Source organism: Sulfurimonas sp. RIFOXYD2_FULL_34_21 (assembly GCF_001830805.1).
GTDB lineage: Bacteria > Campylobacterota > Campylobacteria > Campylobacterales > Sulfurimonadaceae > Sulfurimonas.
Genome location: NZ_MICH01000005.1, coordinates 30,593 through 88,263, shown reverse-complemented (window position 1 = coordinate 88,263; position 57,671 = coordinate 30,593). Strand labels below are relative to the sequence as shown.

At 33.7% G+C, this 57,671-nt stretch carries 52 protein-coding genes (1 of these 52 cut by a window edge); 29 read left to right on the top strand and 23 right to left on the bottom strand.

The window, feature by feature from the left end:
* The 3 genes from A2530_RS03360 to A2530_RS03350 form a co-directional block, all read left to right on the top strand.
* Positions 1-913: the end of an HD domain-containing protein gene (locus tag A2530_RS03360; RefSeq protein ID WP_294885704.1), read on the top strand. 1,613 nt of this gene lie to the left of the window's left edge; the window shows 913 of its 2,526 coding nt (coding positions 1,614-2,526); the start codon falls outside the window, past its left edge; the stop codon is at positions 911-913.
* 1 nt (position 914) lies between these two features.
* Positions 915-2,729 (top strand): glutamine--fructose-6-phosphate transaminase (isomerizing), encoded by a 1,815-nt coding sequence (gene glmS / locus A2530_RS03355; RefSeq protein WP_294885702.1) that lies wholly within the window; start codon positions 915-917, stop codon positions 2,727-2,729.
* Between the two features lie 79 nt (positions 2,730-2,808).
* A complete protein-coding gene (locus A2530_RS03350; RefSeq protein ID WP_294885700.1) occupies positions 2,809-4,656 on the top strand; it encodes a GGDEF domain-containing protein in 1,848 nt (615 codons plus the stop codon).
* Between the two features lie 89 nt (positions 4,657-4,745).
* On the opposite strand, the gene A2530_RS03345 is transcribed toward A2530_RS03350, so the two are convergent.
* Both A2530_RS03345 and thiC read right to left on the bottom strand, forming a co-directional pair.
* The gene (locus A2530_RS03345) at positions 4,746-5,858 is read right to left on the bottom strand and encodes an Mrp/NBP35 family ATP-binding protein (protein WP_294885699.1); all 1,113 of its coding nucleotides are present in this window, start codon (positions 5,856-5,858) and stop codon (positions 4,746-4,748) included.
* A 212-nt stretch (positions 5,859-6,070) separates the two neighbouring features.
* Positions 6,071-7,453, bottom strand: coding sequence for a phosphomethylpyrimidine synthase ThiC (gene thiC, locus A2530_RS03340; protein WP_294885697.1), 1,383 nt, complete (start codon positions 7,451-7,453; stop codon positions 6,071-6,073).
* Positions 7,454-7,656: 203 nt separating this feature from the next.
* On the opposite strand from thiC, the gene A2530_RS03335 reads away from it, so the two are divergent.
* Genes A2530_RS03335 through A2530_RS03320 form a run of 4 tightly spaced genes read left to right on the top strand, consistent with a single transcriptional unit; the run spans position 7,657 to position 11,344 of the window.
* A complete protein-coding gene (locus A2530_RS03335) occupies positions 7,657-8,778 on the top strand; it encodes a bifunctional 2-C-methyl-D-erythritol 4-phosphate cytidylyltransferase/2-C-methyl-D-erythritol 2,4-cyclodiphosphate synthase (RefSeq protein ID WP_294885696.1) in 1,122 nt (373 codons plus the stop codon).
* Positions 8,775-9,662: a response regulator gene (locus tag A2530_RS03330; RefSeq protein WP_294885694.1), complete on the top strand. Its 888-nt coding sequence runs from the start codon at positions 8,775-8,777 to the stop codon at positions 9,660-9,662. The genes A2530_RS03335 and A2530_RS03330 overlap by 4 nt, the downstream gene beginning before the upstream one ends.
* On the top strand, positions 9,640-10,830 hold the full coding sequence (locus A2530_RS03325; RefSeq protein WP_294885692.1) for a sulfate adenylyltransferase: 1,191 nt from the start codon (positions 9,640-9,642) through the stop codon (positions 10,828-10,830). Before A2530_RS03330 ends, A2530_RS03325 begins: the two co-directional genes overlap by 23 nt.
* 7 nt (positions 10,831-10,837) lie before the next feature.
* Positions 10,838-11,344, top strand: a complete 507-nt coding sequence (locus A2530_RS03320) for a phosphatidylglycerophosphatase A (RefSeq protein WP_294885690.1) — start codon at positions 10,838-10,840, stop codon at positions 11,342-11,344.
* Between the two features lie 148 nt (positions 11,345-11,492).
* On the opposite strand, the gene A2530_RS03315 is transcribed toward A2530_RS03320, so the two are convergent.
* The 5 genes from A2530_RS03315 to gdhA form a co-directional block, all read right to left on the bottom strand.
* Positions 11,493-11,999 (bottom strand): hypothetical protein, encoded by a 507-nt coding sequence (locus tag A2530_RS03315; protein ID WP_294885689.1) that lies wholly within the window; start codon positions 11,997-11,999, stop codon positions 11,493-11,495.
* Between the two features lie 15 nt (positions 12,000-12,014).
* A complete protein-coding gene (locus A2530_RS03310; RefSeq protein WP_294885687.1) occupies positions 12,015-12,812 on the bottom strand; it encodes a hypothetical protein in 798 nt (265 codons plus the stop codon).
* Positions 12,809-13,906 carry a 4Fe-4S binding protein gene (locus tag A2530_RS03305; RefSeq protein WP_294885685.1) on the bottom strand — a complete coding sequence of 366 codons (1,098 nt, stop codon included), beginning with the start codon at positions 13,904-13,906 and terminating at the stop codon, positions 12,809-12,811. Before A2530_RS03305 ends, A2530_RS03310 begins: the two co-directional genes overlap by 4 nt.
* On the bottom strand, positions 13,907-14,524 hold the full coding sequence (locus A2530_RS03300) for a molecular chaperone (protein ID WP_294885684.1): 618 nt from the start codon (positions 14,522-14,524) through the stop codon (positions 13,907-13,909).
* 70 nt (positions 14,525-14,594) lie between these two features.
* The gene (gene gdhA, locus A2530_RS03295; RefSeq protein WP_294885683.1) at positions 14,595-15,950 is read right to left on the bottom strand and encodes an NADP-specific glutamate dehydrogenase; all 1,356 of its coding nucleotides are present in this window, start codon (positions 15,948-15,950) and stop codon (positions 14,595-14,597) included.
* A gap of 104 nt (positions 15,951-16,054) precedes the next feature.
* Between gdhA and A2530_RS03290 the strand changes: the two genes are divergently transcribed.
* Positions 16,055-16,492: a hypothetical protein gene (locus A2530_RS03290; protein ID WP_294885682.1), complete on the top strand. Its 438-nt coding sequence runs from the start codon at positions 16,055-16,057 to the stop codon at positions 16,490-16,492.
* Between the two features lie 81 nt (positions 16,493-16,573).
* Positions 16,574-18,472: a methyl-accepting chemotaxis protein gene (locus A2530_RS03285; RefSeq protein WP_294885680.1), complete on the top strand. Its 1,899-nt coding sequence runs from the start codon at positions 16,574-16,576 to the stop codon at positions 18,470-18,472.
* Between the two features lie 6 nt (positions 18,473-18,478).
* On the opposite strand, the gene A2530_RS03280 is transcribed toward A2530_RS03285, so the two are convergent.
* Positions 18,479-18,847 carry a hypothetical protein gene (locus A2530_RS03280; protein WP_294885678.1) on the bottom strand — a complete coding sequence of 123 codons (369 nt, stop codon included), beginning with the start codon at positions 18,845-18,847 and terminating at the stop codon, positions 18,479-18,481.
* A 64-nt stretch (positions 18,848-18,911) separates the two neighbouring features.
* On the opposite strand from A2530_RS03280, the gene A2530_RS03275 reads away from it, so the two are divergent.
* The gene (locus A2530_RS03275; RefSeq protein WP_294885676.1) at positions 18,912-19,313 is read left to right on the top strand and encodes a rhodanese-like domain-containing protein; all 402 of its coding nucleotides are present in this window, start codon (positions 18,912-18,914) and stop codon (positions 19,311-19,313) included.
* Here the strand turns inward: A2530_RS03275 and A2530_RS03270 are convergent.
* Both A2530_RS03270 and A2530_RS03265 read right to left on the bottom strand, forming a co-directional pair.
* The gene (locus A2530_RS03270; protein WP_294885674.1) at positions 19,310-22,423 is read right to left on the bottom strand and encodes an efflux RND transporter permease subunit; all 3,114 of its coding nucleotides are present in this window, start codon (positions 22,421-22,423) and stop codon (positions 19,310-19,312) included. The two genes, A2530_RS03275 and A2530_RS03270, sit on opposite strands and share 4 nt — an antisense overlap.
* Positions 22,424-22,436: 13 nt before the next feature.
* The gene (locus tag A2530_RS03265) at positions 22,437-22,910 is read right to left on the bottom strand and encodes a hypothetical protein (protein ID WP_294885672.1); all 474 of its coding nucleotides are present in this window, start codon (positions 22,908-22,910) and stop codon (positions 22,437-22,439) included.
* Positions 22,911-22,992: 82 nt separating this feature from the next.
* Here A2530_RS03265 and A2530_RS03260 point away from each other — a divergent pair, with 82 nt between their 5' ends.
* Positions 22,993-23,703 carry a DUF445 domain-containing protein gene (locus A2530_RS03260; RefSeq protein ID WP_294885671.1) on the top strand — a complete coding sequence of 237 codons (711 nt, stop codon included), beginning with the start codon at positions 22,993-22,995 and terminating at the stop codon, positions 23,701-23,703.
* A gap of 10 nt (positions 23,704-23,713) precedes the next feature.
* Here A2530_RS03260 and A2530_RS03255 read toward each other — a convergent pair whose 3' ends face one another.
* Positions 23,714-23,923, bottom strand: coding sequence for an RNA-binding S4 domain-containing protein (locus tag A2530_RS03255; protein WP_294885669.1), 210 nt, complete (start codon positions 23,921-23,923; stop codon positions 23,714-23,716).
* A 135-nt stretch (positions 23,924-24,058) separates the two neighbouring features.
* Here A2530_RS03255 and A2530_RS03250 point away from each other — a divergent pair, with 135 nt between their 5' ends.
* Both A2530_RS03250 and A2530_RS03245 read left to right on the top strand, forming a co-directional pair.
* Positions 24,059-25,012 (top strand): WD40 repeat domain-containing protein, encoded by a 954-nt coding sequence (locus A2530_RS03250; protein ID WP_294885668.1) that lies wholly within the window; start codon positions 24,059-24,061, stop codon positions 25,010-25,012.
* Between the two features lie 136 nt (positions 25,013-25,148).
* A complete protein-coding gene (locus A2530_RS03245; protein WP_294885666.1) occupies positions 25,149-25,901 on the top strand; it encodes a response regulator in 753 nt (250 codons plus the stop codon).
* An 85-nt stretch (positions 25,902-25,986) separates the two neighbouring features.
* On the opposite strand, the gene A2530_RS03240 is transcribed toward A2530_RS03245, so the two are convergent.
* The 6 genes from A2530_RS03240 to A2530_RS03215 form a co-directional block, all read right to left on the bottom strand.
* A complete protein-coding gene (locus A2530_RS03240; protein ID WP_294885664.1) occupies positions 25,987-28,641 on the bottom strand; it encodes an ATP-binding protein in 2,655 nt (884 codons plus the stop codon).
* A gap of 12 nt (positions 28,642-28,653) precedes the next feature.
* Positions 28,654-29,460: a peptide deformylase gene (locus A2530_RS03235; RefSeq protein ID WP_294885663.1), complete on the bottom strand. Its 807-nt coding sequence runs from the start codon at positions 29,458-29,460 to the stop codon at positions 28,654-28,656.
* A gap of 104 nt (positions 29,461-29,564) precedes the next feature.
* Positions 29,565-29,729 carry a hypothetical protein gene (locus tag A2530_RS03230; protein WP_294885662.1) on the bottom strand — a complete coding sequence of 55 codons (165 nt, stop codon included), beginning with the start codon at positions 29,727-29,729 and terminating at the stop codon, positions 29,565-29,567.
* Between the two features lie 33 nt (positions 29,730-29,762).
* Positions 29,763-31,232: an FAD-dependent oxidoreductase gene (locus A2530_RS03225; protein ID WP_294885660.1), complete on the bottom strand. Its 1,470-nt coding sequence runs from the start codon at positions 31,230-31,232 to the stop codon at positions 29,763-29,765.
* Between the two features lie 164 nt (positions 31,233-31,396).
* On the bottom strand, positions 31,397-33,955 hold the full coding sequence (gene pepN / locus A2530_RS03220) for an aminopeptidase N (RefSeq protein WP_294885658.1): 2,559 nt from the start codon (positions 33,953-33,955) through the stop codon (positions 31,397-31,399).
* Between the two features lie 58 nt (positions 33,956-34,013).
* Positions 34,014-36,131 (bottom strand): TonB-dependent receptor, encoded by a 2,118-nt coding sequence (locus A2530_RS03215; RefSeq protein WP_294885656.1) that lies wholly within the window; start codon positions 36,129-36,131, stop codon positions 34,014-34,016.
* A gap of 113 nt (positions 36,132-36,244) precedes the next feature.
* Between A2530_RS03215 and A2530_RS03210 the strand changes: the two genes are divergently transcribed.
* The 7 genes from A2530_RS03210 to A2530_RS03180 all read left to right on the top strand — a co-directional run bounded on the left by A2530_RS03210 (position 36,245) and on the right by A2530_RS03180 (position 43,546).
* Positions 36,245-37,618 carry a sensor histidine kinase gene (locus A2530_RS03210; protein WP_294885654.1) on the top strand — a complete coding sequence of 458 codons (1,374 nt, stop codon included), beginning with the start codon at positions 36,245-36,247 and terminating at the stop codon, positions 37,616-37,618.
* The gene (locus A2530_RS03205) at positions 37,615-38,295 is read left to right on the top strand and encodes a response regulator (protein ID WP_294885653.1); all 681 of its coding nucleotides are present in this window, start codon (positions 37,615-37,617) and stop codon (positions 38,293-38,295) included. The genes A2530_RS03210 and A2530_RS03205 overlap by 4 nt, the downstream gene beginning before the upstream one ends.
* Positions 38,296-38,380: 85 nt before the next feature.
* A complete protein-coding gene (locus tag A2530_RS03200) occupies positions 38,381-38,863 on the top strand; it encodes a PAS domain-containing protein (protein ID WP_294885651.1) in 483 nt (160 codons plus the stop codon).
* Complete coding sequence (locus tag A2530_RS03195; protein ID WP_294885649.1) at positions 38,838-40,256, top strand: methyl-accepting chemotaxis protein; 1,419 nt, start codon at positions 38,838-38,840, stop codon at positions 40,254-40,256. Before A2530_RS03200 ends, A2530_RS03195 begins: the two co-directional genes overlap by 26 nt.
* A gap of 18 nt (positions 40,257-40,274) precedes the next feature.
* On the top strand, positions 40,275-41,699 hold the full coding sequence (locus A2530_RS03190) for a PAS domain S-box protein (protein ID WP_294885647.1): 1,425 nt from the start codon (positions 40,275-40,277) through the stop codon (positions 41,697-41,699).
* Positions 41,700-41,738: 39 nt separating this feature from the next.
* On the top strand, positions 41,739-42,263 hold the full coding sequence (locus A2530_RS03185) for a YfiR/HmsC family protein (protein ID WP_294885645.1): 525 nt from the start codon (positions 41,739-41,741) through the stop codon (positions 42,261-42,263).
* Positions 42,260-43,546: a GGDEF domain-containing protein gene (locus A2530_RS03180; RefSeq protein ID WP_294885643.1), complete on the top strand. Its 1,287-nt coding sequence runs from the start codon at positions 42,260-42,262 to the stop codon at positions 43,544-43,546. The genes A2530_RS03185 and A2530_RS03180 overlap by 4 nt, the downstream gene beginning before the upstream one ends.
* Here A2530_RS03180 and A2530_RS03175 read toward each other — a convergent pair.
* Positions 43,543-44,418 carry a GyrI-like domain-containing protein gene (locus A2530_RS03175; protein ID WP_294885641.1) on the bottom strand — a complete coding sequence of 292 codons (876 nt, stop codon included), beginning with the start codon at positions 44,416-44,418 and terminating at the stop codon, positions 43,543-43,545. The two genes, A2530_RS03180 and A2530_RS03175, sit on opposite strands and share 4 nt — an antisense overlap.
* 150 nt (positions 44,419-44,568) lie before the next feature.
* On the opposite strand from A2530_RS03175, the gene A2530_RS03170 reads away from it, so the two are divergent.
* From A2530_RS03170 to exbD, 8 genes are all read left to right on the top strand, one after another.
* Complete coding sequence (locus tag A2530_RS03170) at positions 44,569-46,020, top strand: acetyl/propionyl/methylcrotonyl-CoA carboxylase subunit alpha (RefSeq protein WP_294885639.1); 1,452 nt, start codon at positions 44,569-44,571, stop codon at positions 46,018-46,020.
* Between the two features lie 78 nt (positions 46,021-46,098).
* On the top strand, positions 46,099-47,457 hold the full coding sequence (locus A2530_RS03165; RefSeq protein WP_294885637.1) for a phosphomannomutase/phosphoglucomutase: 1,359 nt from the start codon (positions 46,099-46,101) through the stop codon (positions 47,455-47,457).
* Positions 47,458-47,497: 40 nt separating this feature from the next.
* Positions 47,498-49,543: a response regulator gene (locus A2530_RS03160; protein ID WP_294885636.1), complete on the top strand. Its 2,046-nt coding sequence runs from the start codon at positions 47,498-47,500 to the stop codon at positions 49,541-49,543.
* Positions 49,544-49,597: 54 nt separating this feature from the next.
* Positions 49,598-50,605 (top strand): dihydroorotase, encoded by a 1,008-nt coding sequence (pyrC, locus tag A2530_RS03155; protein ID WP_294885635.1) that lies wholly within the window; start codon positions 49,598-49,600, stop codon positions 50,603-50,605.
* Positions 50,598-51,251 (top strand): response regulator transcription factor, encoded by a 654-nt coding sequence (locus A2530_RS03150; protein WP_294885634.1) that lies wholly within the window; start codon positions 50,598-50,600, stop codon positions 51,249-51,251. Before pyrC ends, A2530_RS03150 begins: the two co-directional genes overlap by 8 nt.
* Positions 51,252-51,300: 49 nt before the next feature.
* Entirely contained in the window at positions 51,301-52,071 is a 771-nt protein-coding gene (locus A2530_RS03145) for a HAMP domain-containing sensor histidine kinase (protein ID WP_294885632.1), read from the top strand.
* Positions 52,071-52,520 carry a TonB-system energizer ExbB gene (gene exbB, locus A2530_RS03140; protein WP_294885631.1) on the top strand — a complete coding sequence of 150 codons (450 nt, stop codon included), beginning with the start codon at positions 52,071-52,073 and terminating at the stop codon, positions 52,518-52,520. Before A2530_RS03145 ends, exbB begins: the two co-directional genes overlap by 1 nt.
* A 6-nt stretch (positions 52,521-52,526) precedes the next feature.
* Complete coding sequence (gene exbD, locus A2530_RS03135) at positions 52,527-52,919, top strand: TonB system transport protein ExbD (protein ID WP_294885629.1); 393 nt, start codon at positions 52,527-52,529, stop codon at positions 52,917-52,919.
* Here exbD and A2530_RS03130 read toward each other — a convergent pair whose 3' ends face one another.
* A complete protein-coding gene (locus A2530_RS03130; protein WP_294885627.1) occupies positions 52,920-53,150 on the bottom strand; it encodes a hypothetical protein in 231 nt (76 codons plus the stop codon). It abuts the gene before it with no gap.
* A gap of 109 nt (positions 53,151-53,259) precedes the next feature.
* Between A2530_RS03130 and tpx the strand changes: the two genes are divergently transcribed.
* Positions 53,260-53,769, top strand: coding sequence for a thiol peroxidase (tpx, locus tag A2530_RS03125; protein ID WP_294885626.1), 510 nt, complete (start codon positions 53,260-53,262; stop codon positions 53,767-53,769).
* Between the two features lie 14 nt (positions 53,770-53,783).
* Here tpx and A2530_RS03120 read toward each other — a convergent pair whose 3' ends face one another.
* The 4 genes from A2530_RS03120 to groES all read right to left on the bottom strand — a co-directional run bounded on the left by A2530_RS03120 (position 53,784) and on the right by groES (position 57,455).
* Positions 53,784-54,350, bottom strand: a complete 567-nt coding sequence (locus tag A2530_RS03120) for a hypothetical protein (RefSeq protein ID WP_294885624.1) — start codon at positions 54,348-54,350, stop codon at positions 53,784-53,786.
* Between the two features lies 1 nt (position 54,351).
* On the bottom strand, positions 54,352-55,416 hold the full coding sequence (gene corA, locus A2530_RS03115) for a magnesium/cobalt transporter CorA (protein ID WP_294885622.1): 1,065 nt from the start codon (positions 55,414-55,416) through the stop codon (positions 54,352-54,354).
* A gap of 137 nt (positions 55,417-55,553) precedes the next feature.
* On the bottom strand, positions 55,554-57,182 hold the full coding sequence (gene groL, locus A2530_RS03110; RefSeq protein WP_294885620.1) for a chaperonin GroEL: 1,629 nt from the start codon (positions 57,180-57,182) through the stop codon (positions 55,554-55,556).
* 12 nt (positions 57,183-57,194) lie between these two features.
* Positions 57,195-57,455, bottom strand: coding sequence for a co-chaperone GroES (gene groES / locus A2530_RS03105; protein WP_294885618.1), 261 nt, complete (start codon positions 57,453-57,455; stop codon positions 57,195-57,197).
* Positions 57,456-57,671: the final 216 nt, after the last annotated feature.

Genomic DNA, 57,671 nt, shown 5'->3' with positions numbered 1-57,671 from the left:
TGTTGCTTTTAAACAAAACATCCACAATGAAAAAACACTATATAAATTTATGTCAAACGTTGAAGACGTAACAAATCTAAAACTTCTTTATGTGCTTACATACGCAGATATTAACGGTGTTGGAGACAATGTATATACATCTTTTAATTCTAAACTTCTTAGAGAACTCTATGTAAATGCACTTGAAGTAGCTGAAAATTTCGGAAGAATTACCGATGCGACAAAAAGAATAAATATTGAAAAACGCATTCAGAGACATCCTGAATTTATAAAGTTGCCAAAAGTGATACAAAGCAAATTGCTTAGAGTAGAATCAAATCTATTCTTTTTTAAGCATACGCCTCTTGACACTATTGAAATTGCAAAAAAAGCAACGCAAACAAAAGAGTATCTATACTCAATAGATACAAAAAGTTCTCTAACGATAGAGATTTATAGAAAAATCCAATTAAACATCGGCTATCTTTTGGCAAGATTAAGCCACCTCGACGTAGCTTCTATGGAGATTTTTACCCTTTTTGACGGTGTTAAATATTTTAAAATAGAGTTTATTGAACATGTAGAAGGCGATGAAGCCGCTGATATAGAAAATATTATAAATAATGCTTTTGACATGAGCAAACATGTGCAACTAAAAGAGGTAAATATTCATAGGCATGAAATTCATATTGATTGTGAACACTCACTCACACATGCAGAAGTAAATGTAAATACACAAAACCAAAAAGGTCTTCTAGCCTATATAATGGAGTGTTTTGAGGAGTTAGGCATAAATATAGTAACGGCAAAAATTCATAGTTCAAAACATAAAGTAAGAGATAGCTTCTTAATCGAAAAACAAAACGATATATGCAATAATGTCGATAAAATTTTTGAACTACTAACAAAGAGTACTCACAACAAAGGTAAGTAAAATGTGCGGAATTGTCGGCTACTTAGGAAAAAAAAACACAAAACAGATTTTACTAGACGGGCTTAAAGAGCTTGAGTATCGCGGCTATGATTCGGCAGGAATAGCAGTTTTACAAAATGGAGAGTTTTCAAACTTCAAAGCGGTTGGAAAACTGGTTAATCTTGAAGAAAAGACAAAAGATTTTAAAACAGACGGTTTTTCGGTGGGTATCGGACATACGAGATGGGCAACGCACGGAAAACCCACAGAGCTAAACGCTCATCCGCATCTTGGGGAAAGCTCTTATGTAGTTCATAACGGAATTATTGAAAACTACGCAACTTTAAAAAAAGAGCTTCAAAGCAGCGGCATTACCTTTTTAAGCCAAACAGATACCGAAGTTATAGTTCATCAGTTTGAAAAAAATTTAAAAATTTCAAACAACCCTTTTGAAGCCTTTGCAAAAACAGTAAAAGAGTTACATGGTGCTTATGCTATTTTGCTTGTGACAAAAGCAGAACCAAACGCTATATTTTTTGCGAAGCAGGGTTCACCTATGCTTGTGGGCATAAATGCCGAAGATGAGAAATATTTTGCATCTTCGGATACTCCTATTATCGGACATTGTACAAATGTCAACTACTTTGAAGACGGCGATTACGGATATATAACTTCAAGCGAAATAGCAATTTTTGACAAAGATAAAAAAAGAAAAGAGCCTAAATTTTTAACACTTTTACAAAATAAACTCTCTGCTCAGAAAAACGGTTTTAGATTTTTTATGGAAAAAGAGATTTACGAACAAAGCGACGTAATATCAGATACTTTAATGGGAAGATTAAGCGAGAATGAGATAATTTTTGATGAAATTGACAAAACTCTTTTTGATGGGATAAGTGAGATAAAACTATGCGCATGCGGAACATCTTATCATTCGGCAATGAGTGCTTCATATCTTTTTGAACGCTACTCCAGAATAAAAACATCACTAGAAATTGCAAGTGAATTTAGGTATAGAGAACCTGTTATGAGCAGTGATACTCTTTTTATAGTAATTTCTCAAAGCGGAGAGACTGCAGATACACTTGAAGCACTAAAGATGGCTAAAGCATCAGGACTTAAAACTTTAGTTATTTGCAACGTTGATAACTCCTCAATGGTAAGATTAGCAGATGCAACGATTCTTACACGTGCAGGAATTGAAAAAGGTGTAGCTTCAACAAAAGCGTTTGCTACTCAAATAACTGTTTTTTGGATGCTATCCTTATACATAGCAAAACTAAAAAACTCATTAGAAGACAATAAAATAGCAAAACAAATTTCACTGCTTCGTGAAATTCCATCACATGTAAAAGTAAATGATGATTTACATGAACGTATTAAAAGATTATCTAAAAGATATCTTCACGGACACGGTTTTTTCTTTATAGGTCGAGATATATTTTATCCGCTTGCTTTAGAGGGCGCTTTAAAACTAAAAGAGATTTCATATCTTCATGCAGAAGGTTACCCTTCCGGTGAGATGAAACACGGTCCTATTGCACTTGCTGACCCTGAACTTTTTACTATTGCACTGCTTCCAAAACATCTTCACTATGAAAAATCAAAAAGCAACGTAGAGGAACTTAGCGCGAGAGACTCTACAATATGTGCAATAAGCCAGATAGAGTTTGAAAAAGCCGATGATTTTGTTCAGATATCCGAGTGCAGAGACTACATGTTAGAATTTTTTGAAATGATGATAGTCGTGCAGCTTTTATCTTTAGAAATATCAATAAGATTAGGAAATGATGTTGATATGCCTAGAAATTTAGCAAAAAGCGTTACTGTTGAATAATTAATTCTTATTTCATATTAAATTTATATTTTCTTAGCTATGATTAAATTTAATTAAATTATAACAAAGTGATTTCATAATGACAACAAAATCAAAGTTAATGTTTGTAGTTACAATTATGCTTTTAGGACTTACTGCAGCTACCATAGTGAATATTGCGCTTAACTTTAGAGAGTACAGTATAAAAAGTGCTACAGATAAAGCTGAAATGGCAGCCAACATTGTAAAAGACGGCATAACAGCACATATGGTTAATGGTATAATGGACAAAAGAGAGTACTTTTTAAACCAAATATCAAGCACCGGCAATGTTGAGTTCTTAAGACTTATCAGAAGTCAAAATGTTATTAAACAGTATGGGGACGGTTTTGATAAAGAGAACACCAAAGATGCCATTGATGAAAAAGTCTTAAAAACAGGCGAAGCCGTAGAAGAAATTACCGAAACCGCAAACAGCACGAAACTTAGAGTTACAATACCTTATAAAGCAACTTCAGATAACACGGTAGCAAACTGTTTAACTTGTCATAACGTAAACAAGGGAGAAGTTTTAGGTGTTATAAGTATGCAGTTTGATATTACAGAAACAAGAAACAGCGGAATGGTAACAGTGCTGAAAATTTTAGGAATAAATCTTCTGTTTATTTTTATTGTTTTATTATTAATGAACTACTTTGTAACTCCATATATGCAACTTTTTTCAAATCTTCAAGAGGGTATCAAAAAAGCATACAGCGGAGATTTTACTCATGAGTTTGTATCAAAAGTAGGCGGAGATGCTAAAAATGTAGTAAAACAGATGAACTCTCTATTTAGCAAAATGCAAGAAACTTTTGGAGATATAAAGTTTAATCTAGCCACTTTTATTCCGCAAGGCGCTGCTTTATCTAACGACCCGCTTCATGAAGCAAAAACAATTATAAATGAATTATCGGATATATATAAATTTAAAAAAACAATTGAGCATGACGGTTCTAAAAATGAGGTCTATACAAGAATAATCGATATTTTAAAATTAAAATACCATGTAGGACACTTTGCTTTTTATGAAGTTAATAATGTAACTATGGAAAGAAAACTCATATATTCAACGGAAGAGAGTACGATTTGTTACGAAAAGACAAATAAAAATGCTTTAGAGTGTAGAGCCCATAGAACAAATACCGTCACCATATCGACAGAATTTCCGAACTTGTGTCAAGCTTGTTTGGCATTCAATTCAAACTATGTTTGTATCCCTTTTTCTATAAATAAAGATGTCTCGCTTACTGTTTCAATGACATCTGAAGATATAAATGAAGTTGAACTTATGAAGAAAAATATATCAAGCATCAAGCACTATCTTGAAGCTGCGAAACCTGTTATAGAGAGTCAAATTCTTATGGAAAAACTAAAAGACACTTCTCTTAGAGACGGTATGACAGGATTATACAACAGAAGATTTTTAGAGGAATTTATAGACAAAATTATGAGTCAAGCAGGCAGAAACAAAGATATATATACGGTAATGATGCTTGATGTTGACTTCTTTAAGATGGTAAATGACACTTACGGACATGATGTTGGAGACAAAGTAATTGTCGCACTCTCAAAAATATTAAAAAACAGCATTCGCGAATCAGACTTGGCAATTCGTTACGGTGGAGAGGAGTTTGTAGTTATGCTACATAATGCAGATTCTGAAGGGGCTATGGAAGTTGCTAAAAAAATTCACTCTGCTTTTGCTGCACTCTCATTTGATGTCGGCACGGGAGATGCATTGAAAAAAACAATAAGCATAGGTATGGCTAAATTTCCGAGTGACGGAGATACTATTTGGAAATGTATCAAATATGCAGATACAGCTCTTTATGAAGCAAAAAATACCGGTAGAAATAAAATAGTGGAATTTACACCTGATATGTTTAAAAGCGGTGAAGAGTTTTAATTTTTAAGATTGTTGTGGCTTCTAAGGAAGCTCGCGCAATGAGAATCATTGCGAGGAGCTTGTGACGAAGCAATCTAATATTTATATACCTAGTGTTTTGTACTGCAAGCAGATACGCCTGGAGGTGTCGTTGGCTGAACACTCTCATTACTTGCTCCGCCTTTTGCATTTACTGCTTCAATAGTAGCCCAGATAGATTCTGCTGCTTTCATATAACGTTTTGCGCTCTCACTAGTCGGATTTACAAAAGTAATTGGTTTACCTTCATCTCCACCTGTTCTAATACTCGGCTCGATAGGAATCTCAGCAATTATCTCTGTATCAAACTCTTTAGCCATAGGTCCTGATGTGCCTTTTCCAAAGATATCATACTCTACACCGGTGTCCGGAGCGATAAATCCGCTCATGTTTTCAACGATTCCTGCAATTGGAATATTTAACTTTCTAAACATATCAAGTGAACGACGAGAGTCATCAAGAGAAACACTTTGAGGCGTTGTAACGGTAAGACCTGCTGTTACAGGAACACTTTGAGCTAAAGTAAGTTGTGCATCACCCGTTCCCGGAGGCATATCGATAACCAAAACATCCAAATCGCTCCAAAGAATATCTCTTAAGAACTGTTCAATTGCTTTCATAATCATAGCACCGCGCCACATAAGCGACTGGCCCGGTTCCATCAGTGAGCCCATTGACATAACCTCAATACCGTAAGCTTTCATAGGAAGAACTTTATTTCCTGTAACTTCAGGCTTTAAATCTGCAATACCCATCATACGAGGGATGTTTGGACCGTAAATATCTGCATCCAAAAGTCCTACTTTTTTACCTTGAGCGGCAAGTGCAATAGCGATATTTACAGATGTTGTAGATTTACCGACTCCGCCTTTTCCTGAACTTACCATCAAAAAGTTTTTTATATGCGGTGCAATATTTTTACTCTTTGGTTTTGGAGCTTCAGGCATTTTTGGAGCTTTAATATTTACGGTAATATTAGCCGCACCTACTGCTTTAAGCTCACGAGTTGCATCATCTTTGATTTGCTGTGCAACTTCAGGAGCGCTTGAAGTAATCTCTACGTTAAAACTAACATCACTACCGTTAACCTCTATACTATTAACAAAACCAAAAGTTACAATATCCTTAGTAAAACCCGGATACAAAACTTTTGATAGTGCTGAATTTACAATATCTTTAGTCATTCTAATCTATTCCTTTTTATTAATTTTATAATTCCATCTTAGCAAAGCCAAAATAGCTCCGCTAACCGCTATGGTACAAAACGAAGTTTCTTTAGAAAAGCTGGCTTCTTTCTAAGCAGAATATTTTGCTTCCGTAATGCTATATTTTTAAGATGAAAGCATATCACAATTAAATAAGACAAAAATTATCCTATATCAATTAATTGTTTTTTTTAAGCCGTCCGTGCTTCTTTTTCTTTAGCTTCTCTTGCAATTTGCTCAATTGCTTCCGGATTATCCATAATTGTTTGAGTTATCTTGTATGAACAAAATTTCGGTCCGCACATCGAACAAAACTCAGCCTCTTTAAAAACATCTTGAGGAAGTGTCTCATCATGATATTCACGAGCTCTCTCTCCATCAAGTGCCAATTCAAACTGTCTCTCCCAGTTAAAAGCATATCTAGCATCGCTCATCTCATCGTCAATATCTCGCGCACCTTTTCGCCCTCTGGCAATATCTGCTGCATGCGCCGCAATTTTATAAGCGATAATTCCTTCACGAACATCATTCGCATTTGGAAGTCCCAAATGTTCTTTTGGTGTTACGTAACAAAGCATACTAGCTCCATGCCAACCGCCAACTGCCGCACCGATTGCAGAGCTTATATGATCATATCCAGCTGCAATATCTGTTACCAAAGGTCCCAATATATAAAAAGGCGCTTCATGACAAAGCTCACGTTGAAGCTTCATATTGCGTTCTACCTGATTTAGAGGTACATGCCCCGGTCCTTCAATCATAACTTGAACATTTTTCTCCCAAGCACGAAGCGTTAAATCACCTAAAACTTTAAGCTCTCCTAGCTGTGCATCGTCACTTGCATCCGCTAAACAACCGGGACGAAGAGAATCGCCTAAAGAGAGAGCAACATCATATTTTGCACAAATATCTAATATTTCATCATACGCAGTGTAAAATGGATTTTCTCTATGGTAGTGCATCATCCATGCAGCCATAAGACTCCCGCCGCGGCTTACTATTCCCATCTTTCTCTTTGCAATTTTAGGCATGGTCTCAAGTAAAAACCCCGCATGAATTGTAAAATAACTAACGCCCTGCTTTGCCTGACGCTCTAGTACCTCAAGCATAACCTCTATACTCAAATCTTCTATCTTATTTCCGACATCATGTAGAATTTGATAGATTGGAACGGTTCCTATAGGTATCTTCGATGATGCGACTACAGCTTTTCTAATCTCATCCAAATCACCGCCTGTTGATAAATCCATTGCAGTATCTGCCTTGTAATGTTGCGATACCTGCATTTTTTCAACTTCACCTTGAACATCAGAAGCAATAGCAGAAGACCCGATATTCGCATTAATTTTGCATTTTGCGGCAATTCCGATTGCCATTGGTTCTAATGATGTATGATTTACGTTTGCAGGAATTATTAGCCTTCCTCTTGCAATTTCACTGCGAACCAACTCAGGAGACAAATCTTCTATCTTTGCCACATACTCCATTTCCTCTGTAATTATGCCTTTTTTTGCATAATACATTTGTGTTTTAACGGGGTCATCTTGGCGTTTTTGCATCCATGAAGTTCTCATTACTTTCTCCTATAAAAATTATATATAATATATATCAAGTACTGGAAATATAATCAAATAAAGTTAATATAATATTAAGTTGCTTATTTGATTTAATAATTTATAAATTATTTGAATATTTATGAAAATAATCTACTTTTTCAAGATAAAAAAAAGCTTTTGGTGTGTATAATTTCGTAACACTTTTAATTCTAGGAGCTTGATTGTCTAATCTGACACTTATTTTACTTGCTGCGGGCAGTTCATCGCGTTTTGGACTAGATGTCAAGAAGCAGTGGCTTAGGATTGGAAATCTGCCTTTATGGCAGTTTGTAGCACAAAAATGCAAAAAAACGAGATATTTTGACAAAATTATTATAACTTCATCTTTTGATGATATAGAGTTTATGAAAAATTATGCGGATTTTACTTTCATCAAAGGCGGTGCCTCAAGACAAGAGTCTTTATACAATTCCCTTAAAGAAGTAGATACGCCGTATGTACTTGTAAGCGATATCGCGCGTTCTTGCATTAGCAAAGAGTTTTTAAGTCATATTATCTCTCATATAGGGCAAAGTGACTGCATCGTTCCATACTTAAACGTAAGCGATACGGTAGTTTATGAAGATAGAACCGTCGAGAGAGATAAGATAAAGATAGTTCAAACACCGCAACTTTCTCTTACATCTGCGCTCAAATCTGCGCTTGAACAAAAAGAGGAATTTACTGATGAAAGCAGTGCGATTGTAGCAAACGGCGGCTCAAGAATGTTTATACCGGGTCAAAAAGATGCTCATAAAATAACTCATCTGCATGACTTAAAAGAGTTGAATTGCCTTGAAGCACCATCAAATGACACTCTTAGCGGAAGCGGATTTGACGTTCATGCCTTTGATGATAAAGGCGACATGTATTTAGGCGGCATAAAGATAGATTCTGATTACGGATTTAAAGCTCATAGCGACGGCGATGTTGCAATTCACGCGCTTATTGATGCTCTTTTGGGTGCTGCAGGAATGGGAGATATCGGAATGCTTTTTCCTGATAATGATGACATGTACAAAGATATAGACTCAAAAAAACTACTAAAAACAGTTGTAACAAAACTTCACAATTTTGGATTTGTAATCGTTAATGTAGATTTAACCATAGCCGCCGAAAAACCAAGGATAGGAAACTATAAACTGCTTATGAGAAAGACTCTTAGTGATATATTAGAGATAGAGAGTTCAAGAGTAAACATAAAAGCTACAACAACTGAAAAACTCGGTTTTATAGGTCGGGGCGAAGGGGTCGGAGTAATAGCAAACGCAAATTTAAAATATTTTGATTGGACAAAAATTTGAAGATACTGATTATAGAAAATGAGGTTTATTTAGCGCAAAGCATAGCTACAAAACTAAGCGAATTAGGTCATGTTTGCGAGATGTGTACATCAACAAGAGATGCTATTAAAAGTAACAACTATGATGTCGTTTTACTCTCTACAAATATTAACGGTCAAGATTTCAATCCGGTAATTGATACATTTAAAAAGTCTATTATTATTTTAATGGTCTCTTATATTAGCAACGATACAGTATCTAAACCTCTCTCGGCAGGAGCTAAAGATTATATACTAAAGCCCTTTATGATTGAAGAGTTGATTAGAAAGATAAATCACTATCAAGATTATGAGAAACTTAAAAAAAGAAATGAAGCTTATGACAAATATTTGACACACACCTTCTCTTCACTTTCCAATGAACATAACTTTGACAATTTAGAACTTCCTCTTTTTATATCATCGGCATATCAAAAACATGCAGACTCTTTTGCTTTTGAATATGCAAAAAAGAAAAACTTGCCGTTGCATTTTATAACACTTAGCGATTCAAAAGCACTAAACGAAATAGAGTCAATTACCGGAAATTCTATAATCTATATTATTGATTTTCAAACCATTAAAAAAAGTGATAGAAAAGCTCTTTATGCAGCTATAGAAAAGAAAAGAGCGATAATTTCAAGCACCGATAAGATAGAAGATGACGAATATGATATTATAGAGATTAAAAGCGAAAGCAATATTTTTGATCAGGGAGAAATTCTTCCTATAGAAGACTATGTAAAATATATAGTTTTAAATTATCAACATAAATTTCCTGATACGGAACTATCTAAAAAACTCGGTATTAGTCGCAAAAGCTTATGGGAAAAGCGAAAGAAGTATGACATTGTTAAGAAAAAATAAAACGTTATTGATAGATAAGGAAGCTGCATCGGCATTAGAGCTTCTTAAAGACGGTCTGCTTTCGCCTGTTGAGTCCTTGATGAACGAGCAACAAAGCAAAGATATTTTAAAAACAGGCATTATTGACGGTAAATCATTTCCGTTTCCTTTTATTTTAGCACCATCTGGAAAAATGAATGCAGAGGTTTTAAGCTCATTAAAAACTGGTGAAGAACTTACAATTCTTTATGATGAGAAACCTTTTGCTTCTTTGATAGTTGACGAAGTTTTTCACATTGACCCAAGCGATAGGGTAAAACAGATATATGGTACAGATGATATCTCTCATCCAGGTGTTATGGCAACGCTTAAAAGACTGGGTTCTTTGGCGGTAAGCGGAGAATATACTCTTATAAATAAATCAAGCAATACAAACAAACAAACAATTGAAGATGCCAAAAAATTAATTGACGCAAAACATACCACAGCACTTGTTATGGCTGCAAATCCTCTGCACCGCGCACATGAAAGGTTGATTCGCCAAACTCTTGAAAATACTGATTTACTTGTGATTTTTCTTCTAAAGCCATATACAAAATCAAATTTGGAATACAAAATAAGAAAAAAAGCTCTTGACTTTTTTATAAATAATTTTTTAACAAAAAATCATGTCATTATCGTTCCGCTTGAAAACAGTTATATTTTTGCAGGATATAATGAGATAATTTTAGATGCTATTGTTGCAAAAAATTACGGCTGCGATAAATTGACAATCGGGCGAAATCATGCAGGACTTGGAATGTTTTATGACTGTAACTCCAACAAATCCATAATTGACAAAGTAATAGGCATAGATATAGAGATTACCGTTGCAAGCGAATATGTTTACTGCGATAAATGTACAACGCTTGTTAGTAAAAATACATGTCCTCACGGTCAACATCATCAGATATCTTATCACTCTACCTCTATTTTAGAACTATTAGAGCTTGGTATTTTGCCTCCTACCATACTTATGAGAAAAGAGATTTCAGCAGTAATTCTCTCAAAACTTCATCCAAACAGATTTCAAAATTTAGAGAAACTCTACTATGATATACTTCCGACAGAGGGTCTTTTAGAAGAGCATACTGAAAATGATTTTTACTTAGAGTTGATGAAACTATATCAAACAACATCTCTTACTTAGGAAATAAATGAACTGGTTTTTTATAACACTAGGTTACAGCGGATTAGCTCCAAAAGCTCCAGGAACGGTAGGGACGCTTGTTTCTCTTCCTATTGGGATGCTTATACTTATATATTTTGATGCTCAAACTCTTTTTTTATCGGCTCTTCTTATCACTATAATTGCCATAAAAGAGATAAACAAATATGAAGTAAAAAGCGGCATACATGACGATAAACGCATTGTTATAGATGAGCTTGCAGGAATGTGGTTTGCACTAAGCGTTGCACCTGCAATTAGTATCGGTTTTAATGAAATAGCAGATTTACAAAATGGATTCTTAATTCAAAGTCTGCTCTCTTTTGTGCTTTTTAGATATTTTGATATTACAAAACCATCTATTATCGGCAGACTAGACCGTGAAGCAAAAGGCGGCATCGGTGTTATGGGTGATGATATTGTCGCAGGATTTGTTGCTGGAATTCTAAGTGCTCTTATTTGGCAGGGTTGGTTGCAGGTTCAAGATATATTTTAGTTTTTTAGTTTTTTCAAAAAATCAAAGAACTCTTGTATGAATTAAAAGAGTGATGCAGTTGCAAGGCGTGCGCAAGGAAGGATACTGTAGTATCTGACGAACGCAATAACGAAGCAAATGCTTTGCTATTTTAATTCTAGTGACTTAGTTAAATAAATAGCGGGTCGTCGGTCGGCTCGATCTCTTCAAAATCTTCTATAATCTGCTCAAACATCTTTATAGTTTTTTTAGCTTTTACAATATTTTCATCAAAAATAGTTTTTGAAGCAGGGAAAGCTTCACTAAGTTCTTGATAAATCAAAATACGCCCGTTTATATGTTTTTCTATCTCCGTAAAAGCATTTTTTAGATACTCTTTAGAGTTTGTATGTCTAAAAAGAGCTCTAACCATCTTTATACGCTCTTTAATAGGAAGAGACTCATCTATAGCCTCTGCAATTCTCTTTATATCCAGTCTTGATAGATATACTCCGCTTATTGCCGGAGCTAAAAGTTTATGCGTAAGTGCATCTACAAATTGCGGTACCGGTTCTTCGTCTTCTTTGTCTCCGCCATCTGGATTTTGTTGCGTCATATCCTCCGGATCAATCGAGCATTTATCTTTTACAAATTTATCAAATTCTGCTCTTAAATCACTTAAATCGTGTTGGTTCATACTTATATTCCTATATTAAAATTTCATATCGCTTTTATCATCCTCAAGATGCTTTTTCTCTTTTAAAAACTCAAAGGCTCCGCTTCCTAGTTCATCTAACATGTCATCAAAACCTATGTAGTTTTCTTCAAGTTCAACCGCTCTTATTTTTAGTGCCGAAAACTCTTTTTTATTTTTCATGTCAATGTTTATTTTACCGAGCTTTTTTACCGTATGCAGCGTATCAAAATCTGAAAAATCTATAACGGCATCAAAACTGGAAAAATCAACTTCCATCGACTCTGCAATACGGTTGATATCCGCATTTGGTATCTGCATTTTTGTTGAAAATTCCATCAGCTTTTCTAAATCGTCGTAAAAATAGCTTATCTCAAAACCATCTGCTAAATAACAAAATGCTTTAGCCCTTGAACCTATTCCAATAAGTGCTACTTTTTTGCAGTTTTTATCCTTTAGATATTTAACCAACACACCGATACTAAAAATATCCCCGACAAGCTTATCTTTGTCTCTTATCAATATATCACACATTCCAGATTTTTTAACAACTTCACTAGCACTATCGAGAATCTCTACGACACTTTTGGTGTATTCATTTGATATCAAAGCACCGTTTACATGTGACTTTTTCATATTTGAAATTGTATAGTAAAAATCATCCTCGCGAATATTCATAGGAATAATCATTGCATTTTTATTATTAGCCTTAAAGAGCCTGTTTATAGCGGCACTTATGCTGTTCTGAGCGGCATATTCGCCTATAAAACCATAAAGTTTAGTATGATGAGAAATCTCATTTGCACTATTCATCATTGTCCGACTATCCCCCATAATTCTTTAGCTTCTTCATCTTCCGCCTTACATCTGTAGCAGAGCCTCTCACTGCCGTTTGTACTAAAAATAACATTGCACTCGTCACATCTTTTTACACTGAATTTTATCAAGTTATGAACCTCAGGCTCAAAAAACTCTTTAACTGCGTATGATGGTGAAAATGTAATAGCATTTGGTTCACATACATCATGACATATATGGCACTTTATACACAAAAACGGGTCAAAATCAATCTTTGAGTTTTTAATATCTGAACTAAGTGCTCCGCTTGGACAGACCCTGTAACACATCTGACATGCAGTACATGTAGCATCATCTAAGAGTTTCATAGAAGTAAATGACAACTCGTCTGCCTCAATTACATGATATATTGAAGGTTTTTTAACTCTTTTAATTGCCGTAAAAAAGAGTTTTCTTCTATCCGTTATACGCTTTTGCTTTAAAAGCGCTATATCACTTTTTTGCAAAGTATGTTCAACCAGCTCATCTGTAGCTTTTTGAATCTCTTTTTCAAACTCCATCTTTGTTTTTACAACATTTTTAAGATTTACTTTACTAAAAAAATCTCTTCGGTTGCTCTCTTTTACTTCAGCCTTGCTCTCGTATTTGACATTTTCTACTCTTATTTTGGCTTCACTCTCCATTGCCTTTAGTATATAAGACGCCTCTTCATAGTTTTTTTCTATTTGAGGTCTGCATTTATGCGCTATATGACACTCGTCACAATGCCCCATATCAAAAACTATCTCCTTTTTCAATAGAGCAATAGAGATAATGTTTTCTATATTTAAAGCTGCTATACAAGGAACATTTTTTCTACATGAGATAAGGCTTTCTTCATCTTCCATAAAACTAAAAAAGAAGTTTGTCGTATTAAAATCATCCAAAGAGAGAGCTTCGTTTGGGCAGATGGCATCACATGCCCCACACTCTACACATGCAGAAAAGTTGATACTAGGAAGAGGATTGGCACCTATTACTATAGCCTCTGTAGGGCAAATAACTTCACATCTGTTACATTCACTCTCTTTTGAGAGCAGACGAACACAACGGCTAGCCTTTAGCTGTATCATCTATATATTTAATTCCTTGTTTAGATACTCGTTATCACTAAGAATAAACTCTAAAGCCAAATCTGCAGCATCATAATAAAGAGGTGTTCTTGCTTCATATTTAACATTAATCAGATACATTGGCGCCCATTTTAAAAGATGTTTATTTAAAAACTCTCTCTGAACCTCTCTAAGGTCTTTTATAGCACTTATATTATCATCTTCTAAAGCCCTTAACTCAGCCTCTACAAGATGATGCATAAACTCAAGCTCTACACCTATATGATCTGCCGAAACAGTACGTGCAACCTCATAGTCAACCATAAAATTATATGTGCTGTACATATCAGTTACGGGATTTGCGCCGCCGGTTTCAATCTTTTGGTCTTCTCTTGTATAAAATGTCTCATAAGGAATAAGGTGTAAAAGCGATAGATTTACAAAATCAGGATTAAAATACTCCTCTAAAAGCTTACTATTTTTAACTTCATCAAATGGTTTCCACTCTTTTAAAGTAGGGAAAAAATCTAATATATTTTCATCATTTTTAATTGTACTTAATATATCTTCATCTAGCTCTTGGAGTAAAACACGAGATATTAATGCATAGATATTTGCTCTTGCTTTTGTATTTTGCATAATCTTTTTCTTTGAGTATAAATTTCTTGTACGAGATTTTATCAAAAAAGTCTGAATATACGGTTATAGACTAAATTCCCTCGGCAATCATTGCATCCGCAACCTTTTTAAATCCGGCTATATTTGCTCCGTCAACATAATTTCCTTCGACTCCGTAATCTCTTGCCGCCAGAACTACTCTTTTACAAATCTGCTGCATAATATTTTTTAATTTTGAGTCAACCTTTTCAAAACTCCATCTCTGCATTGAAGCATTTTGACTCATTTCAAATTCGCTTACCGCAACTCCGCCTGCGTTTGCCGCTTTTGCAGGAGCAAAACATACTTGATGATTTAAAAAAACATCTATTGCTTCCGGAGTAGATGGCATATTTGCTCCTTCGCTTACACAGGTACACCCGTTTGCAATTAAATTTAATGCATCAAGTTCTGTGAGTTCATTTTGTGTTGCACACGGAAACGCAGCATAACACTGAATATTCCAAACGGCATGTTCACCTTGGTTATAATCTGAAACAGGAATATATTTAGCCTCCGTATGCACCTCTATATACCTTTCAAGAGATACTCTTTTTTCCAGCTTTAACTCTTTTAAGAGTTCTAAATCAACTCCTCTTGAATCATATATCGTACCTTGAGAATCACTACAAGAAACCGGTATTGCTCCTATATGCAAAAGTTTTTCTATTACATGTAGTGCTACATTTCCGGCACCGCTAACTGTACATATTTTGCCGACTAGACTCTCTTTATTTTCCATATCAAGCATCGTCTGCGTAAAATAAACAACTCCGTATCCGGTTGCTTCGGGTCTCATAAGAGAACCGCCGAACATATAAGGCTTACCGGTTAAAACACCGTCATAAGATGATGTAATTTTTTTATATTCGCCAAAAAGATATCCTATCTCACGTGAACCTACGCCGATATCTCCGGCAGGAACATCAATACGAGGACCAATGTATTTATGAAGCTCAGTCATGAATGCAGAACAGAATTTCATTATCTCAAAATCACTCTTGCCTTTTGGGTCAAAATCACTCCCGCCTTTTGCTCCGCCAATGGGTAAACCTGTAAGCGCATTTTTTAAAATTTGCTCAAATCCTAGAAATTTCAAAATACCCTCATTTACAGATGGGTGAAAACGAAGACCGCCTTTATATGGACCTAGTGCATTATTGAATTGAACTCTGTAGCCTGTATTCACTTGAATATTATTGTTATCGTCAAGCCATGTTACTTTAAATTTTATAACTCTATCAGGCACTACAAGTCTCTCTAAAACAGCATATTTTTTATATTTTTCATCAGATTCTAAGAGTGGAGAAATTGAATAAATAACCTCTTCCATTGCTTGATAGAAAACTTTATCTTGATCACAATTTGATGTTTCTAACTTTTTAATATCGTTTTGAACTATACTCATATATCCCTCTAATTATTTTCTAAAATACTGCCAAATTTCAATTGTACAATTGTACAATTAATTGATATAAAACAAATACCTTTTGTAATTACTTATGTTAAAATTTGCCAAAAAAAGGATTTCTTATCACTTACACTCTAATACATACAATTCATATTTTTTCAGTTTTTATCTACGGCGGTTTTTTATTTATAGATATCTTGTTTTTATCTAAAATGCAGCAGGGTCTAAGTGGTGATGAATATGCAAAAGCAAGAGAAGCTATAATGGTACATGTAAGAAAAGTCGTTCCTTATGCTTTAATGGTAGCAGTTGCAAGCGGTTTATACATGTTTACACAAATATTCGGAAAGATTGAAAACAATACGCTTTCATACTTTCAAACTCTCCTTAGTATAAAAGCATTTTTTGGTTTGTGGCTGGGTGTAAGAGGAATAAACCAAAAGCTCTTTAAAATAAATCCATGGGTATTTAAAAGTCATTTTTTCCCATTTAGTTTAGTTGTTATTATTATTCTTCTTTCACAATTCATGTACCTATAAAATACATAATTTAAGGACATTTTTAAAAAAATAGTGTAAAATGTAACAAAATAATCTCAAACTAAACCATAAGGATTTATTATGTTTCAAAATTTAAGTATTCATAAAAAAATGAACTACTTTATTGCACTGGTTAGCATTTCAGTTTTCTCTGCAGCCGTTTCTATATTTCTTGCAATGGGACATATTGAATCCAAATATGACCATTTGCATCACAATTCTATGATAAGTGCTCTGACTACACTTAAAGTAGAGAAAGGTTTAAACTATATCAGCAGAACCTCTCGCGATATAATTCTTGGCGGAGATTATGAAAAAAATATAATTAAACTTAGTGAGACAACTGAGAGTATAAGAGCGCATTTTAATTCTTTAGAAAAATTAATGGAAAATGACGAATCTTTAAATATTGTCAAAGAAGCAAAAAACTCAACAATGCTATTTTTAGACAACTCTCTAAAAATGATGAAATCTCTTGACAAACAAGATATAAAAGATAGTAAAGAGATAATATATAAAAATTATCACAATGAGTTAACACCTTTTGCAAACGCTTCAAGAGACTCATTTAAGAAACTTGTTGAACTAAAATCTAATGAACTTGAAAAGGATTCTGCTGGTTTAGGAAAAGAGATAAACTTTTTTAAATATTTAACTCTTATTGCGGGAATAATTGTCGGTATTGTAGTACTTGTTTTAGCTAATATAATCAGAAAATCTATCACGGGTGGAATTAATGAGTTTACATCTCTAATCGGGTATGTTTCAAGGGGAGATTTTAGTCATAAGGCGACAACTACAGATAAAAGCACTGAACTTGGGGTTATGGGCTATGAGCTGTCTGAACTTATAAATCATACAAAAAACCTTATACATGAGATAAATACTACCATTACTGACGCATCTAAAGGAGTATTTACACATAAAATCTCATCTGATGGAATGAGCGGCGAATTTGTTGATGCAATAAAAAGTGTTGAAAAAAGTATAGAGTTTATGAAAACACAACATAGCAAAGCACAGAGGGATGTTTTTAACTCAAAAATCAGCACAAGAAGTGTAACAGTATCAGAGTCACTTTCATTGATAATATCTAATTTGAGTGCAAATATAAATGACCTAAAAATAATTACATCAGCTACAAAAGATGCCTCTGAATTAGCTATTAATTCTCGCAACGATATTACTGAAATTGTTAATGAATTAAATGCTCTAAGTGAACAAGTAAGCATTAATAATCATAGTATTTCAGAAATAGCTACTCAAGCAAATGAGATAACATCGGTTATTGAGCTTATTACCGACATAGCCGATCAGACAAATCTTTTAGCTCTTAATGCTGCAATTGAAGCAGCTCGTGCAGGTGAACATGGACGCGGTTTTGCCGTAGTTGCCGATGAAGTACGTAAGTTAGCAGAGAGAACACATAAAGCAACCGGTGAGATATCGGTATCTATTAAATCACTGCAACAAGACATGAGTGAAATTCAAACAAGTTCTGATATTATGAAAGCGACCGTTGAAGGCTCTACTCAAAAAATAAACGGGTTTGAAGAGACTCTAATAGAGCTGAGCAACAACTCCTCACAAATAGTCGATTACTCTTACGGCATGGAGAACAGCATATTTGTAGTACTTGCAAAACTTGAACATATTCTTTATAAATCTCGTGTTTATAACTCTATAGTTTCACTCAAAAAGATATTCCAGCAACAAAATACTCATCAGTGTGATTTGGGTACATGGTATGAGGGAGAAGGAAAAAGAAGATTTTCACAGACTCCGTCTTATTTAAAAATAGCTTCTCCACATGAGACAGTTCACAGTAATGCAAATAAAAATCTTACATATTTAGATAAAAATCCTCAAGAAAATACTCTTGAAAACTCTATTGCAATCGTTGATAATTTTGATGAAATGGAAAAAGCTTCAACAGAACTTTTTACTCAATTAGACAACATGTTAAAAGAGTCAAAATAGAAAAAACTATTCCCACTCGTCGAATTTAGAGTGGGAGTGCTTCTCTTTTTTATAACGTCTTGCATTTTTGGTCTTGTCTAACTGGTTTGATGCGTAAAGAATATCATCTTTTACCTCTTGCATATCTTTATCACTGCTTTTATATAGAATAATTTTTTTAACTAGTTTTTGCAGCTCCTGTAAGTCGCCTTTATAAAGTGCTATTTCATCGACCCTTTGCAAGACTTTTAAGCTATTTTCAACTTTTTTATCATACCCCTCTTTTGAGAGAATTGATGTACTTGAGATATACGATACGATACTCTTGTGAAACCTCTCCAATGCTCTTACATAGCGAACTCTTTGCGAATTATCTATAGCTTTTTGCGATGCCATTTTTTACCTATTATTTATTTGTTGATATAATTATACACTTAATTATTTATTATGGAGAGTTACATTGAAAAAAATTTTGTTGTCTGTTTTGATTTTGTCTGTTTCACTTTTTGCAAGCGTTACTAATGAAGAAGCTTCACAAGCGTTGATTGACTCAAAAATGCCTATTGTAGATATACGAACACCGGGAGAGTGGAAAGAGACCGGACTTTTAAAAGGCTCTATTCCGATTATGCTCTTTGATGAAAAAGGAAAATATGACCTAAAACTTTTTTTAGAAGATTTAAACAAAGCTGTTGATACAAAAAAGCAATTTGCAATTATTTGCAGAACCGGAAGTAGAACAAAAATATTGGCACAATTTTTATCACAAAAGCTTAACTACGACGTAGTCAATATAAAAAGCGGTATTGTTTATGCGAAATATATTAAATTACCTATACTGCCGTATCAACCAAATAACTAAAACGTTGTACTCTTTTTCTCTAAAACCTTAAGTGGTTCGATTTTATTTATAAGGGCATAAAGAATCGGCAGATAAAGCAGATTTAAAACCGTTCCCCAAACTAAACCAAATCCCAAAGATATCGCGATAGGCTGTAAAATAACTGCTTGTCCCGATGCATAAAAAATCAAAGAAAAAAGCCCTAAAAAGGTAGTCAAAGATGTTATGACAATCGGACGGAGTCTTAATTTTGCTCTTTTTAAGAACTCCTCTAGGTTGTGTGTTCCATGCAAGAAATCAAGCATAATTATTCCATCGTTAATAACAACGCCTGCTAAACCTAAAATCCCAATAATTGAAGGCATTGTCAAGTTTATACCAAGCAGTTTGTGTCCTAAAAGCGCTCCTAAAACCGACAAAGGTATAACGCTCATTACCATAAGAGCATATTTTATTTTTGAAAAAATTAACAGTAGGGTTAAAAAGATCAAAAATATTGCCAAGAAAATTGCTTTTTTCATATCATCCTTTAACTGCTGATTCTTCTCTTTTTCTCCAAGAAGCATAACATCTACGCCGGAATCTCTTATCTCGTTTATAGTAGGCTCCAGCTTATCTAAAACATCTTGTGAAGTGGTCTTTCTTTTGTCTATATTTGCAAAGACGGTTTTTATTATATTTCCGTTTAATTTATTTATTTTTTCGTAATCTCTTATCTGAGTTATCTCTGCAATATCTGCCAATCTTACGTATCTGCCGTCACTAAGAGCAATATTGAAATCTAAAAAGGTTGAGAGATTATCTTTGGCGCTATCTTCCGTTCTTATCTCCATAACACCTAAATTATTAAAAGTAGTTGCTTGCTTTTGCTCTAAAAAATAGGTGCTTAGTGTTTTTGCGACTACTACTTCGCTAAGCCCCAAACTCTCTCCGTAAGAGTTTACTTTAATCTTATACTCTGTTTTTCCATACTTTATATTGTCGCTGTAGTCTCTAATATTTTCTAGTTTAGAAATCTCTTCTTCTAACCTTTTTATACCTTTTTGAAGTGCTTTGTCATCGCTTCCGGATAAATTTATTTGTATATCGCTTCTAATAAGTCCGGGCTTATCTTCCATAACACCCAAATCTTCCATGTCATACTTCTTTTTATAAACTTTTATTATCTCTTTTGCTCTAGGAGAGAGTTCAAACGTCTGCTTATCTCTTATTTTTTCCGGATTATTAAAGTCAAAAGTAAAGTTTAAAACCGGATTTATATACATGTCAATCCAATTCGTATCTTTTCTGTCATAAAGCTCCATAGTAATCATAAAGACACTATTATTTCTTTGCGTCTCTCCTGATAAACTTCTCCTATATCCGACGGTAGATGATATCGACTTAAGAGAGAACTCTTGTGCGTGTTCCATTAATTTTGCTTCAATCTCTTTTGAAATTGCATATGTCTCTTCTAAAGGAGTATTTATATTTAATTTCCCTGATACATAAAGATAGTTTCCGTCAAAATTTGGAAAGAACTGAAATTTCATAGATTTTGCTACAAAAATAGTAGCCAGTGGAATTAAAATCAAAAAAAGCAAAAGAGATATCTTTTTATAATTTAAAAACTTTAAAATAACCCTCTCATATAAATTTTGAAAAGGTACCCAGCTAATTAAATTGTTACTTTTTCTTAAATACTCCTGCGCATGAAGAGGTAAAAACAGAAAACTCTCTAAGAGTGATCCAAGTAAAATAATTATAACGATGATCGGAACAAGAACTATAAAAAGAGCTATTTCGCCTTGCATCATAAATATAGGCAAGAATGCGGCTGCAGTAGAGACGGTTGCAAGCGTTACAGGCAACATCATCTCTTTTACGCCTAATATTGCCGCATCGTAATTATCCATTCCATCATCGATATGACGTTGAATATTTTCACTCACTACAATTGCATCATCTACAACAATACCTATAACTATCAATGCTCCCAGCAAAGAGACGATGTTAATAGAGTATCCCATATAGTAAATACTAAGCAGTCCTATCATAAAAGAAAAAGGTATTCCAAGGGCTACAATTATTGCTATTCTAAGGTTTATCAATATATACATAGATATAAAAACTAAAACCAGGCCAAACATCAGGTTTGAAATTATTACGTTTAATCTCTGCTCAACAGGCTTTGAGGTATCTTGATAAAAGTCAAAATAAACATCTTTATAATTTTTACCGATTTTTTCAATATATGCTCTTAGCTCTTTAGATAATACTAAAGAGTCCCCTTTTGTCCCTTTTGATATTACCAGTGAAATTGTCTGCTTATTATTAAATGTTGCCAGTGTATCCGTCTGCGGATACTCTATACTTACCTCTGCAATATCGCCTAGTCTTATATATTTGTCGTCAATATTTAAGATACTCTCTTTATACTCCTGAGCATTTGCTTTACCGTTTGATGTTGATATGTAAGCAAAATTTCCCTTCTGCTCTATATTTCCAACAGGAAAGATATAAGATAGATTTGCTATTGCCTTTTGTACGCTTGCATGTTGAAGCCCATAAGCCAAAACTGCCTGAGAGTCTATTTTTATAAGAACTTCTTCGTTAGAGTCTCCGCGTATAAGAACTTCGCTGATATTATTAAGTTTTGATATTTTTGATTTTAAATCCTGCGCTATTACAGTAAGTTCGCCTATTGAAAGAGCCGATGATGATACTGCGAGTTTTATCAATGATCTTTTTTTATCCAGCAAATTTGCAATGGGTTCATTCATATCCGATGGCAGATTTTGCCTAATTAAAGCTATAGAGTCTTTTACTTTAGATAAAACGGTCTCTCTGCTTGTATGTTCGCTGAGTGTCAGTAGGATTGCAAAAGCACCGGGAGTGATAGTTGTTTCCGTTTTGTCGATACCGCTAATATTGCTTAGCTCATCTTCTATGTCGCGAACAGCCATTTTATCCATAACCGTAGCACTTGTTCCCCTATATGAACCCATAACGCTTATCTGGTCAAGTTCAACATCGGGAAAAATCTCTTTTGGAATGTTTATATAGGCATTTACTCCCATAAACGCAAGAAAAACAAGTAACATGTAGTTTAATCTACTGTTTTTTATAAAATACTCTATCAACGTATTCAATCTATACTCTTTTTTATAAAAGTGATTTGATTACATTACTTACACCTTGATGCAAGTTATAATTTGAAATAGGAAAATCCAAATACTCATTTTCCAAATTAACGCTATTACGCGCCAGATAGTCGCCTAATGGTTTTAAATCTATATTTTTATATCTCTTACATGTAGTCTCATCAAGGTTTGTTCTAAGCAAAATTCCTGCTTCGTTAGATTTTTGAATAGTAAAGGCTAAAGTTTTAAGACTTACAAAATCACTCCACAAAAAAAAGAGTTCCGGAATCAACTCCGCAGCCGCTTCTCCTTCGGGATTAAAAAGCATATCTGCTTCTCTTAGCGGAATCAAAACGCTTAAAATAGCTTCACTAAAAGGTACAACCCTATCTCTCCAAAAAGGGGACTCATTCCTATTTTTTAATTCATTCTCTAAAGTTCGTAAAATTGTTTGTATATCTGCATTTTTAAAAAGATTGTAGCTCTCTTGTTTCATAAAACTTCCGTTTAATATTAAATTCACGCCATTATAGAATAGTTTTTGTATAATTTCGCTTTTATCACATAGGAGATATATTTTGAAATTAAACAAAAGCTTTATAACAAATCTAATAGCATCAACTCTTGTTATTTTATCGTTTTTATTTGAAGGCAATTTTGCCTCTTTGCTTCTTTATAGCGGACTTTTTGCGCTCTCAGGCGCACTTACGAATCAACTGGCAATTCACATGTTGTTTGAACGCGTTCCTTTTTTATACGGTTCAGGCGTAATTCCAGCAAGGTTTGAGGCTTTTAAAGAGTCTATAAAAAACCTTATGATGAGTCAATTTTTTACAAAAGAGCAGTTGGAGAACTTTTTTCAAAATGAGGAGAAGAAGATGAATCTAACACCTATTATTGAAGATACCGATTTTGCTCCTGCTTTTGATGCACTGAGCAAAACGGTCATGGAGTCGTCATTTGGAGGAATGCTTGGAATGTTCGGCGGAGAGAGAGCACTTGAAGGGCTTAGAGAGCCGTTTTCTTTAAAGATGAAAAATGCCGTTATAAAAATAGTTAACAGTGAAGCCTTTAACTACACACTGCAAAACCACTTGCAAAAATCCTCTCTAAACGATGACATGTTAAAATCTATCGAAAGCATTATAGAGATAAGACTAGGCGAATTAACCCCAGAGATGGTAAAAGAGATGGTTCATACGCTCATAAAAGAGCACCTCTCTTGGCTTGTTCTCTGGGGCGGAGTATTTGGCGGTTTAATTGGGCTTGTAAGCTCTTTTTTGCTTTAAGCACAAAAACTTATTTAGAAAAAACTTCTATAACAACGTCGGCTACTTCTATGATGTCGCCGCTACGGATTTTAGCTCTTTTTCTAAGCTCTGTTTCACCGTTTCTTTTTACATGTCCATCGGCTACAATAAGCTTTGCTTCAGCGCCGCTATCAACCAAATCCAAAACTTTTAAAAGTTTAAATAGCTCTATATACTCATCATTTAGCTCATATTTCATACCGTATTCCTTTTATTTTTGTAATAATATCCAATTAAAATAAAAACTTTTTTTTAATTTAAATAAAGTTTTAAATACAAATTGTCATTTTTTATTGTAGAATTGACAGATTTTATGCAGAGGATTTAAAAATTCGTGAGCAAGCCATTTTTACTATTTTTATTACTTTTTAATATTACAATACACGCTAAAGATATATCTCCGGTTTTAAGTTTTAAGTCTGTCGGCTTTATAAATGATTTTGTAGTACATGAAAATACTCTCTACGCTGCAAATGATATGGGAACGGTTGACATATTTGATATCAAAACCGCAAAAATTATAAATCAAATCTCACTTCCCCCTATAACTTCCTCTTTTAATAAAATTATTCCACCTGATATTCTTAGCGTAGATTACTTAGACGGAAAAGTACTTATTCTAAGTGTTGGAGAGAGTGCATATAGAAATGTTTGGATATATGAGAATCACATATTAAAACATATTGTTGATGAGAGCAAAAAACTACTTATAAAAGAGGCTCGTTTTGTAGATAAAGAGAAGATATTACTAGCTACACTCGGTTCTGACATGATTTTACATGATGTACTAGAAAACTATAATTTATACAATTCTCACGTCTCAAACAGCACTATCGGTGACATATCATTAAGCATTGACAAACAAAAGATTATTATGTCAGATGAGAGCGGAGAAGTTAAAATTATAGATACAAAAAGCTCAAATACGGTTGCAAGCTTCTCCTCGCAAAATGTAGATAATATATTTAAAGTTGCCTATGCAAATGGTGTTATAATAACCGCTGGACAAGACAGAAGAGTCGGAGTTTATGCGCAAAACGAAGAGCCTTATCATATAAAAAGTGATTTCCTAGTATTTTGCGTAGGTATTAGCCCAAGCGGTAAAATCGGTGCCTTTTCTAGCGGAGAGCAGAATAATTTAGAACTTTTCGATACAAAAACAAAAATAAAATCCCACCGTTTAATAGGACATAAAAGTATAATAACTCAAATAAAATTTACAAATGAGCAAGAACTATTTAGCTCAAGCAGAGACAACTTTGTACTAAAATGGATATTGCCACAATAATCACAAATTCGGTGTAGTATTGTAACAAAATTGTCACAAATATTGCAATTTTACTATAAAATTAAAAAAACTTATACTATAATAATAATATAATAAATATCACTAAATAATTATATATATAAACAACGAGTAGAGTATGGAAAAACACACTATTATTATTGTTGAAGATGATGAGATTACTTCCCTTAACCTAAAACTTTCTTTGGAAAAACATGGTTATGGCGTTATTTGTTTGTGCAAAAACACCATTCAAGCTGTAGAAGCTTTAGATACGTATAAGCCTAACGTAGTAATTATTGATATCTCACTGCAAGAGAGCAATGACGGGATAGAACTGGCTAAAACTATAAAAACTCATTACTCTATTCCGTTTATATATTTAACTTCTTATAGCGATGACGATATGATTTCTCAAGCTATAAAGACAGAGCCGTACGGATATATCGTAAAACCTTTTGATCCATCTTCTCTTCATGCTACTATACAGATGGCTATTTTTAAATTCAACGTGGAAAATGAGAGATATGAAGAGATAATCACTTCAAAAATCGATGAAGAAAATTTAGAGAAACTACTTTATGCAAAAAGAAAATCTGACAAACCAATTGTTACTTTTGGTCAAGATTATCACATTGATATCTCTAAAGATGAGATATTTTACAACAATGAAAAAATTAAACTCACAAAAAAAGAGAGTGCTATTCTGAGGCTTCTTGTGGCAAAACTCGGACACATAATTACTTTTAATCAAGCTATAGATTATGTTTGGCAAGAGAGCGGAGCAACGGAAAACAGCATACGAACATTAGTTTGGAGACTTAGAAATAAACTCCCGACAGATATCATAAAAAATGCTTCAGGAATCGGCTACTATTTAGAAAACAATTAATTTAGTTCTTTTAATAACTGTGTTTTTAGATTGCAGCGCTTCTAACGAAGCTCGCGACGAAGCAATCTATATTTAATCAGAATATTCAATTAATTTTTATTTTTGCCAACGCATCTTTTATTTTTTTAAATGTTTTCTCATAATCATATTTTTCATCTTGCGCTTTGGCCATTTTTTCCATCATTGAACTCTCCTCTTGCACCTCTTCAAGCCTAAAATTGCCGCTAGAGCCTTTTATGCTATGTGAAATAAGAGATATTGCTTTATAATCTCTTGATTTTATTGCCGCTTCTAACTCCGGAATCTGTTTTGACATTTTATTTATAAAAAGTTCTATAAGCATAGTTAATTCACTTTTGCTTAACATTAACTCTTGAGTTAATTTTTCATAATTTAAGCCCTCTACACTGCACTCTTCAAAAATCTCTTTTGTATCAATATTATTTTTTTTTGCAATCTTTAAATAGTTAAAGAGAACTCTCTCCAACTCTTTTACAACTATAGGTTTGCCTAAAAACGAATCAAATCCACTCATAAGCCCTCGTTCTTTAGCCCCTTTAATTACATTAGCCGTCAAAGCCGATACCGGCGTATGTTTAATACCCTTTTCTCTCTCATATTTTATAATCGCCTGAACTGCCTCATTACCGTCCATTACTGGCATCTGCTCATCCATTAAAATTAAATCGTAATTATTTGCTTTATATAGATTTACGGCTTCAAGACCGTTTATTGCTAAATCATAAGTCAATCCATATTTACTAAGTAGTATCTTAATCAACTCTTGATTAGCTTCATTATCTTCTGCAATTAAAATATGTCCTTGAAACTTCATACTTCTTTCATGCTTACGAGGAGATAGTGAGTCGGGATGGAGCAGTTCATCAAAAGTAGTTTTAATTTTAGAGCAGTAAAGAGGAAAACAGATACATGCTATATGCGAATATTTTTCATACTTATCACTCGGCCTGCTAATAAGCGCAATATACTTTTTATCAGAGTTTAAAACCTTCTCTTTAAATCTATCATCGACATACTCATCTAAAAATATTGCTACGTCATACTCTAAATTTAAGTTATCTACCAACTCTATATCCATACCAAATAGCTGGGCATATTTTAAAAATGACTCTGTTTTATAACCTCTAATCATGTCATGAGAATAAAAAATTATTTTTAGTTTCTTTAACTCATCTAAATCATTTGGTATCTGGCACTCATTATTATGGATTTCTACCGGCAGCTCGACCCAAAACGTACTTCCTTCTCCAAGCTTTGATTTGGCATGAACGCTTCCACCCATATGTTCCGAGAGCTGATGGCAAATAGATAGTCCCAATCCGGTTCCCTCTAAATTTTCTATTTCACCGCCCCCTGCTTGAGTAAATGCAGTAAAGATATTTTTTATATCCTCTTGTGCTATACCTATTCCGTTGTCATGAACACTTACTTTTAATATCTTATCTTTGCACTCTGCTTCTACATTAATATGTCCACCGACTTTAGTAAACTTTATTGCATTGCTTAAAAAATTTGATAAAATCTGCTTTATTCTTAGCGAATCTGCATATAGCTCTTTTGGTATTTTAGGGTCTATAAAAGATGTAATAGTTATATCTTTAGAGTTTGCAGAAGCTACAAAAAGCTCTAGTGTATGGCTGATTTCACCATGAATTGAGAATATTTTAGGCTCAATAGTAAACTCTCCGCTTCTAAGTTTTGAAAAATCCAAAATATCATTGATAATGCTTAGTAAATTCTCACCGCTGTTTAAAATAATCTCTAAATACTTTCTATGTTGCTTTGAGACATCTTGCTCTATTAAAAGATTAACAAATCCTAAAATAGCATTTAGAGGCGTTCTTATTTCATGCGACATATTAGACAAAAAATACTCTTTTGCCTGTGAAGCTTTTTGAGCTTCCAATCTTGCATCTATAAGCGTCGTTACGTCATTTGCAATTGACATGTACTCTATCGAATTATCGTATGGATCTAATATTTTAATAATGGTAACATCTATATAAAAATAGTCTCCGTTTTTTTTGTTATTTTTAATCGTTCCTCTAAAAATACCGGCATTTTCAAGCTGAAACCACAAATCATTAAAATATTCCTGAGGCATATCTTCATGTTTTACGATGCTATGGTTGCTTCCTATAAGCTCTTTGGCACTATAACCGCTCAATTGAATATATTTGTCGTTAACATATATGATTTTGCCGTCTTTATCTGTTTTAGAGATAATAGCACTCTCATCCAACGCTTTTTGATATTCGCTAAGGAGTTTAACATGTCGGTTAATCTCCTGTTCTTTTTGAAAAATAGTATCGGTGTAATATTTCAAAATACCTTGAAAATTTTTGTCAAATATATATGATATTTCATCAAATAGCTCTTTTGAGTTTAACTTTACATCAAAAGTAAAGTCAATCATAGATCTTCTAAAATGGTTACAAATCTCAAAAAGCTCATCCGCACTGATATCTCTATCTTTTAAATATGCAAGAAGATTTTGCATAATTGGACAGTTGCCTATCTCCACTTCGCCGGATATTACACCCATAAAATAGTCAAAAACATCACCTGCATAAATATCTAAAAATTTCTGCGTATCGATATCATGAAGATTTAGTATTCTACGAGGAGATTCGTACGATATCCATTGCAAAAGAATAAACTCTTTTGAGGATATAAAGATATCTTGTTTATTTACAAGACAAGGTACTTTTTTTTCCATTTACAAAACTTTTTACATTATAAAATATGAGAGCAGCATAATTGCGCTTAACTTAACTAAAGATATAACCGTAGTTCCTATTATATTCCCTATTTGACAGCTTGTGCAAGAACTAAACTGTTTTCCTTCATACTGAGCATAGAAAAAATAGATAATATTCAAAACTACGGAAGTTGTAAATAAATATATTTGATAATTCCATAATTGCTGTGACATTTTATTCTCTACCAACAGCGAAGCTATAACCAATGCTACCATAGCTATCATAACTACATTAATAATTTTAATTATATAATCTCTCTTAAATGTTGTCGGGCAGCTCTCTGATATTGCTATATCACTTCCAAACTCTAACTTCTTTTGAAACAGTTTTTTCTCTTCTTTATTTAGTTTGTTTAAAAAGCTTGACCCAAACGTATAATCAATTTTTCTTTGTATCAATATACTTAAATTTCCATCTGCTTTAAGTGAATGCTGATTTGCTTCTCTATCTTGATATATTAAACTTATTGTTTCAAACCTTGTGACATCTGCACTAAGATTAGGAAAATAAGCTGTTCTCTCCGTAGTTACTACTCTACCTTTAGTGCTTATTATTCTAGGGTTTATCAGCTCTAAAAATGTTCCGTCATCTTTTTTTATAACTATTACGTTATAGTAACTGCCTATCTGAAAAGCAGCTAATCCATCTATTGAGTTGGCTTCAATCGTATCTTTCATATCTTCAATTAAAGAAAATATATCTTCATTAAAAACTCTTACATCAGTCGCGTATTCAACACTAGGAGGCGTTGGATATGTAATTATCTCTTTAATCATTGATTTACCTTACTTGAAAATATTAATCCTCTTGAATTTTGAGGGGAGTGTATTTGTATGTGAAGAGAGACCTTAGAATTTCTAAGGTCTTCTATGAATGCAGACTAGTGACTTTTACTTACTACTACTAACATTTTAATATTAATGGCAATAAATCTAAGTAACTGCCAAATTTTGCAAGTTCTTAAATATATAGCAAAAGGTCCAGGTGTCATTGTTGTAAAGTTATTACTATACGCTTTTATGTTGTGTTCTACTTTTTTACTCATTGTATCTCCTTTTTTAATTAATCTAATATATTACTATTCAGGAATCATTGTCCAGCCAGTTTTTAACTTAGCTTTCCAAATAAATAGATGGTGAAGGATATGTTTAATCCAGTGACCTGCAAGACCTATTTCGCCAAACGTATAATCTGTATCACGACCAGTTCCAGGGTATTTTTCAAAGTCAGGAACAACAGGATAGATTGTCATTGCTGCAGCAGTTCCATCAAATAGACCTTTTCCTGCAGAAGCAACACAAGCAGCACCCATATGAGCCATTGAAGCTTCATGCAGTGGAGCATTTTCACCTTTTAATATACGGTCACAAATACTGTGAGCTACCGCTTTACCGATAATACCTGATGGCATACCTGTACGTGGAGGTGTTGGATTAATCGGTGTTCCGTTTGGAGAACTCATAGGTTTAGAAATTGGATGTGGCGGTGCGAATGCGATACCGCAAGCAAACATATTCCCATACGTAGGATTTTGGTAAGTTGAAGGCCAGTCACTAGCTTTCCAGTTCTCGTAAGCACCGGCAGCATAGTTTGCATCAACTTTCATAAATCCGTTTGGAGCAAAAACAGTAGCCGTAATGTCTGTACCGTCTTTTGCGATAGCTTTAAGACCGACACCGGCAAACGGAGGAATTAACATAGCGAAGTCAAAAGACTCTTCACCCATTTCGCCGCTTAAAAGTTCATAACTCACTTTTCCTTTTTCAACTTTATTTACATGTGCACCGATAATCCAGTCAACATTTCTCTCCGTAAAAAGTGATTCAGCGAAAATTCTTGAGCTAACAGCAAATCCCATACTCTTCATATGTAATCCGCCAACACCGAAATCGCCTAGGAAAGACTCATTTGAAATCCATTTCAAATCAGCCATATCACGAACACCAGCTTTATTTAATTCATGCTCAATGTTGAAAATATATTCAAACGCAGCACCTTGACACGTACACAGACCGTGACCTGTCCCGATTAGGAATTTTTGACGCTCACCGTTTTTCATTTTTTGAATTGCTTTTTGAAACTCATGATTTGCATGAACCGCGTGGTCTGCAGTACAAACTGAAACCGTAAATTCTCCAAGACCGTTAGCATCGCCAAGACCTGGAGTTGCAGCAAAATTAAGCTTTGGTCCCGTAGCATTAATTAAATAATCATACTCTATGTTTTCAATCTGTCCCTCTTTACCGGGTACCGTAGATTCTACGACAACATAAGGTTTATCACTTGTCTCATTACCTTCCGGATGAATACCCAGCGCTTTTGCTTGATGATATATAATACCAGCTTTAGCATATACAGGGGCTAGATCAAAAGTAACATCTTCCTTACTCATTTCACCAACACCGACCCAAATATTAGATGGAATCCAATTCCATTTAGAATTTGGAGTAACAACAACTACTTCATGAGCCGAGCCTAACCATTTTGCCGCGAAGGTAGCAGCAGTATGACCTGAAACTCCTCCACCAAGAACAACTAATCTTGCCATAAAAATATCCTTTTTATTATAAGTCTAAAAAAACTTTAAACAATTGTACCCAAAAATTTAAAAAAATAATTATAATATAAAAAATAATATTTATATATTTACATTATACTGGCATTAATAACTCCCTATTTATGGGTGTTTTTCCAATCAATAAATTAAATAAACTAACTTTTTATTATTTTGTTTATAATTTCATATACATTTTTTGATATTGAATGTGTAGAAATTACACGTTCTAACTCTACTTTCATCATTGTCTTATTTTGATTATTTAACTTTTTATATATTTTAAACGCTCCTGCTAATCCTGAAGCGATTTGCGGATTTATCTTGTCAATATCAATAATTTTATCTGCCACAAATTTATATCCGAGTCCGTCTTTAGCGTGAAAATGTTTATAATTTCTAGCAAACACACCTATTAATGAGCGAACCAAATTTGGAACTAGTTCATTATAAGCATCATCGTTTTGAAGCGCTATTACACGATCTAATGTTCCTTCTCTATGAGAAGCAGCCAAAATTGAGAAATATTTGTTCATAATTAAAGTATCTTTTTTATATTTTTTATAGAAATCTTCTAAAGCAATTGCAGAATATTTAGGTGAAATATTCTCCAAAGTATCAAGGGCAACAATTCTGTCAGTCATTGTTATTGAGCTGTTATATTGAAGATTTGCAATCTCTGCTATTTCATCACTCTCTATGGCAGATAGAAGTTTTAGACAACGGTTTTTTATAGCTCTTTGCCCGATACTTTTTGCATCAAGCTCTTTACATGTAGGGTTGTGAGTTTCATTGTAAATTTCAAATAACTTATCTTTAAAAGTTAAAGCCAAATGTTTTTCAAGTTTCTCTTTAGCTTCATAAATTAGCTCAAAGTCAATCTCTTCTTCTCTTTGCATAATGGCGGTTATACTCGGCAACTCCATTAGCAGCGCTTTATAAGATAAATCTAAGTCGCTATCTAAGATATGTCCGTACGCTCTTACATACTCATCATCTATATTTTTGCCATGCAAAAGAGCTTCTATTACCTTAATACCAAAAGATTGTGTAGCTTCATATTTTACAAAACTGTTTTTATCATGTTTCATTAAAAAACCGTAACTGCTCTCTTGCATATCGACTATGATAGGTGCAGAAAAATCCCTGTTAATCGATAAATGAGGTTTTGATGTTACTTTAAAAATAAACTCCTCTTTCTCTTTTGAGATAATAAGTGTTTCGTTATGTAGCTCATTGCCGTTCTCATCCAAAAGAGCTATTTTTAGCGGAAAATAGTATGGTTTTTGTTCACTTCCATCAACTGCATTTGGAACTATCTGAGTTAATGTTAAAGTATATTTACCATCATTAAAACTCTCATCTACATGTAACTTTGGCGTGCCTGATTGATGGTACCACACTTCAAACTCACTCAAGTCAACTCCGCCGGCACTACTCATTGCCCATAAAAAATCATCCGTACGCACAGCTTGTCCGTCAAAAGTCTCAAAATACAAATCTGTTGCCTTACGATAATTTTCTTCACCTAAAAGAGTGTGAATCATGCGGATAACCTCAGCGCCCTTCTCGTAAACGGTCGCGGTGTAAAAATTATTAATCGCTATATAAGAATCGGGTTGAATCGGATGAGCAGTAGGCGAAGCATCCTCTACAAATTGTCTCTCTCGTAGAGCTTTTACATCCTCTATACGCCCTACCTCTCTTGAGTTCATATCGGCTGAAAAGCACTGGTCGCGAAAAACCGTAAGCCCCTCTTTTAAAGTGAGTTGAAACCAATCTCTACATGTAACTCTATTTCCAGTCCAATTATGAAAATACTCATGTGCAATTACACTCTGAATCCCCATAAAGTTTGCATCGGTTGCACTGTCCTCATCTGCTAAAACATAAGCGGAGTTAAATATATTTAACCCCTTGTTCTCCATAGCACCCATATTAAAACTATCTACCGCAACTATATTGTAAAGGTCCAAATCATACTCTCTGCCGTATTTCTCTTCATCCCAAAGCATTGCCTCTTTAAGCGACTTCATTGCATGTTTACATTTAGATTCATTTCCTTTATCCGTATAGATACCCAGTCTTACATATTTGCCACTTGCAGTTATAAACTTATCCTTTACAACTCCCAAATCTCCTGCAACGAGTGCAAAAAGATATGAGGGCTTTGGATATGGGTCAAGCCATGTAACACCGTGTCTGCCGTCATCTAATTTAAAATTTGTTAGAGTGTTACCATTGCTTAGGAGTATAGGATAACGCTCTTTGTTTGCGACGATAGTCGTTTTAAAAACAGCCATAACATCAGGACGGTCTAAGTATGGAGTAATTCTTCTAAAACCTTCAGGCTCGTTTTGAGTACAAAAAATATTTCCCGATTTATAAAGCCCTTCAAGTTCACTGTTTAGCTGAGGATAAATTTTATTAATTATTATAAGAGTAAACTCATCCTTAACATCCAAAATTTTTAAACTCTCTTTTTCTACAACATATCTGCTCTCATCTAGCTTTTTATCATCCAAATATATTTCAATAAGCTCTAACTCTGAACTATCCAAAATAATATCTCTACATGTTGTATCTATTTTAACTACACTCATCATATTTGTAACTTGCGTATGCTCTTCAAAAAGTTCAAAAACCAAATCACAATTTTTTATGGTAAATTCCGGCTGTTTGTAATCTTTTAGGTAGATAGTTTTTACTTCATTCATTAAATAATCTCTTTAATTTTTTATAATAATAGCATAGCAAAGCAAAGCAAAGGCTCTTTTAAAAGTTTTGAACATAACTTAAGAAAAAGTTTCTGCCTTCTCTTCTTATTCCGCCATTTGTATTGTAGTAGTAACTAGGCTCTCTTACATCCGCGTCAAATATATTTTTTACACCTACTCTAGCCTCGCTAAAAGCCGAAAATCTATACGTAATAGTCTCATCAAAAGTATGCACCTCTTTTACTGTAGAGTCTTTGCTTACCCACTCTAACCCTGTTTGCTTCGTGGCTGAATAGTAGTGCCACGCTGTACCCAATGAGAATTTATTTGTTGGGCGATAAATATAAATCGCTTTTAGCATTACATCTGATATATCAGGCATTGATTGATTGGTTGACACCGAATCCTCTTCTGGCGGAGTCGTATAATCCGTCTCTACATAAGTTGCATTAAAGTAAAGAGAGTGTCCTTGTTTTGCATCAAAATAGTATTCAAATTCCGCACCTTTACTGACTCTATCATCATAGTTTTGATATCCCGGAATAGTAGTCTCATACTCTTCCAAATCAATTACGTTATCTAACTCTGAATAGAAGAGATTGAGTGAAAATTTGTTGTAAAAGTTCGGAGAGTATATTGCAACCGCTTCATAGGTATTTGTCTCTTCGGGTAAAATATTTTCATCTCCCGCACGATAGTTTATATGTCCGTTTGCATAAGCTTCGGTAAGTGTAGGCGCACGAAAAGCAGAACCGTAGAGAAGTTTAAAAACTGTTTCATCGGTAGCTCTATATACTACAGCCGCTCTTTTACTGATTTTTGTTCCAAAATCAGAGTAGCTGTCTGCGCGCACTCCAAAGACAACATCAACGTCATTAGTAAGTGATATCAAGTCTTGAAGATAACCGTAGGTAATGGTTCGGTTGATTCCCTCTTTTAAAAAAGTCGTAGTCGGATTTGCCCAAAATGCAGGTTCATTCTCATATCTGTATCTAAAATTATCATAATTTGGACTTGCTAAAATCGTAGATATATTTTGAGTAATGGCATTTTCGACACTGTTATAGTAATCATCTTGTGTTACTTCTACATGTCGAACTCCGACACCTGCTAAGATATCATTTGATTTAATTTCAGGAAATGTTAAAATCATCTCTGCTTCAAGATTTTGCTCTTGTTGTTTTTCATGATAAAAGAAACCGTCTTGCATGTCAGTTATACCCACAACTGCAAATCTAGTTGCAATACCTGTAACTCCGACTATATTAGCTCCCTCGTCCAACATGCGATGAGAAAAGTTGGCTTTTGTTTCAAGCTTATAGTCGTTTAACAAAGTTTTGTAGGAGAGTTGTGAGAAAAAATATGAGTTTTTATGCTCTTTTGGATGCTCTGGTATGGGATCGAGATCTTCTTCAAAACCGTAAAAGTTTCCAGATACATTTTGTTTATAGCGTGTCATAAACTCAAAACCGCCGTTTATCGCCTTAAAACCGAGGGAAAAATCTCTCATAGCTTCATCGGTACCTATCGAACTTCCATCAACAGGAAGAGACTTGCTATTTTTCTGATAGTAGCCGTCGGCAAAAAATTTCCAATTATCTGAAATATCATAAACATTAGCACCTGCCGTCATATAACCGTAACTGCCTGTGCCTAAAAAAATCTGATCTGTTTTTTTTGAATTTCCAAGCTTAGTAATAATATTTACGGTACCGTAAAATGCCCCCGCACCGTAAGTTGTAGAGTTTGGTCCTCGAAGCACCTCAATTCTTTGAACGAGTTGCATAGGAAAATCCATATAGAGATTACTAGAACCTGATACTTCATTATTTATTGCAACACCGTCTATTAATATTTTGATTTTATCCGAAAGATATGCATTGGGATTTTTAAAACCTCTAACGGTTGTCATTGCGTAACCCATAGGACTTAATTGTATTTGAATTCCCGGAAGCATACCTAATGCTTCGCCTATATTTTGTATACCTGCGTCCATGTATGTTTTTGCATCCACTACCGTTACTACTGAGGGTAAATAATCTACGTTAAGAGATTTTTTAGTCGCTATGTCGCTGACATTTTCCAAAAGAGATTCAAAATCTTGCATCTCATCAGACTCGGAAGAATAGACGGCGGTTACTAGAAAAAAGGAAACAACGGTTACTAAAAAATTCATATTTATCCAACTATTTAACAAAATTAACTATACAATACGCACTGTTCGTATAGTACAATAGCACTTATTTATACGAACTTAAAATCAAAAATTTAAAAAAGTGGGTTGTTTTAGTGCGAAATCTAAGCATAGAACTTAAAATTATAATCGGTATCATACTATTTACGACATTCATCGTAAGCGTTGAGCGTTATCAACTGTCCCAAAATATCATTGAGCAGTTTATAGAGTCTAAACGTTCAAAAAACAATCTACTGATAGAGACTATAACTCCTATCATAGCTTTAAATATCTCTTTAGGACTTAATGATGCAAACAAAGAGTATTTAGATTATATCGCCAAACAAAACCCTGATTTGGAGTTTATTAAAATTACAGACTTAAACAGTGACGTTACTTATTCTTACGGAGAAAAAGACAGAAGAAAATATAAAGAAGATAAGCACCAAATAATATTTTACAGCAAAAACATAATAGACTCAATCAGCAAAAATGCTTTAGGTACTATTTACCTCCATTTTTCAGATATAGATTATCAAACACTGCTCTTAAAAAACAAAAAAACAACTCTGCAAATCTTTTTAATCACTTTTATCTTACTTGCTATTTTTATTATTATCATTAAAAAAGAGTTTAAACATTTAAAAAGACTTAGCGAAAATGTTTTAGCTTACGACCCGAAACTAAATAATTTCACATTAACTCCCTCAACCAGACTTGACGAGGTAGGTGTTATTCACAACGCAGTTATATCGATGGTGGAGAGGATACACTCCAATTCAAAGCTTTTGGACGAGACAAATACTCTTTTGGAGATAAAGGTTCAAAATCGTACAAAAAATCTTGATGAGAAAAACCAACTGCTCTCTAATGAGATTAGAAATAAAAATGTTCTTTTAAAAGAGCTCTATCACAGAGTAAAAAATAATCTGCAGATTATTTCAGGACTGCTCTCGCTTCAATCAAGACGAATTAAAGACGAAACTACAAAGTCAATATTTGACGAAACAAATCAAAGAATAAAAGCTATGGCAATGATTCATGAAAAACTCTACCATTCCAGCGATTTAGAAGCAGTAGATATGCAGGTTTACACTTTAGAGTTGGTAGAAAATCTAAGACAAACATTTCAAACAAAAAACCTAACTTTTGAAATCGTTTGTGAAAATTTTAAACTCGACTTAGAAAAAGCCGTGCCAATGGGCTTGATTATAAATGAGGTTGTAACAAACTCTATAAAATATGCATTTGACGATAGTTGCGAAAATAAGATAATCAGCGTTAAGATGTACATGTTAAAAGAGAACAGCTTTATATTAGAGGTATTCGATAACGGAAAAGGAGCCGATTTAAAAGCCGTGAATGAAGGATTTGGGTTTAAACTTATAGAATCACTTGCATCTTATCAGCTAAAAGGTATAATTTCATGTTTTAACCAAAACGGTTTACACCATAAAATAATATTTTCGAAAGAATTTTTAAGATGAATATTATCATTATTGAGGATGAGGGAGTTACCGCACTTTTTTTAAAAGAGATAATCAGCGATTTGGGACATAATGTAGCAGGCATATTTGATAACGGCGATGCCCTTTTAACATTTTTAAAAAACGGTAGCGTTGATTTGATATTTATGGATATCAACATTAACGGAGCACTTGACGGCATCCAAACTGCAACTATTGTACATAATAGATACCCTGATATCTCATTTGTATATCTAACCTCCTACAAAGATAGCCAAACAATCAAAGATGCACAAGCTGTCAAACCTTTAGGCTACTTGATAAAGCCTGTTGTAGAGAGTGATTTGGAAGCTATTATGATGGTTGTTCAGGGGTGCAAACAGAGATATAAAAAAGATGAGTCTCATGAGATACTCTTTGCAGAATATAAATACAATATAAAAACAAAAACATTATTTGATAACGGTGAGGTTATTTCTCTTAGCAAAAATGAACTTACATGTATAAATACTTTAATACTTAACAAAAACAGCTATATAAGTGCAGAGCATCTTATAGCAGCAATCTGGAAAGACGACAAAGAGAGAGTTGTCTCCTTAAGAGAGTTAATATACCGTCTAAGAAAAAAACTTCCAAATCTTCCGCTTCATAGCAACTCAAATATAGGATATGCTCTTAGCACCTCAACCAAAACGTAAAAAAACACTATTTTTTATAAAATCTCATTATATTCTAATTTTAAACTACTAATATTGTTAGATTAAATGCATTAGGATTAATAATATGAGAGAGATAACGTTCCCTGACAATGAAATTATTGTTTCCAAAACAGACACAAAAGGTAAAATAACATACGGCAATAATCTTTTTTTAAAGATGGCAGGATATGCAGAAAAAGAACTTCTAGGAGCACCTCACAATATAATTCGTCATCCCGATATGCCAAAAATTGTTTTTAAATTATTGTGGGATACGGTACAAAAGGGTCAAGAGATTTATGCTTATGTTATCAACAAATCTAAAAACGGCGACTATTATTGGGTGTTTGCAAACGTAACACCATCCTATGATGCAAGAGGAAATATTATCGGTTATCACTCCGTACGAAGAAAACCATCTCCAAATGCACTCCAAATCATAAAACCTATTTATAAACAGCTTCTACATGCAGAAAAAAACGGCGGTATGGCTTCATCAGGAGAACTGTTTAATAATTTACTTGCTCAAAACGGAGGTCGTTATGACAAATTTATCCTATCTATATAAACTAAAAATCATAGGATATACGATTTTTACGACTTTTTTCGTAGGCTATTTGGTAAAACTATTTTTTGAAGGATTTAGTGTTGTAGATACGCTGCTTTTAGTTTTATATATTGGGATGGGAGTACTGTTTAACTCCTCTATTTTTAAATTAAGTACATGTATGAATAAATCAATCGATGTTTTAAACAGTGCCGTACAAGGAAATCTTGAAACTCGTATTACGGAAATTTCCGATGCAGGAAAAGCGGGAATGATAGGTCATCAAATCAACAATCTTATAGACCAGATGGAAACTTTTATGAGAGAGATGAGCACTTCAATTAACTATGCGGGAAATAATGAGTTTTTTAGAAAGTTTAATACTACAGGATTAAATCCCGCTTTCGCTCTTGCAGGTAATAGAATAAACGAGAGCATAGAGGTTATGAATCTTAATCATATAACACAGATGAGAATACAGCTAAACGCTGATTTAAGTACGATTAACAAAAATAATGAACAGCTTAAATCTCTTAACAACAGCTTTAAAAATAATACCCAGAAGCTAGAAATTATCTCACAAAATATTAAAGAAGCAACTCAAATGAGTATCAAACTAGCAAATGAGTCACAAAACGTAGGGGAGAAGCTTCATGGACTTAATCAGCTGCTAGATAACAATACGCAATCTACCCACTCGCTAGAAGAGCGTACAAAAGAGATTACTACCGTTATAGACCTTATAAGCGATATTTCTGATCAGACAAATCTTTTGGCTTTAAATGCGGCAATAGAAGCCGCGCGCGCTGGTGAGCATGGAAGAGGATTTGCAGTCGTTGCCGACGAGGTGCGCAAACTTGCAGAGAGAACACAAAAAGCTACTGCCGAAATAAGAACAACTGTTCAAGTCTTACAGCAAGAGAGTATGGAGATGTCAAGCAGTTCTGAGTCTATGCGTGACGTTGTACAAGAGTTTAGCAGCCTTATGAATACCTTTGGCGATAGTATGACTCATCTTCGTGATTCAAATGAAGCCATAGAAGATGAAGTACAAAATATAAAAAATCGTATTTTTGTAAATCTTATTATGATTGATCATATCCTATTTAAAGCAAATGCCTATAGTTCAATAACTTTTGCAAAAAAAGTTGGAGAGTTTAGCGAACATCATGGTTGTCGCCTTGGAATGTGGTACTTTGGTGATGGCAAAGAACAGTTTGGACATACAAAAAATTATCAAAATATAGATAAACCGCATGCTGTTGTTCACAACAAAGCAATAGATGCGATGAAATACATTGAGGGAAAAGATACATGTATAGATAATAAAGAGCGCATTTTAGAAGATTTTAAAGAGATGGAAATTGCCAGTGCCGAGCTGTTTATTTTAATAGAAAATATGATTGATGAGTAGAGTTTGGGAGATTTTTCTATGATAGAGCACTCTAGCGATACACACTGCAATGAGCAAATTTTAAAAGAGTATAAGGACGCTGTTGATATAAGCAGCATTGTTTCAAAAACAGATTCAAAAGGGGTAATAACTTTTGTCAATAAAAAATTTTGCGATATTTCAGGCTATTGCGCTCAAGAGCTTATAGGTAACCCCCATAGCATTGTAAGGCACCCTGATATGCCATCTGAAGCATTTAAAGAGATGTGGGAAACCATACAAAGCAAAAAACCATGGAGCGGAAAGGTCAAAAATAAAAAGAAAAACGGCGAAGCTTATTATGTAAATACCGTTATAAACCCTATAATTGACTGTGATGGAAATATTATTGAGTATATAGGAATTAGGACTGATGTTACAGAACTTGAAACCATAAAAGAGCAGTTGGTCAAAGACTTAAATCTCTCAAATGAAAATTTTTATGAAGCATATAGATCAGCACAGGCATATCAAAATGCTATAGATCAGAGCAATATCCTATCTCGTACCGATATAAATGGAAATATAACTTATGTAAACCAACAGTTTTGCGATATATCGGGCTATACAAAAGATGAACTTATCGGTCAATCACACTCGATTATAAAACATTTAGACTCTCTAAAAGCAAAAAGGCTTTATAAAGAGTTATGGCAAACTATCTCTAGCAAAAAGACATGGAAAGGACAATTTGAAAATATCTCAAAAGATGGAAAAATTTACTATGTAGATAGCACTATTGTTCCGATTTTAGATAAAGATGAAAATATAGTTGAATATTTGGCCATTAGACGCGATGTTACAAATATAGTGACTTTTCACCAAGAGTTGGAAAATACTCAAAAAGAGATTATAAATAAAATGAGCGAAATTGTTGAGAGCAGATCAAAAGAGACAGGCTCACATGTAAAACGCGTTTCAGAGTACTCAAAAGAGTTAGCACTATTGGCAGATTTAAGTGAAGAGGATGTAAATCTACTCTATGCTGCTTCACCAATGCATGATATAGGAAAAGTCGGCATACCTGATAGTATATTGCTAAAGCCCGGTCCCTTAGATGAGGATGAGTGGGTTATTATGAAAAATCATAGTAAAACAGGTTATGATATTTTAAAAAATTCAAACAGACCTATCTTAAGGGCGGCTGCCATTGTCTCATACACTCATCATGAGAAGTGGGATGGTTCAGGTTATCCTAATGCTCTAAAAAACGAAGAGATTCATATATTTGGGCGAATTAGTGCTATTGCCGATGTTTTTGATGCACTAGGAAGCGATAGAACTTATAAAAAAGCATGGGAACTGGAAAAAATTATCGATTTTTTTAAAGAAGAGAAAGCTAAACATTTTGATCCAATTTTAACAGATATATTTTTGCAAAATATTGATAAAATGATACTTATTAGAGATAGGTATAAAGATTAACTGTAGGAGATTGATATATTTAAAGCCAAAATCATTTACATGTTCCTCATTATCGGCATCATATTGGATGCTTCTACGTATGATGAGGATGTACTGAATATTTTTTCAAAGATTGCACCTCGCTTTATCATAATGAGCAGTCAAAAAAACAAAATAGAAACTGAAATAAAAATATGCGTGCTGCATGATAAAATCGATGAGAGGGTTGCTCTGTCTTTTATTGATAAAATCAATACAAACTATCCTGATGGTATAAAAAATTATCCTATAAAATTTATAAGTAGCAGTTATTTCAATATTGGCGAGTGTAAAACTGCTCAACTAGCTTTTATATTTAATTCCGATAGAAACAATATTAAAGAAGCAGTTTTATATTTAAATAGGCAAAATATTTTATCAATGTCTTATGAAGAGGAACTTCTTGATTACGGAGTTCAAATATCACTTTTTATAGGAAGAAAAGTTTTACCCTATATAAATATGAAAGCAATAACAGAGAATAAAATAGAGCTTGACAATATTTTATTAAGGGTATCAAAAATATACAAAGAGCACGAGAGATGATTTTTAATATTAAAAAATTGATTCGCAGCATAAGCATAGAGATTAAAACTATAATTGGTATCATTCTTTTTACGATATTACTTGTAGGACTTGAGCGTTATCAACTCTCCCAAAATATTATTGAGCAATTCATTGAATCAAAGCGCTCTAAAAACAGATTATTGATAGATACTATTACTCCTATTATAGGATTAAATATCTCTTTAGGGCTAGACAACTCTAATAAAGAGTATTTAAATTATATTGCAAGACAAAATCTAGATTTGGAATATATTGAACTGTTAGACTCTGATAATAAATTGAGTTACAGTTATGGAGAAAAATATGAAGATAAGCATCATAGTGAAAAATTTGGCATTAATTTTTGCAATAAAAGCATAGTAGATTCCATTACCGGGGAGACTTTAGGTAACGTTACTTTACATTTTTCCGATAAAGATTACCAAATATTATTGTCCAAAAATAGGGAAACAACTTTAAAAATCTTTTTTATTACGTTTATACTGCTGAGCATATTTGTTATTTTAATTAAAAAAGAGTTTAAACATCTAAAAAAACTTAGTGAGAATGTTTTAGCATATAACCCCAAACTCAATAATTTTACACTAACTCCTTCCCAAAGACTAGATGAAGTAGGAGTTATACACAACGCCATAATATCAATGGTTGGAAAAATAGCAACACATACAAAAATTTTGGATGAAATCAACTTATCGCTTGAGGATAAAATAAAAAAGAGAACCAAAGAGCTAGAAGAGGCGAATAAAAAACTTCAAGCCTTATCTGTCACCGATGAGTTGACACAATTATCAAATAGAAGATATTTTGAAGAGTACTTTCAAAAAAGTTGGGAGCTTGCAAAACGAAACAATATTGAAATCTCCATTATCATGTGTGATATAGATTATTTTAAAAGGATAAATGATACATACGGGCACTTAGCAGGAGACTTTATTTTAGAAAATATTGCTCAAATACTTAAAAAATCACTTAAAAGAAATACAGATTTTATTGCAAGATACGGCGGAGAAGAGTTTGTTATAGTTATGTACGATACAAATATTGACTTAGCAAAAGAGTTATGTATAAAAATACAAAACAGTATAAAAAATGCCGACTCATTCATTTTTCAAGGTATTGTACTTGAAGCCGTAACTATGAGCTTTGGTATTAGCAGTACTATACCAAATATAAACAAGAACTCCAAAGAGTTAATCGAAAATGCAGATTTGGCTCTCTATAAAGCTAAGAAAAACGGCAGAGATTGTATTATTGTTTTTTAAAATTTAATAGATAGATAAAAACTTATATCAAACTCATTATCATCGGATAGGTAATTATTTTTTCTATATACGACATAAGGCGGTTTTGTTGTGGTTTCGTATTCGCTCTTTGGAAGCCATTCATGATAAGCCCATTGCATAAACTTTAACATATCACCTTGTTCCCCAACCAAATCAAACTTTGCATATATCCCCTCAGCGATATTAAATTTAGGCAATCTATCACTCTTTACTTTTATACCTTTATCAACAACTATACATGCTACATATTGACACTCACTAAGCGGAGTTATGGTCGGGTTATCGTGAAAAAGAGCTATCTGTTTATACTCTGTTATATTGTTACTAAAAACCCAAGTTTGAAGCTTCTGCCATGTGCTACTAATTAGTGCATTATAGCCGCTGTGTCTTATGTAGTAACTCTCAATCAGCGGCATTTTTACGATTGTCGGTTTTAGGTGATCAAACTTTGCAGTTGATTTTTTTGCTTTAGGAGATTGCTCGATAATGTGCTGCGAAAATTTCTTATATCCGCCATTTTTCCACTCTTTTGGCGTCATGCTAAAACGCTCTTTAAATACGCGTAAAAATGATGTTTGAGAGTTATATCCGCAGATATTTGCTACATCACTGATAGTTGAATATTTATTTGTTAAAAGCAGATTTGAGGCTTTTTGAAGTCTTATAGATTTTATACTCTCATAGATATTTTTTCCAAACAAGTCTTTAAAAATTCTATGCATATGAAACTTGCTAATTTTCAAGTCTTCGCTTAACTCATCCATCGCTATATTTGTATCTATATGTGTGTATATATAGTACATGATATCATTGGCAATTTGTACTCTTTTTTGAAGTGTTGCTTTTTTCATGGTTTATATTGTAGCAAAAATAAAATATTTTTTAGACACAAATTAACTATATTTCTAGCAAGAACAGATAGCTTTATAAGCATTAATAGTGAAGAATTTATTTTTTTAAAGTTATAGAATTTCGTCAAAATTTATCCGCAAGGCACAGAGATGAAAAAAATTTCTAAAATACTAGTTGCAAACAGAGGCGAGATAGCTCTAAGAATAATTAGAGCATGTAAAGAGTTAGATATAAAAAGCGTGGCAATTTTTTCAGAGGTTGACGTTGAAGGTATTTGGGTAAAAAAAGCAGATGAGTGCTACCCGATAACCGGAGATGCGCTCCAAGCTTATCTTGACTATGACAGAATCATCACACTAGCACTTAAAGCCGGATGTGACGCTATTCATCCGGGGTATGGTTTTTTGTCTGAAAACGCAGAATTCGCACAATCATGTGAAGACAGAGGCATAATTTTCATCGGTCCAAAACCAGCTCACATAGCTCTCTTTGGCGATAAAATGGCTTCTAAAGTAGCAATGAGAGAGATTGGCGTACCTGTTTTAGAAGGAACGGATGAGCCGATAGTAGATAAGGCAGAAGGCGGTAAAATCGCCGCAAAAATAGGTTTCCCCGTTATCATAAAAGCTGCATTTGGCGGCGGTGGACGAGGCATGAGAATAGTAAAGAGTGCAAAACTTTTTGATGAGATGTTTGACTCCGCTACAAATGAAGCTAAAAAATATTTTGGAAAAGGCGAAGTGTTTATCGAAAAATATGTTGAAAATCCAAGACATATAGAGATTCAAGTCGTAGCAGACAAATACGGCAATGTCGTGCATTTAGGAGAAAGAGATTGTTCTATTCAAAGAAGACACCAAAAGGTAATCGAGATTGCTCCATCGCCTAGACTTAATCCTGCGGCAAGAAAAGAGCTTTATAGAATATCTACAAAAGCGATGCTAAAACTAGGATATGAGAGTGTAGGAACTGTTGAGTATCTACTTGATGAAAATGACAATATCTACTTTATAGAGATGAATACAAGGGTTCAAGTTGAACATCCAGTAACTGAAATTATCTCAGGAATCGACATAATTCAGAGAATGATAGAGATAGCAGAGGGAGACAAACTAAAATATCTTCAAGAAGAGATAAATTTCCGTGGATATGCAATAGAGTTTAGGATAAACGCAGAAAATCCTCAAAATAACTTTATGCCCTCAATCGGAACTATCACAAACTATATAACCCCAGGAGGACCAGGAGTTCGCCTTGATTCAAGCGTCTATACAGGTTATACAATCCCGCCAAACTACGACTCAATGGTAGGAAAACTTATCGTTTGGGCGCTTGACTGGGAAGGTGCCGTAAAAAAAGCATCAAGGGCTTTAGATGAATTTTATATCGACGGAGTTATCACGAACCTTTCTCTTCACAGAGAGATAGTTAAAGATGCAGACTTTATAGCAGGAAATCTAAACACAAGCTATCTTGATAAAAAAATGGAATTATTCAACCTAAAAGCTACAAAGACAATAGCCGAAGAGGAGAAAAAGACCTCATTTATCGCAAATTTGATAAACAAGATAAAAGAGCATAAATTAATTATCAGACACTAAAGATTTATCACTATTTACTGCCCAATAAAAAGAGAGTTATTGTAAAATACGTTTACAAAACCATTAAAGGCATAAATAGTGAGCATCTACAGAGAGTATGACATTAGAGGAATTTTTGAAAAAGAGTTAAATGAGCAGAGTGTTGTCCGTATAGGGTACGCTTTAGCTTCTAAGATAGAGGGCGAATATGTAGCTGTCGGATATGATGCTAGAAGCCACTCGCCTATTTTATTTGAGTACCTTGTTCACGGTTTAAATGCCGGCGGTAAAAAAGTTTTAGATATGGGTCTTGTTCCTACTCCCGTTAACTACTTCACAAACTATCAGGAGTGGAACGGTATTACTCCCTCAGCTTCAGTTATGATTACAGGCTCACACAATCCAAGCGAATACAACGGTTTTAAAATAACTATAGACAAAGCACCGTTTTTCGGAGAAGATATTTACGCTCTAGGACGTGAATGTGCTAGCTTGGAGTTACCTGCAAAAACAACAAGAGATGTTACAAAAATAGACGCCGTGACGAGATATATAAACTTTTTAGTAAATGAATTTTCTCATCTAAAAGACATGCCTATAAGAATCGTATATGACTGCGGAAACGGTGTTGCGGGAATAGTTACCGAAGATATCTTTAAAGCATTAAATCTAAATGCAAAAGGGTTATACGTAAATCCTGACGGCTCTTTTCCCAACCATCATCCTGATCCCTCAGACGAGCATAATTTAGAAGATATTAAAAAACTCCTAGAGACAGATGGCGATATAGCTTTTGCATACGACGGAGATGCCGATAGAATTGCAGTTTTAACTCACAAAAATAATATAAAGGGCGATATGATGGCTCTTTTATACTCTATGAAGATGGACAGGCCTACGGTTGTCGGAGAAGTAAAATGCTCACAGGTTATGTACGATGAACTTGAGAAGCGCGGTGCAACTGCTATCATGTACAAAACAGGTCACTCTAATCTAAAAGTTAAGATGAAAGAGGTAAATGCCGATTTGGCATGCGAGGTAAGCGGACATGTATTTTTTAAAAATCGCTACTTTGGTTATGATGATGCAATTTATGCAACGCTTAGAATGTTAGAACTTGTTCATGACGGAATTGATTTGGATGCGGAACTGGCAAAACTTCCACATGTATATTCTACAGAGGAGATAAAAGTTCATACTACAGAGTCTGTGAAGTTTAAAATAATCGATAAGATAAAAGAACTTCTTAAAACCCCGCCTAAGTCATTTCCGACTATTAAAAACATTATAGACGTTGACGGTGTGCGTATTAATTTTGAAAACGGATGGGGTTTGGTAAGAGCTAGTAACACGACTCCGGTTTTAGTTACACGTTTTGAATCAACTTCTCAAGAAGAGGCAAAACTTTATGAAAAAGCTATCGGTGATTTGATAGAAAAAGCTAAAAACTCTCTTTAGGAGCTGTTTATTTTCAGATAATGAAAAGATTAGGATTAGAATGCAGATGAGTGCAGATATAAAAGATTCGTTGAATATTTATAAAAATCTCTCTATATTGTATGCACAATACAATGAAGAGAACTTTTTTAATCAAAGAATCTTGCAATATATGTCAAAAATTTTTCATACTTCCATTGGAGTTGAAGATACTCTAAGTAAGTATGTTAATTTTGAAGAGATAAACGGTTTTTATTTTGATTTAATCATACTTGACAACAGATTCGGGCTTGATATCTGTTATGAAATTTTAAAAATAAATCCAAGACAAAGAATTATAATAAGAGTTAAGCTAGATAACAATGAAAATTTATCCGAATATTATATAAAAGGTTTTGATGATTTTATATATGAACCGCTAAACAAGTTATCCATAAATAAAACAATCTCAAATATAGCAGAAAAAATTGATTACAGCAACTTGCTGGCACGCAGCTTAGAGATAGATAAAGATATCTCTGAAATTGTAACTCAGTATGAGAGCAAGTTAGAAGAGTCTCAAAGAAAACTTGAACAAAGAAGTGAGTTTTTCGCAAGCATGAGTCACGAGATAAGGACGCCTATGAATGCCATAATAGGTATGAGCCAAATATTAATAGATGATAGCACTCTTAGCGAATCACAAAGAGAAAATATTAAGATTATAAACAGATCATCAAATATGCTCCTTGGCATTATTAACGATATACTTGATTTTTCAAAAATAGAAGCCGGAAAATTAACTCTGGAGAAAACTTCATTTGATTTAAATGTAATTTTGAGCTATCTAGCAGATATGATTAGCTTAAAAACACAAGAAAAAGGTATAAATATTATCTTTGATATAGACCATAATATAGGAAAAAACTATCTTGGAGACCCGCTTAGAATCTCTCAAATTCTTTTAAACCTTATCAGTAATGCCGTTAAGTTTACGGATAAGGGCGAAATTATTCTTAGCATAAAGACTATAGAGTCTAATGAAGAGGAGTCAAATATACAATTTGAGGTCTCAGACACCGGAATAGGTATGAGCCAAGAGCATCTACAAAATCTTTTTCAAAGTTACTCTCAAGCTTCGCATGATATAAGCAGAAAATATGGCGGCACCGGTCTTGGGCTTACAATATCAAAACAGCTTGTGGAGATGATGGGAGGAAGAATATGGGCGGAAAGCATCTACGGAGAAGGAAGTACTTTCTTTGTAAATATACACCTAACCAATGATACTACCATTTCAAAAAGAAAATATCGCCTTATTTCGAAAAATATAATGGAGTGGAGAGTGCTTATCGTGGATTCTCATGAAAAATCTATAAATTCTCTTAAGTATTTATTGGATTATTTTCATATAGTATCACACACTGCGTCGAGCGTTGATGAAGCAAAAGATATCCTAAATAAAGAGAAATTTGATCTGTTATTTATAGATGAAAACATGTTTGATATATTTGATTTTGCATCATATAAAGAAAAAACAGCTGCTAAAATAGTAGTGATAGAAAATTGGATGAGTAGCTTAAAGAGTAAAAAAAGAGAAAATAAAACTATCGATGAGCTTCTAAAGAGACCTTTTAATCAACAGATGGTTTTTGATGCGCTAACTAATATTTACAATAAACTCTCTCTAAATGGCAACTTAGAACAAATAAATGCATCTCCAAAAGATTCTATAAAAGCGCTAGGAAAACATAAAATATTTATAGCAGAAGACAATATAATAAATCAAAAAGTTATGAGCGGACTTTTAAAAGATACAGAAATCGAGATAGAGTTTGCCAATGACGGGCTTGAAGTTTTGAAACTTTTGCAAAACACTCATGATTTTCCGCGTTTAATTTTAATGGATATAAATATGCCAAACTTAGACGGATATATGACAACTCAAAGCATAAGAAGAAATAAACAATATGACAATATTGCGATAGTAGGACTTAGCGGAAATACGGATGCTAAGGAGATTGAACAAGCAAAAGAGTTAGGTATGCAAGATTATTTGCTAAAGCCTATAGATGTAAAAGAGCTCTATAAAATACTGATAAAATATTTGGGTGATATAAAAATTTAACCCCTATTTGGCTATAATTTACACACTTTAAATATTAATTTGCCAAGGGAAAAAATGAAAACTCATACTATTTTGATGCCGCTTGACATGCATCTACATCTTCGTGACGGTGTAATGCTTGAAAACGTCGCTCCGCTTAGTGCTTATAGCTTTAGCGGTGCGTTAATTATGCCAAACCTTGTTCCGCCAATAGAAACACTAGAAGATGTAAAAGCTTACAAAGCTCGGATTATTGCAGCCGCTCCAAACGACTATTTTGAACCGTACATGACACTTTTTTATAAAAATTACGATAAAAAGTTTTTAGCAAGTGTTGCAGAACATATCACTGCAATTAAATTATATCCTGCGGGAATCACAACTAACTCCGATAGCGGTATTTCATCTTTTAACATAGAAGAGATGCGCGAAACTCTTGGAGCTATGAGTATTTTGGGAATTCCACTTTGTGTTCACGGCGAAACTAACGGTTTTGTTATGGACAGAGAAGCAGAGTTTATGAGCATTTACGAACTTCTTGCGAAAAATTTTCCTGATTTAAAAATCATAATGGAACACATCACAACTAAAGCTGCCGTTGACATGTTGGACAAATATAAAAACTTATATGCGACAATTACTGTTCACCATCTACTTTTAACGCTTGATGATGTTGTGGGCGGAATGATGATGCCTCATAATTTTTGCAAACCTATCGCAAAAAGACCTGAAGATTTAGATGCTCTCTTAAGCGTTGCATTAGAAGCTCATCCAAAAGTTATGTTCGGTTCAGACTCCGCACCTCATCCAAAAGAGAAAAAAGAGTGCTCAGGCTGTGCCGCAGGAGTTTTCAGCGCACCTATTGCTCTTCAGCTTTTGTGTGAGATTTTTGAGCAGTACGATAAGTTAGATAATCTTCAAGCCTTTGTAAGCGACAATGCACAAAGTATCTATAAAATCTGTCCTGAGTTTAAAGAGGTAATTTTAGAAAAACGCCCTTTTGTAGTACCTGAAAATTACAACGGTGTCATTCCTATGTACGGGGGCAAAATCATTAACTGGGCAATACAAAGCGTTGAATAGAGTTCTGTTCTTAGAAGATGATATTCTCTTTGCAGAGACTATTGTTGACTTATTACAAGAGAGCAATTTAGAAGTTACTCATGTTCCAAACGGTCAAAATGCCCTTGACATGACATTTAAAAAGAAGTTTGACCTCTATCTTTTAGATATAAATGTACCGCTTATAGACGGGACTACTCTTCTTAAAGAACTTAGGGCTTCAAATGACAATACTCCTGCAATTTTTTTAACATCTCATAAAGACAAAGAGATGTTAAAAAAAAGTTTCTTAAGCGGAGCAGATGATTTTTTAACAAAACCTTTTGATACCGATGAACTGCTATTTCGTATCGGAGCGATTCTAAAAAGAGTTAAATGTGATAGTGTGACTTGTGTAGGGTTTCTTTGCAATGACGATATCCATAAACGTATATTTTACAAAAACCAAGAACTAGAACTATCTAAAAAAGAGTACGACCTTCTTTTGCTTTTAATGAAACATGCAAATAATACTGTACCAAAAGAGTTGATTTTTGACGAGTTATGGAGCAGCAGTGAGGGCGGAAGCGAGGGTGCGGTTAGAGTCTATATAAATCGCATAAAACAGTTAATTCCGCAGATGAATATTGAAAATATTCGCGGTGTCGGGTATAAGCTTGTTTCGTAATCTTCGTATTAGTATCTTTATATACTACACACTAACAGTCATCTCCCTTATGAGTATTTTATACTATTATATAGCGGTAGTAAAAACAGAAAACTTTTTTTCGCTACTGCTTATTTTACTTATTTTAATCATATTTGCCGGAGTTATAATTTCCAAACTCTCAGTTGATCCCCTATTTGAGCATATGACAAATCTTCAAAATCTCTCTACTGAGACGCTACATGAACTAAATCTTCCAATCAGCACAATTCAGACAAATATTCACATGTTAAAAAGAAATATAAGTAGTGAGAAAGATTCAAAAAGAATTAAAAGAATCGAGAGTGCATGCGATATGCTACAACAAAGATACAATGAGCTTGATTATATGATAAAAGTCCAAAGCTCAAATATAAAATACGAAATCATAAACCTTAATGAACTTGTAGAAAACAGAGTAGAGTTTTTAAAACAGGTATATCCACATGTAGAGTTCAACCTAAACTTAACTTTTACGCAAATTAAAAATGACAAAGTCGGCTTATCAAAGGTCATTGACAACATTATAGACAATGCTGTAAAATATTCACGCAATATTTACACAATAAATGTAGAATTGCACGATTTTACTCTGCATATACAAGATTACGGATGCGGGATGGATGAAGTAGAGCTTTTAAAAATCTTCGACAACTATTACCAGAGTAATGAAAGCATGCATGGATTTGGTATAGGTCTTAGCATGGTTAAGAGATTTTGCGATGCAAACAAGATTTTATTAAATTTCAAATCAAAACCTGACATAGGCACAACGGTTATATTAAAATTCAAGGAAAATTAGTGGAAAACAATATTTTAGCTTATGCGGAAATGGCACTTGACTATGGAGTCATGGGGCTTCTTATACTAATGAGTATAGTTACTCTTTGGTTGTTTATAGAGAGAATGTTATTTTATAAAACACTCCGCGTTTCAGACTATAAAAATAGAGATGAACTAGAGATGGATTTAACAGACAATATAAGTGTTATTAGCGTAATAGGTTCCAATGCTCCTTATGTAGGTCTGCTTGGAACCGTTATCGGAATTATGCTTACGTTTTATACAATGGGAGATGCATCGGCTATTGATGCCAAAAAAATCATGGTAGGTCTTGCACTTGCGTTAAAAGCAACTGCAATGGGACTTATAGTTGCAATGCCTGCTATTGTTGCATACACTCTTTTACTTCGCAAAGTTGAAAAAATATTAACTGTTTTTGACATAGAACAAGAAAAACAGAGCAAGTAAATTAAAATGCCAAAATATAAAAAACAACGAAAAAGATTTGATGAGATAAATGTCGTTCCCTTTATAGACATCATGCTTGTGCTTTTAGTCATGGTTTTAACCACTGCTACTTTTATAAAGCAAGGAGTTATTCCGGTTGAGCTTCCGAGTGCAAAAGCATCTAAAAAAGAGGATATAAAGAAAGAGGTAACCGTTTATGTAAATAACAAAGGCGAACTCTTTATTGAAAAAGAAAAAGTTGATTTAAAAATGCTTGAGAATAAATTATCTCTTATTTCAAAAGAACAAACTGTTGTTTTAAAAAGCGATAAAGAATCTAAATTTCAAGACTTTGTAAGCGTAATGGATATTTTAAAACGTCTAAATCACGAACAGCTTTATATAGTTACAAAAGAGTAACTAGTAAGCTCTATCTAGCAGTTTAAATCTGCTGGAATTTTTATCTTCTATAACTTTTTCTTCATCTACATGTAAAACTTTTTTCGGCTCGGTATCAAATACTTTTTTCTTTACATCTTTAACTTCATGAAAAAGAGTGCTTGCTATAAAAAAAAGTACAACTATTATCACTATGCTTGCATAAAAAAGTATATAGTTTTTAATATGCCCCGATTCAAAAGGATTTTGCATCTGTTTTCTTATTATTAAATTTTTCTAATTATATTCAAAACCAACGCAATAAAAGATAAATTACATAATTTTTATGATAATATAATTAAAAAAAATTTAAGGGATATTTATGCAGACAACAATGTTTAAAGGCACAGTTGTAAACTTAGCAGGAGTTGCCGTTAATGTGGGAGATAAGGCACCGATTGTAACTGCTATCGGAACTGATTTAAACGAAGTAGAAATCGGCGGAGCAAAAGATAAAATACAGCTTCTAATTACCGTTCCTTCACTTGATACCGATACATGTGCGGCTGAAACTAGAAGATTTAACGAAGATGTTAACAATCTTGATATTTGCGAAACGACTGTAGTCTCTATGGACTTACCGTTCGCTTCTGAGCGTTTTTGTACAACAAGCGGCATTGAAAACCTATCGGTAGTAAGTGATTATCTGGATAAAAGCGTTAGTAAAGCTTACGGCGTTTTAATGGATGACAATAAACTAAAAGGCCTTAGTGCTAGAGCTGTCTTTGTAATTGACAGAAGCGGAACGGTAGTTTATAAAGAGATAGTAAAAGAAGTTACGGCAGAGCCTAACTATGAAGCTGCTCTTGAAGCTATAAAAGAGGCTAGATAAACTCTAGCTTCTGCTTATTTTACACTAAAATTAAATATAACTTTGGCATTTTCTATGCGCTCATATAAAAAAATCTTTTTTCTATATGGAATCCACTTTATTAAAAAAGTAGCCAAAGCTTCCCATAAAGAGACCCAAACTGCGACAGTCAAGCCCTCGGCTATAACGGCAAACACAATGCTCTTTTGCATTAATTCGCTTTGATTCATTAATGCAGAAATCGTAGCTATCAATGCTCCTATAATAAATAGAGTTGTAGATTTTTTTAACATCTCTTTCATTTCTTTATGTTCACGTTCTTGCAAATAAGCAAAAAATTTATTTATGCTATCTTCAACTCTCGATATTGACTCAAGCTCTATTTCTGATTCAAAGTTAAATCTAATTATAAATTTTTCATCTTCAATCTCTTTTGCACAATCAATTATGTAATCCACCAAATCCTGATTCAAATCTTTTTTTAAAAAGTGAGATTTTTTGTCAAAATTACTATATAAATCCTCTACTTTTTTTGTAGAAACGTCAATTATAATCTCCCCGTTTTGGGTACGTTCATAGCGTTCAAGAATCTCTTTTTTCAAGTTATATCCATTTTTTTTTCTTAAAATAAACAAATGACATGATTGAAAATATAATAAAAAATACCCACAATACCGGGTATGCTAATTTCCATTTCAATTCCGGCATATACTCAAAATTCATTCCATATACACCTGCTATAAAAGTCAAAGGTATAAAGATAGATGCAAAAACAGTTAAAACTTTCATTACTTCATTCATTTTATTACTAACGCTGGATATATAGATATCAAGCAATCCGGCCAATATATCTTTATAAGAATCAATCTCTTCTGATACATGTATTACATGTTCATAAATATCTCTAAAGTATTCATGAGTCTCTATGCGAATCAATGTACTATCACTTCTTAATATACCGGATAGCAACTCTCTTAAAGGCGATACAGATCTTCTTATATTAATAAGTTCTCGTTTATATTGTTGAATTTTAACAAGAGTTTGTGATGTCGGATTTGTTAATAGTTCATCTTCAATTGAATCGATAACAATATCTAAAGAGTCTATCAAAACAAAATTCATATCTGTTACAACATCTAAAATTGCATAAGCTAAATAGTCACTGCCTCTGCTTCTTAATCGTCCTTTGCTATTTTTAAGCTGCTGATAAATTGGAGAGAAAAGGTCATCGGAGGTTTCTCTAAAAGTAAAAACAAAATTATCTAGTATTAAAAAACTTATCTGTTCATAACTAACCGATAACTTTTCGTTTTGCAGCGCCAAACTCTTAATAACAATGTATATATACTCATCTTCCTCTTGAAATTTAGGTCTTTGATGCGTATTTAAGATATCTTCAAGAACAAGCGAATGGATATGGAACATTTGTCCAATCGACTCGATTATTTCAACGTTTTTCAGCCCTTCAACATTAACCCATGTAATAGTGTCTGTTTCTTTATATTTTATAAGTTCTTCTATTGAAAATATATTATTCTCTTCAATAGTATCTTTGTTATAATCTACCAGCGATATTTTTGTTTCAGCTTCGAATACACTGCCTACATGTACAAGAGTACCGGGCATCATTCCCACTTTTTCAGAAACATAGGTTAAAGATTCAGACATATAAATACTCCACTAATTAAGTATAAAAAATATTATAGCATATAGCAATATCAATTACATGTTTGTTAAAATTTAGAGTGCAATAAAAAGAGGAGAAAATCCCTCCATTATGGAGGGATATAGAAGTATGAAAATGATTACATCATTCCGGGCATACCGCTCATTCCGCTCATATCTGGAGAAGACGATTTATCTTCCGGTATTTCAAAGATAGCAGCTTCAGTAGTTAAAAGAAGACTTGAAACCGAAGTAGCATTTATAAGTGCTACGCGAGCAACTTTTAGAGGATCTATAATTCCGGCTTCAAACATGTCAACATACTCGCCTGTTGCAGCATTAAAACCTATATTTTCATTTTCTGCACTCTCAACACTGTTTACAACAACACCGGTATCATAACCTGCATTTTGAGCTATCTGTTTCATCGGAGCTTTTACTGCACGAAGTATTATTTCAGCACCGATTTTTTGGTCACCCGTCAAATCAAGCTTAACTTTTGCAGCAGCACGAACAAGTGCAGCTCCTCCACCGATAATGATACCCTCTTCTACCGCAGCTTTTGTAGCCGATAGGGCATCATCTACTCTATCTTTTCGCTCTTTCATCTCAGTCTCAGTTGCAGCACCTACTTTAATTACTGCTACACCGCCAGATAGTTTTGCCAAACGCTCTTGCAATTTTTCTTTGTCGTATTCTGAAGTCGTTGTATCAATTTGAACTTTTATTTCGGCAATTCTTGCTTTAACCGATGCTTCATCTCCTGCACCGTTTACGATTACGGTTGTATCTTTATCAAGAACTACGCGAGAAGCTTGACCTAACATTTGAATATTTGCACCTTCTAGTGTATGTCCCGTCTCTTCTGAAATAACAGTACCACGCGTTAAAGTCGCAATATCATGAAGCATTGCTTTTCTTCTGTCCCCAAAACCTGGAGCTTTAACGGCAGAGATATTTAAAACACCGCGAAGCTTATTTACAACTAATGTCGAAAGTGCCTCACCTTCTACGTCTTCGGCAATGATTAAAAGAGGACGAGAAGTTTTTTGAACTTGCTCAAGCACCGGAAGTAAATCTTTAAGTGATGAAATTTTACTATCAACTAGTAATATCCAAGGATTTTCTATTTCAGCAATCATTTTTTCAGTATTTGTAATAAAATATGGACTTAAATAACCTCTGTCAAACTGCATACCTTCAACAACATCAAGTTCATCGGAAATACCTTTTGCTTCTTCAACAGTGATAACACCGTCTTGACCGACTTTTTCCATAGCCTCTGCAATCATATCACCGATAGCAGTGTCAGAGTTAGCAGAAATAGTAGCAACCTGTGCTATATCTTTTTTGCCGTTTACCGCTTTTGAAGATGCTTTTAGATTTGCTAAAATTGCTTCACAAGCTTTATCCATACCGCGTTTTACTTCAACAGGATTAGCACCTGCTGTAATATTTCTTAGACCTTCAGAAAAAATAGCATTTGCCAAAACAGTTGCAGTTGTCGTACCGTCACCTGCCTCATCTGCAGTATTTGAAGCAACTTGTTTTACAAGTTGAGCACCCATATCTTCTAACTTGTCTTTTAGTTCAATTTCACGAGCAACAGAAACACCGTCTTTAGTGATTATCGGGCTACCGTAACTTTTTTGAATAAGAACATTACGACCTCGCGGTCCCATTGTTACCTTTACGGCATCCGTTAATTTTGCAACTCCACGAGCTAATGCATTACGTGCATTATCTGAAAATATTATCTCTTTTGCCATTTATTATTCCTTTTATTTAACTATTCCAAATATATCATCAGTATCTAAAACTAAAAATTTCTCACCTTGCAATGAAATCTCATTACCGGAAAATTTTCCAAAAACTACAATATCTCCGCATGATAGTTCGCTCACTTCAGAACTAACTGCCACAACTTCACCTTTAGAAGGTTTTTCTTGTGCATTATCAGGAATAATAATACCACTGCTTGTAGTATTTGCCTCTTCTACTTTTTTTATTAGGACTCTTTTGCCTAATGGTTGAAAATTCATATAAAACTCCTTAAATTATATTGTTTACGAGTGCAATATTACAAAAAAAAAGTAACAAAGTCAATACTTTTAGCCATACAGGCTAAAGGTTATTAAGTGTATTTTGTTAAGTTTATTGACACTGCTAACATTTCAATAAACAACCTCTTCTCTATTTCTACTATTTATTAATTATTTTCTTGAAATCTTAGGTTATTTAAAGTTTTAAGTAAGTAT

What these genes read in the sequence shown, in the direction of transcription:
- glmS (WP_294885702.1), top strand. Translation starts at nt 915, where the DNA reads ATGTGCGGAATTGTCGGCTACTTAGGAAAAAAAAACACAAAACAGATT.
- A2530_RS03350 (WP_294885700.1), top strand. Translation starts at nt 2,809, where the DNA reads ATGACAACAAAATCAAAGTTAATGTTTGTAGTTACAATTATGCTTTTA.
- A2530_RS03345 (WP_294885699.1), bottom strand. Translation starts at nt 5,858, where the DNA reads ATGACTAAAGATATTGTAAATTCAGCACTATCAAAAGTTTTGTATCCG.
- thiC (WP_294885697.1), bottom strand. Translation starts at nt 7,453, where the DNA reads ATGAGAACTTCATGGATGCAAAAACGCCAAGATGACCCCGTTAAAACA.
- A2530_RS03325 (WP_294885692.1), top strand. Translation starts at nt 9,640, where the DNA reads ATGACATTGTTAAGAAAAAATAAAACGTTATTGATAGATAAGGAAGCT.
- A2530_RS03320 (WP_294885690.1), top strand. Translation starts at nt 10,838, where the DNA reads ATGAACTGGTTTTTTATAACACTAGGTTACAGCGGATTAGCTCCAAAA.
- A2530_RS03315 (WP_294885689.1), bottom strand. Translation starts at nt 11,999, where the DNA reads ATGAACCAACACGATTTAAGTGATTTAAGAGCAGAATTTGATAAATTT.
- A2530_RS03310 (WP_294885687.1), bottom strand. Translation starts at nt 12,812, where the DNA reads ATGATGAATAGTGCAAATGAGATTTCTCATCATACTAAACTTTATGGT.
- A2530_RS03305 (WP_294885685.1), bottom strand. Translation starts at nt 13,906, where the DNA reads ATGATACAGCTAAAGGCTAGCCGTTGTGTTCGTCTGCTCTCAAAAGAG.
- A2530_RS03300 (WP_294885684.1), bottom strand. Translation starts at nt 14,524, where the DNA reads ATGCAAAATACAAAAGCAAGAGCAAATATCTATGCATTAATATCTCGT.
- gdhA (WP_294885683.1), bottom strand. Translation starts at nt 15,950, where the DNA reads ATGAGTATAGTTCAAAACGATATTAAAAAGTTAGAAACATCAAATTGT.
- A2530_RS03285 (WP_294885680.1), top strand. Translation starts at nt 16,574, where the DNA reads ATGTTTCAAAATTTAAGTATTCATAAAAAAATGAACTACTTTATTGCA.
- A2530_RS03280 (WP_294885678.1), bottom strand. Translation starts at nt 18,847, where the DNA reads ATGGCATCGCAAAAAGCTATAGATAATTCGCAAAGAGTTCGCTATGTA.
- A2530_RS03265 (WP_294885672.1), bottom strand. Translation starts at nt 22,910, where the DNA reads ATGAAACAAGAGAGCTACAATCTTTTTAAAAATGCAGATATACAAACA.
- A2530_RS03255 (WP_294885669.1), bottom strand. Translation starts at nt 23,923, where the DNA reads ATGAAATATGAGCTAAATGATGAGTATATAGAGCTATTTAAACTTTTA.
- A2530_RS03245 (WP_294885666.1), top strand. Translation starts at nt 25,149, where the DNA reads ATGGAAAAACACACTATTATTATTGTTGAAGATGATGAGATTACTTCC.
- A2530_RS03240 (WP_294885664.1), bottom strand. Translation starts at nt 28,641, where the DNA reads ATGGAAAAAAAAGTACCTTGTCTTGTAAATAAACAAGATATCTTTATA.
- A2530_RS03235 (WP_294885663.1), bottom strand. Translation starts at nt 29,460, where the DNA reads ATGATTAAAGAGATAATTACATATCCAACGCCTCCTAGTGTTGAATAC.
- A2530_RS03230 (WP_294885662.1), bottom strand. Translation starts at nt 29,729, where the DNA reads ATGAGTAAAAAAGTAGAACACAACATAAAAGCGTATAGTAATAACTTT.
- A2530_RS03225 (WP_294885660.1), bottom strand. Translation starts at nt 31,232, where the DNA reads ATGGCAAGATTAGTTGTTCTTGGTGGAGGAGTTTCAGGTCATACTGCT.
- pepN (WP_294885658.1), bottom strand. Translation starts at nt 33,955, where the DNA reads ATGAATGAAGTAAAAACTATCTACCTAAAAGATTACAAACAGCCGGAA.
- A2530_RS03215 (WP_294885656.1), bottom strand. Translation starts at nt 36,131, where the DNA reads ATGAATTTTTTAGTAACCGTTGTTTCCTTTTTTCTAGTAACCGCCGTC.
- A2530_RS03205 (WP_294885653.1), top strand. Translation starts at nt 37,615, where the DNA reads ATGAATATTATCATTATTGAGGATGAGGGAGTTACCGCACTTTTTTTA.
- A2530_RS03200 (WP_294885651.1), top strand. Translation starts at nt 38,381, where the DNA reads ATGAGAGAGATAACGTTCCCTGACAATGAAATTATTGTTTCCAAAACA.
- A2530_RS03195 (WP_294885649.1), top strand. Translation starts at nt 38,838, where the DNA reads ATGACAAATTTATCCTATCTATATAAACTAAAAATCATAGGATATACG.
- A2530_RS03190 (WP_294885647.1), top strand. Translation starts at nt 40,275, where the DNA reads ATGATAGAGCACTCTAGCGATACACACTGCAATGAGCAAATTTTAAAA.
- A2530_RS03185 (WP_294885645.1), top strand. Translation starts at nt 41,739, where the DNA reads ATGTTCCTCATTATCGGCATCATATTGGATGCTTCTACGTATGATGAG.
- A2530_RS03180 (WP_294885643.1), top strand. Translation starts at nt 42,260, where the DNA reads ATGATTTTTAATATTAAAAAATTGATTCGCAGCATAAGCATAGAGATT.
- A2530_RS03175 (WP_294885641.1), bottom strand. Translation starts at nt 44,418, where the DNA reads ATGAAAAAAGCAACACTTCAAAAAAGAGTACAAATTGCCAATGATATC.
- A2530_RS03170 (WP_294885639.1), top strand. Translation starts at nt 44,569, where the DNA reads ATGAAAAAAATTTCTAAAATACTAGTTGCAAACAGAGGCGAGATAGCT.
- A2530_RS03160 (WP_294885636.1), top strand. Translation starts at nt 47,498, where the DNA reads ATGCAGATGAGTGCAGATATAAAAGATTCGTTGAATATTTATAAAAAT.
- pyrC (WP_294885635.1), top strand. Translation starts at nt 49,598, where the DNA reads ATGAAAACTCATACTATTTTGATGCCGCTTGACATGCATCTACATCTT.
- A2530_RS03145 (WP_294885632.1), top strand. Translation starts at nt 51,301, where the DNA reads ATGAGTATTTTATACTATTATATAGCGGTAGTAAAAACAGAAAACTTT.
- exbD (WP_294885629.1), top strand. Translation starts at nt 52,527, where the DNA reads ATGCCAAAATATAAAAAACAACGAAAAAGATTTGATGAGATAAATGTC.
- A2530_RS03130 (WP_294885627.1), bottom strand. Translation starts at nt 53,150, where the DNA reads ATGCAAAATCCTTTTGAATCGGGGCATATTAAAAACTATATACTTTTT.
- tpx (WP_294885626.1), top strand. Translation starts at nt 53,260, where the DNA reads ATGCAGACAACAATGTTTAAAGGCACAGTTGTAAACTTAGCAGGAGTT.
- corA (WP_294885622.1), bottom strand. Translation starts at nt 55,416, where the DNA reads ATGTCTGAATCTTTAACCTATGTTTCTGAAAAAGTGGGAATGATGCCC.
- groL (WP_294885620.1), bottom strand. Translation starts at nt 57,182, where the DNA reads ATGGCAAAAGAGATAATATTTTCAGATAATGCACGTAATGCATTAGCT.
- groES (WP_294885618.1), bottom strand. Translation starts at nt 57,455, where the DNA reads ATGAATTTTCAACCATTAGGCAAAAGAGTCCTAATAAAAAAAGTAGAA.